General features: G+C 72.3%; 28 protein-coding genes and 1 pseudogene (1 of these 29 only partly in view). 13 read left to right on the top strand and 16 right to left on the bottom strand.

Annotated features, from left to right (window positions below):
- The 5 genes and pseudogenes from AC07BS_RS12430 to AC07BS_RS12410 form a co-directional block, all read right to left on the bottom strand.
- Positions 1-468: pseudogene (locus AC07BS_RS12430) on the bottom strand (hypothetical protein); the annotation flags it as partial.
- Positions 465-6,689, bottom strand: coding sequence for a type I polyketide synthase (locus AC07BS_RS12425; RefSeq protein WP_478931852.1), 6,225 nt, complete (start codon positions 6,687-6,689; stop codon positions 465-467). The pseudogene AC07BS_RS12430 and the gene AC07BS_RS12425, both read right to left, overlap by 4 nt.
- 95 nt (positions 6,690-6,784) lie before the next feature.
- Positions 6,785-7,795 (bottom strand): nuclear transport factor 2 family protein, encoded by a 1,011-nt coding sequence (locus AC07BS_RS12420; protein ID WP_478640825.1) that lies wholly within the window; start codon positions 7,793-7,795, stop codon positions 6,785-6,787.
- Positions 7,792-9,153, bottom strand: coding sequence for an NAD(P)/FAD-dependent oxidoreductase (locus AC07BS_RS12415; protein WP_478931842.1), 1,362 nt, complete (start codon positions 9,151-9,153; stop codon positions 7,792-7,794). The genes AC07BS_RS12420 and AC07BS_RS12415 overlap by 4 nt, the downstream gene beginning before the upstream one ends.
- 105 nt (positions 9,154-9,258) lie before the next feature.
- Positions 9,259-10,305, bottom strand: coding sequence for a beta-ketoacyl-[acyl-carrier-protein] synthase family protein (locus AC07BS_RS12410; RefSeq protein WP_478640831.1), 1,047 nt, complete (start codon positions 10,303-10,305; stop codon positions 9,259-9,261).
- 287 nt (positions 10,306-10,592) lie between these two features.
- Here AC07BS_RS12410 and AC07BS_RS12405 point away from each other — a divergent pair, with 287 nt between their 5' ends.
- The 3 genes from AC07BS_RS12405 to AC07BS_RS12395 all read left to right on the top strand — a co-directional run bounded on the left by AC07BS_RS12405 (position 10,593) and on the right by AC07BS_RS12395 (position 13,689).
- Positions 10,593-11,126: a SigE family RNA polymerase sigma factor gene (locus AC07BS_RS12405; RefSeq protein ID WP_478931840.1), complete on the top strand. Its 534-nt coding sequence runs from the start codon at positions 10,593-10,595 to the stop codon at positions 11,124-11,126.
- Positions 11,127-11,208: 82 nt separating this feature from the next.
- Positions 11,209-11,568 (top strand): hypothetical protein, encoded by a 360-nt coding sequence (locus tag AC07BS_RS12400; protein ID WP_478931838.1) that lies wholly within the window; start codon positions 11,209-11,211, stop codon positions 11,566-11,568.
- Positions 11,569-11,694: 126 nt separating this feature from the next.
- Complete coding sequence (locus AC07BS_RS12395) at positions 11,695-13,689, top strand: N-6 DNA methylase (RefSeq protein ID WP_478931836.1); 1,995 nt, start codon at positions 11,695-11,697, stop codon at positions 13,687-13,689.
- Between the two features lie 3 nt (positions 13,690-13,692).
- Here the strand turns inward: AC07BS_RS12395 and AC07BS_RS12390 are convergent, their stop codons facing one another.
- Positions 13,693-15,195: a serine/threonine protein kinase gene (locus AC07BS_RS12390; protein ID WP_478931834.1), complete on the bottom strand. Its 1,503-nt coding sequence runs from the start codon at positions 15,193-15,195 to the stop codon at positions 13,693-13,695.
- Between the two features lie 208 nt (positions 15,196-15,403).
- Here AC07BS_RS12390 and AC07BS_RS12385 point away from each other — a divergent pair, with 208 nt between their 5' ends.
- The 8 genes from AC07BS_RS12385 (at position 15,404) to AC07BS_RS12350 (ending at position 33,038) form a co-directional block, all read left to right on the top strand.
- Positions 15,404-16,972, top strand: a complete 1,569-nt coding sequence (locus AC07BS_RS12385) for a PD-(D/E)XK nuclease family protein (RefSeq protein WP_478931832.1) — start codon at positions 15,404-15,406, stop codon at positions 16,970-16,972.
- A gap of 5 nt (positions 16,973-16,977) precedes the next feature.
- Entirely contained in the window at positions 16,978-18,153 is a 1,176-nt protein-coding gene (locus AC07BS_RS12380) for a pPIWI_RE_Y domain-containing protein (RefSeq protein ID WP_478931830.1), read from the top strand.
- The gene (locus AC07BS_RS12375) at positions 18,140-21,766 is read left to right on the top strand and encodes a pPIWI_RE_Z domain-containing protein (RefSeq protein WP_478931829.1); all 3,627 of its coding nucleotides are present in this window, start codon (positions 18,140-18,142) and stop codon (positions 21,764-21,766) included. Before AC07BS_RS12380 ends, AC07BS_RS12375 begins: the two co-directional genes overlap by 14 nt.
- A gap of 30 nt (positions 21,767-21,796) precedes the next feature.
- Complete coding sequence (locus tag AC07BS_RS12370) at positions 21,797-24,715, top strand: pPIWI_RE module domain-containing protein (protein WP_478931828.1); 2,919 nt, start codon at positions 21,797-21,799, stop codon at positions 24,713-24,715.
- A gap of 88 nt (positions 24,716-24,803) precedes the next feature.
- Entirely contained in the window at positions 24,804-26,381 is a 1,578-nt protein-coding gene (locus tag AC07BS_RS12365) for a TIGR02677 family protein (protein ID WP_478931826.1), read from the top strand.
- On the top strand, positions 26,378-27,640 hold the full coding sequence (locus AC07BS_RS12360) for a TIGR02678 family protein (RefSeq protein ID WP_478931824.1): 1,263 nt from the start codon (positions 26,378-26,380) through the stop codon (positions 27,638-27,640). The genes AC07BS_RS12365 and AC07BS_RS12360 overlap by 4 nt, the downstream gene beginning before the upstream one ends.
- Before the next feature lie 14 nt (positions 27,641-27,654).
- On the top strand, positions 27,655-31,779 hold the full coding sequence (locus AC07BS_RS12355; RefSeq protein WP_478931823.1) for a TIGR02680 family protein: 4,125 nt from the start codon (positions 27,655-27,657) through the stop codon (positions 31,777-31,779).
- Positions 31,776-33,038, top strand: coding sequence for a TIGR02679 family protein (locus AC07BS_RS12350; RefSeq protein WP_478931821.1), 1,263 nt, complete (start codon positions 31,776-31,778; stop codon positions 33,036-33,038). The genes AC07BS_RS12355 and AC07BS_RS12350 overlap by 4 nt, the downstream gene beginning before the upstream one ends.
- Before the next feature lie 76 nt (positions 33,039-33,114).
- Here AC07BS_RS12350 and AC07BS_RS12345 read toward each other — a convergent pair whose 3' ends face one another.
- From AC07BS_RS12345 to AC07BS_RS12310, 8 genes are all read right to left on the bottom strand, one after another.
- Positions 33,115-34,443 carry a class I SAM-dependent RNA methyltransferase gene (locus AC07BS_RS12345; RefSeq protein WP_478931819.1) on the bottom strand — a complete coding sequence of 443 codons (1,329 nt, stop codon included), beginning with the start codon at positions 34,441-34,443 and terminating at the stop codon, positions 33,115-33,117.
- A gap of 112 nt (positions 34,444-34,555) precedes the next feature.
- Positions 34,556-36,607: an APC family permease gene (locus tag AC07BS_RS12340; protein WP_478640840.1), complete on the bottom strand. Its 2,052-nt coding sequence runs from the start codon at positions 36,605-36,607 to the stop codon at positions 34,556-34,558.
- Positions 36,608-36,786: 179 nt separating this feature from the next.
- A complete protein-coding gene (locus AC07BS_RS12335; protein WP_478931817.1) occupies positions 36,787-37,908 on the bottom strand; it encodes a cytochrome P450 family protein in 1,122 nt (373 codons plus the stop codon).
- Complete coding sequence (locus AC07BS_RS12330; protein WP_478641104.1) at positions 37,905-39,347, bottom strand: cytochrome P450; 1,443 nt, start codon at positions 39,345-39,347, stop codon at positions 37,905-37,907. Before AC07BS_RS12330 ends, AC07BS_RS12335 begins: the two co-directional genes overlap by 4 nt.
- A 53-nt stretch (positions 39,348-39,400) precedes the next feature.
- On the bottom strand, positions 39,401-40,039 hold the full coding sequence (locus AC07BS_RS12325; RefSeq protein ID WP_478640845.1) for a GTP-binding protein: 639 nt from the start codon (positions 40,037-40,039) through the stop codon (positions 39,401-39,403).
- On the bottom strand, positions 40,017-40,379 hold the full coding sequence (locus AC07BS_RS12320) for a DUF742 domain-containing protein (RefSeq protein WP_478640848.1): 363 nt from the start codon (positions 40,377-40,379) through the stop codon (positions 40,017-40,019). The genes AC07BS_RS12325 and AC07BS_RS12320 overlap by 23 nt, the downstream gene beginning before the upstream one ends.
- Positions 40,376-40,795 (bottom strand): roadblock/LC7 domain-containing protein, encoded by a 420-nt coding sequence (locus AC07BS_RS12315; protein ID WP_478641105.1) that lies wholly within the window; start codon positions 40,793-40,795, stop codon positions 40,376-40,378. Before AC07BS_RS12315 ends, AC07BS_RS12320 begins: the two co-directional genes overlap by 4 nt.
- Before the next feature lie 8 nt (positions 40,796-40,803).
- Positions 40,804-43,182 carry an ATP-binding protein gene (locus tag AC07BS_RS12310; protein ID WP_478931814.1) on the bottom strand — a complete coding sequence of 793 codons (2,379 nt, stop codon included), beginning with the start codon at positions 43,180-43,182 and terminating at the stop codon, positions 40,804-40,806.
- A gap of 632 nt (positions 43,183-43,814) precedes the next feature.
- Here AC07BS_RS12310 and AC07BS_RS12305 point away from each other — a divergent pair.
- Both AC07BS_RS12305 and AC07BS_RS12300 read left to right on the top strand, forming a co-directional pair.
- Positions 43,815-44,480 carry a potassium channel family protein gene (locus AC07BS_RS12305; protein WP_478640854.1) on the top strand — a complete coding sequence of 222 codons (666 nt, stop codon included), beginning with the start codon at positions 43,815-43,817 and terminating at the stop codon, positions 44,478-44,480.
- Positions 44,480-45,157 carry a potassium channel family protein gene (locus tag AC07BS_RS12300; RefSeq protein WP_478640856.1) on the top strand — a complete coding sequence of 226 codons (678 nt, stop codon included), beginning with the start codon at positions 44,480-44,482 and terminating at the stop codon, positions 45,155-45,157. The genes AC07BS_RS12305 and AC07BS_RS12300 overlap by 1 nt, the downstream gene beginning before the upstream one ends.
- 72 nt (positions 45,158-45,229) lie before the next feature.
- On the opposite strand, the gene AC07BS_RS12295 is transcribed toward AC07BS_RS12300, so the two are convergent.
- Both AC07BS_RS12295 and AC07BS_RS12290 read right to left on the bottom strand, forming a co-directional pair.
- A complete protein-coding gene (locus tag AC07BS_RS12295) occupies positions 45,230-45,961 on the bottom strand; it encodes a DUF3159 domain-containing protein (protein WP_478640859.1) in 732 nt (243 codons plus the stop codon).
- A gap of 3 nt (positions 45,962-45,964) precedes the next feature.
- Positions 45,965-46,136 carry the end of an OB-fold nucleic acid binding domain-containing protein gene (locus tag AC07BS_RS12290; protein WP_478640862.1) on the bottom strand. The gene runs 227 nt beyond the window's last position, so the window shows 172 of its 399 coding nt (coding positions 228-399); its start codon lies off the right edge, out of view; it ends in the stop codon at positions 45,965-45,967.

The raw sequence follows: 46,136 nt of genomic DNA, 5'->3' as shown, positions 1-46,136 counted from the left end.
GCCGCGCGGCTCAAGGACATGTTCAGTGCCTGCAATGAGATGGGCATGACACACATTGCCATGTCCGACCACGGCGACCTGCACGGCGCCCAGGCCCGTGGCGCAGTTCTGCTGGGTCAGCGCGAAGGCCTCGGCGTGGCCGAGCCCGAGCGCGTCCCGGATGTCCCGGGCGACGTCCACCCCCGCCGGGGCCACCTGGTGGATGGCCCGGGCGTGGACGACGTACCGCACCCGGCGCGGGTCGGGGAGCCCCTCCACGACCCGGCGGGCCGCCGGCAGGACCAGGTCCGCCAGCGACAGCGCCGGGTCGAGGCGCAGCGTGCGCAGCCCGTGGACCTTGCGGAAGAGGGCGAGTTTGGCCCGGCTCAGGCCCAGCGGCGCGGCCATCGCCTCGACGACGACCGTGCGGTCGGGCACGGCGGACTCGATCCGCTCCAGGGTCCCCAGGGCCCCGGTCGCCGGCGTCATGCGGCGCCCCCGTCCCGCGCGGGCGCCGCGCCGAGGACGTCGTCCAGCCAGGCGCCGACCGCCGCGGCCGTCGTCGCCGCGTGCCCGGTCAGCATGGTGAAGTGGTCGCCGGGCACGTCGGCGACGGTGTCCGCCAGTGGCCAGCGCGGCCGGTCGTGCGTCCCGGAGCGCTCCTGGGCGCGCAGCAGCAGCGTCGGCACGCCGGTGGTCCCCGGCGCCCAGTCGTCGAAGACGCGGAGGTAGCCGCCCATGGCGATCAGCCGGTGGTCGTCGAGGAAGACGCTGCTGTCGGGCGCGAGCATCCGGTCCGCCACCATCGTCAGGTCGTCCAGGTCGAGCGGGCTCGCCAGGGTGTCCAGCAGCACCACCGCGCGCGGCGCGGCGCCGAGTCCGGCCAGCCGCCGGGCGACGGCGTGGGCGATCCAACCGCCGGTGGACCGGCCGAGCAGCACCAGCCCCCGGTCGCCGGCGAGGTCCAGCGCGGCCCGCGCCTGACCCTCCACCAGCGCCGTCAGCGACCCGGGCAGCAGCTCACCGCGGGCGAAGCCGGGCAGCGCCGGCACGGAGACGGCACGGTCCGGCAGGGCCTCGGTGAGCGCGGTGTACTCCTGCGGACCCGAGATCGCGATCATCGACGGGAAGCAGACGACCACGGGGCCGTCCGCGGGCCCGCCGGCCGCCGGGAAAGCTGGCGCCGGCGTGCCCTCCTCGTACACCGGGCGCAGCCGGGCCGCGGTGACGAGCAGCTCCACCGCCTCGCCGAGCCGCCCGCCCTCGTGGGCCTCCCGGAAGAGGCCGACCAGGGTGTCGCCGCCGTCCCCGCCGGGCGCGGGCGTGCCGGCCGCGACGTCCCCGAGCCGCCCGTCGACGAAGGCGGCCAGCTGCTCGGGGGTCGGATGATCGAAGACGGCGGTGGCGGGCAGCCGGAGCCCGGTGACCGTGTTCACCGCGTTGCGCAGTTCGAGGGAGGTGAGGGAGTCGAAGCCCAGCTCGCGGAAGGGCGTTCCGGCGTCGATCGCGTCGGCGCCGCCGTGCCCGAGCACGCCCGCGACGGAGGTCAGCACCGCCTCGGTGACGGCCGCGAGCCGCTGCTCGCCGGTGAGGACCGCCAGCCGGTCGCGCAGGGTGGCCGCCCCGGCCGTGGGAGCGGCCTGCGCGGTGCCCGCGCCGGCGCGCCGGGCGGCGGTCCGGACGAGGCCCCGCAGCAGCGGCGGCAGGGGCTGCCCCGAGGTGCGCAGGGCCTTGCGGTCGAGGCGTACGGGCACCAGGGCGGCCCGGCCGGTCGCGAGGGCCGCGTCGAAGAGCGCGGTGCCCTGGTCCGGGGTGATCGCCAGAACGCCGTAGCGCTCCATCCGCTTGAGGTCGGCGGTCCCCAGCGTGCCGGCCATGCCGCCGCTGGGTTGCCACATGCCCCAGGCCAGCGCGGTCGCCGGGAGTCCGGCGGCGGCGCGGTGCGCGGCCAGCGCGTCGAGGAAGGCGTTGCCCGCCGCGTAGCTGCCCTGCCCGGGGCTGCCCAGGGTGCCGGCCACCGAGGAGAAGAGGACGAACGCCTTCAGGTCCAGCTCGCGGGTGAGCTCGTGGAGGTGCGCGGCCGCGTCCGTCTTCGGGCGCAGTACGGCCTCCAGCCGCTCGGGGGTGAGGGAGGTGATGATGCCGTCGTCGAGGACGCCGGCGGTGTGCACGACCGCGGTCAGCGGGTGCTCGGCGGGGATCGCGGCGAGCAGGCCGGCCAGCGCCTCGCGGTCGGCGGTGTCGCAGGCCGCGACGGTCGCCTCGGCGCCCGACTCCCGCAGCTCGGCGACCAGTTCGGCGGCGCCGGGGGCGGCCGGACCGGACCGGCTGACCAGCAGCAGCCGCCGGGCCCCGTGCGCGGTCACCAGGTGCCGGGCCAGCAGGGCGCCGAGCTCGCCGGTGCCGCCGGTGACGAGGACGGTGCCCTGCCACGCGGCCGGGTCCGGCGCGACGGCGGCCGGAGCGGCGGCCCGGGCGAGCCGGGGGGTGAGGACGGAGCCGCCGCGGAGGGCGAGCTGGGGCTCGCCGGAGGCGAGGGCTGCGGCGATCTCCCTGGCGGAGTGACCGCTGTCGGTGTCGGTGTCGGTGTCGGTGTCTGTGTCTGTGTCGGTGTCGGTGTCTGTGTCGATGTCGGTGTCTGTGTCGATCAGGACGAAGCGGCCCGGCGCCTCGGACTGGGCCGAGCGGACCAGGCCCCAGACGGGGGCGGCGGCCAGGTCGGTCACGTCCTCGTCCGGCCCCGCGGCGACGGCGCGGCGTGTCACCAGCACCAGCCGCGAGGGCGCCTCGGGCCCCTTGGCCGACCAGGCCTGGAGCAGCTCCAGCACCCGGCCCGTGGTCCGCCGTACGGCACCGGTGAGGTCGCCGTCCGCGGCTTCGTCGCCCGCGCAGTCCACCACGGTGTCGTCGGCGGTGACGGTGCCTGCGGCCAGCGCCTCCAGCAGGGCGGCCGGGGAACCGACGTGCCGGACGGTACGCGGCGGGGCCGTCGTACCGGCCGCGAGCGGGCTCCAGTCGACCTGGAGGAGGGCGTCGGCGGCGGGCCCGCGGACGGCGCCGAACCGCTCACCCGTCGTGGGGCGGGAGACGAACGCCTCCACGGAGACGACCGGGGCGCCGTCGGGGTCGGTGGCGGTCACCGCGACCGAGCCGGAGTCCGGCATGGCGAAGCGGACCCGCAGCGAGGAGGCGCCGACGGCGTGGAGGCGCACCCCGTTCCAGGAGAACGGCAGCCGGCCGGAGGCGGTGCCGCCACTCAGTTCGTCCCAGGCCAGGGCGTGGAGGGCGGCGTCGAGCAGGGCCGGGTGGAGCCCGAACGCCTCGGCCTCGGACCGCTGTTCGGCGGGCAGGTCGACCTGGGCGAAGAGCTCGTCTCCGCGTCGCCATACGGCACTGAGGGCCTGGAAGGCGGGCCCGTAGGCGAAGCCGGTGTCAGCCAGCCGGTCGTAGAGGCCGTCGAGGTCCACCTCGGTCGCCCCCGGCGGCGGCCACTGCTCCGGCCACTCCTCCGTCCCGGCTCCGGGGCCCGCCGCCCGGCCGAGCCGGCCGGCCGCGTGGAGGGTCCAGGGCGCGTCGTCGTCGGCGTCGCCGGCCGGGCCGCCCTCGTCGGGCCGCGCGTGGACGCTCACCGGGCGGAGGCCGTCCGCCTCGGGGGCGCCCACGACGACCTGCACCTGGACGCCGCCCTCGGCGGGCAGCACCAGCGGCGTCCGGAGCGTCAGCTCCTCCACGGTCTCGAGGCCGGTGTGGGCGGCGGCGCGGGTGGCCAGTTCGAGCAGCGCGGTGCCGGGGACCAGCGTGGCGCCGTGGACGACGTGGTCGGCGAGCCACGGATGGGTCCGCCGCGACAGCCGGCCGGTGAGGACGGTGGTGTCCCCGGCGGCCAGGGTGGTGACGGCGCCGAGCAGCGGGTGGCCCGCCGGGGTGAGTCCGGCGGCGGAGACGTCACCGGAGGTCAGGGGCTCGTCCAGCCAGTAGCGCTGCCGCTGGAAGGCGTACGTGGGCAGGTCGACGCGGCGCCCGCCCCGGCCGGCGAGGTACGCCGCCCAGTCGACGGGCACGCCGCGCACATGCAGCTCGGCGAGGGCGGCGACGACGGAGGCCGGCTCGGGCCGGTCCCGGCGCAGCAGCGGCTGGATCAGCACGCCGGCGCCGTCGGCGTCGTCGCCGAGGCACTGGCGGGTCATGGCGGAGAGCGTCCCGTCGGGGCCGAGCTCCACGAAGGTGCCGACGCGGAGCGTCCGCAGGGTGGCGACGGCGTCGCTGAAGCGCACGGCCTCGCGCACGTGCCGGACCCAGTAGTCGGGCCGGCCGAGCACGTCCGCGCCGGCCACCTCGCCGGTGACGTCGGAGACGACGGGGATGCGGGGCGCGGAGAAGGTCAGGTCCGCCACGACGGCGGCGAACTCGCGCAGCATGCCGTCCATGTGGGGCGAGTGGAAGGCGTGGCTGACGGTGAGCCGCCGGGTCTTGCGGCCCTGCCGCTCGAAGCGGGCGGCGGCGGCCGTGACGACGTCCTCGTCGCCGGAGAGGACCACGGACTCGGGGCCGTTGAGCGCGGCGATGGACGCCCGGTCCTCGGCGCCGGCCAGGGCGGCGAGCGCCTCCTCCTCGGTGGCCCGCACCGCGACCATGACGCCGCCGCCGGGCAGCTTCTGCATCAGCCGGCCGCGGGCGGCGACCAGCCGGGCCGCGTCCGGCAGCGAGAACACACCGGCGGCGTGCGCCGCGGCGATCTCGCCGATGGAGTGGCCGGTGACGACGTCGGGCCGCACGCCCCAGCTCTCCAGCAGCCGGAAGAGCGCCACCTCCACCGCGAACAGCGCGGGCTGGGTGAACTCGGTCCGGTCCAGGAGCCCTTCGGGGTCCTCGTCGGCGAGGACGACCTCGCGCAGCGGCCGGTCGAGGTGCTCGTCCAGCGCCGCGCACACCGCGTCGAAGGCGGCCGCGTACGCGGGCTGGGCGGCGTACAGCATGCGCCCCATGCCGAGCCGCTGGCTGCCCTGACCGGTGAAGAGGAACGCGGTCTTCCCGGTGTTGCGGGTCCGTCCGCCGATCACGTGCGGGGAGGGGGCGCCGGCGGCCAGCGCCTCGACGGCGCTCCGGAGTTCGTCCTCGTCGGCGCCGGTGAGCACGGCGCGGTGCTCCATGGCGGCGCGCGTGGTGGCCAGGGAGTGGGCGATGTCGAGGGGGTGGCGGCCGTCCAGGGCCGCGAGGAGGTTGGCGGCCTGGGCACGCAGCGCCTCGGGGCTGCGGGCGGAGAGCGTCCACGGGACGACGAAGCCGTCGGGGAGGGCCGGCCGGGGAGCGGGGGCGTCGGCGGCGCCGGGCTCCTCGATGATGACGTGGGCGTTGGTGCCGCTGATGCCGAAGCTGGAGATGCCGGCCCGGCGCACCCGGTCGGCGGAGGCGGGCCAGTCCACCGGCTCGGTGAGCAGCCGTACGTCCCCGGCCGCCCAGTCCACGTGCGGGCTGGGCGCGTCCACGTGGAGGGTCCGGGGCAGCCGGCCGTGCTCCATGGCCTTGATCATCTTGATGATGCCGCCGATGCCGGCGGCGGACTGGGTGTGGCCGACGTTGGACTTCAGCGAGCCGAGCCACAGCGGCCGGCCGTCGCGCCCCTGGCCGTAGGTGGCGATCAGGGCGTTGGCCTCGATGGGGTCGCCGAGCTTGGTGCCGGTGCCGTGGCCCTCGACGGCGTCGACGTCGGCCGCCTTGAGCCCGGCGCTCGCGAGGGCCTCGCGGATCAGCTTCTCCTGGGACGGGCCGTGCGGGGCGGTGAGGCCGTTGCTGGCCCCGTCCTGGTTGACGGCCGAGCCGCGGACCACGGCGAGGACGCGGTGGCCCAGACGGCGGGCGTCGGAGAGCCGCTCGACGATCAGCGAGCCCACGCCCTCCGCCCAGGAGGTGCCGTCGGCGCCCTCGGCGTAGGACTTGGCGCGGCCGTCGGGCGCCAGACCGCGCTGACGGCTGAACTCGCTGAAGGAGAAGGAGGTGGCCATCAGCATCACGCCGCCGACGACCGCGACGGAGCACTCGCCGCGCCGCAGCGACTGCCCGGCCAGGTGGAGGGCCACCAGCGAGGAGGAGCAGGCGGTGTTGACGGTCACGGCTGGCCCGTCGAAACCGAAGGAGTACGAGATGCGGCCCGAGGCGACGCTGCCCGCGCTGCCGACGCCGAGGTAGCCGTCGAAGCCCTCGACGGGCGTCTTGAGGAACCGGAGCCCGTACTCGTCGAACATGATGCCGACGAAGACACCCGTGTCGCTGCCCCGCAGGGTGTCGGGGACGATCCCGGCCTGCTCGAACGCCTCCCAGGTGGTCTCCAGCAGCAGCCGCTGCTGGGGGTCGACGGTGACGGCCTCGCGCGGCGAGATGCCGAAGAACGCCGGGTCGAAGTCGGCGGCGTCGTGCAGGAACCCGCCGTGGCGGACGTAGCTCTTGCCGACGCGGTCCGGGTCGGGGTCGTAGAGGTTCTCCAGGTCCCAGCCCCGGTCGGTGGGGAAGCCGGTGATGGCGTCGCGGCCCTCGTCCACCAGGCGCCAGAGCTCGTCGGGCGTGCTCACGTCGCCGGGGAAACGGCAGCTCATGCCGACGATCGCGAGGGGCTCGCCGTCGCGCTCGGCCGCCTCCCGCAGCCGTGCCTCGGCCCGGTCGAGCTCGGCGGTGGTGCGCTTGAGGTACTGCAGCAGCTTCTCTTCGTTGGACAGGTTCTCGTGAGGCATGCGCGGCTTCTTCTCTTCGCTGGGCACGATGGGTGGCGGCGGCGGGTGTCTGCGGCGGCGTTCGTCGGCTGTGGGTGTGGTCAGCCGGCGTCGCGGGCGGAACCGAGCCGGGTGTCGAGGTAGGCGAACAGCTCCTCGGGGGAGGCGTCGTCCAGGGACCGCGCGGGGGCCGGAGGGGTGGTGAGCCGGCCGAGCAGGGCGGTCAGCCGCTCGACGAGCTCGGCGTGGTCGTCCTCGCCCGGTACGAGCCCGGCGGCGGCCTCCTCCAGTCGGGCCAGCGCGCCGCGTACGGACACGGAGGGGGCGTCGTCGGAACCGTCCGCGGTGAGGCGCGTCCACAGGTGACCCGCGAGGGCGCGTGGCGTCGGCTGGTCGAAGGCGGTCGTGGTGGCCAGGGTGAGCCCGGTCAGTTCGGCGACGAGGTCGCTGAGCGCCACGGCGGTCAGCGAGTCGACGCCGAGGGAGAGGAAGGTCTCGTCGCCGGAGGCGTTCCGCAGCTCCTCGCTCTCGGCGGCCTCTGCGACGAGGTCCAGCACCTGTTCGAGGAGGAACGTGCGGCCGGCGTCCTCGGGCAGTTCGGCGAGCTGCCGGCGCAGCCGTACGGGCGGCGGCTCGTCGCCGGCGGCGCCGGGCTCCCCCGCCCCCGGGTCGCCGAGGGCCCCGAGCTGTGCGTAGAGGTCGAGCTGGTCGTCGGAGAGCAGGTACTCGGCGACGCGCCCGTCCTCGAAGCGCAGGATGTCGACGCCGCGGAAGGTGACCTCGGTCCCGGCCGGCGCGGTGGCGGTGGCGGGGCGCCCGCCCCGCCAGGTGCCCCGGAAGACCCAGCGGCCGATGGCGTAGTCACCGACGATGAACGGGCCGAGCTCTCCGGTGATGGCCGCGTCGTCGTCGAAGGAGGACCGGAACGCGGCGATCCAGGAGGCGATGGACGGACCGTCGTGGAGGGTGGCGGGGTCGGGCATGCCGTGCCGGGGGATGGTGACCTTCATCGTGCGGGAGACGATGTCGTCGGCGAGGGCGAGGTCGCCGTTCCACATCCGGGACCAGGCGTCCCAGAGCTCGCGGTGGGTGGGGGTGGTGCTGCTGCTCATCGGGCGGTTCCTCCCTCGGGTACGGCGGCGGTGGCGGGGTCGTGAGCGGCGGGCGTTCCGGGCGCGCCCTCGGCCAGGGTGCGGAGGGTTTCCTCGGACAGGCTCCAGCCGTTGACCTTCTCCGCGCGGGCGACCATGTCGGGGGCCATGAAGTCCTCCACGGTCATCAGCCGGGAGCCGAAGACGTGGAAGTGCTCGGCCATCCGGGCGTCGCGCGCCGCGGCCTCGAACATGAAGGCCTCGATCTCGTTGAACGGCCGGGCCTTGGCGTAGTCGGCGATGAGGTGCTGGTGGGGACCGGTCTCGGCGGCGTGCCGCGAGGCGTAGGAGGCGAGGGCGGCGTCGAGCGCGTCGTCTCCGGCGTCCTCCCCCACCTGGCCGGCGGCGGCCTCGACGAGCCAGGAGGCGGACTGCATGGCCCAGGCGCAGCCGACCGCGGAGAGCGGGTCGCTGGTGAGGGCGGCGTCGCCGACCAGGGCGTAGCCGGGGCCGTACGGACGGCGGGAGATCAGCGGGTAGTTGACGGTGCCGATGACCTTGGAGATGCGCTCGGCCCGGTCGATGTCGGGGCCTTCGGGCAGGGAACGCACGAAGTCGCGGTACGCGCCCTCGACATCGTCCTTGAAGGCGTCGAGGCGCGTCTTGGACAGCACGGCGGCGACGACCGTCACACCGTCCTCGTTGGGCATCACATAGGCGTTGTCGGGGTCGAGGTAGTAGACGCGGGCGGAGGTACGGCCCTCGGGGTGGCGGATGCCGCGGTAGTAGGCGAAGTAGCTGAAGCGGTTGTTCTCCGCGACCTCGGCGGGGGCGCCGGCGAGCCGGGCGACCGTGGAGTCCTTGCCGTCGGCGCCGACGACGAGCCGGGCACGCAGGGCGAAGGGCTCGCCGGCCGCCGTACCGGCGACACCGGTCACGCGCCGGCCGTCCGGGCCGTCCTCGGTGAGCAGTTCACCGACGGTGTGACCGAGCTTGAGGTCGACGCCGTCGGTCGCGGCGGCCAGGCGGCGCAGCAGCGGGTCGAGGGTCTCGCGGCGGACGCTGTAGCCGTGCGGCAGGACGCCGGGACCGACCGCGGCCTCGGGCTTGATCCAGCCCCATTTGGTCCAGTAGTCGGCGGAGTTGCGGGGGGCGCCGACGCCGTCGAGGGCGTCGGCGAGACCGATCTCGGCCATCACGGGGTGGGCGGACGCCTGGATGTAGTGGGTGCAGAGGACTTTGTGCGCGTCCATGGAGGAACGTCGCTCCAGCAGGGCGACCCGGGCGCCGCGGCGGGCGAAGAGGACGGCCGCGACGCATCCGGCGACGCTGGCACCGTTGATGACGACGTCATAGGTTTCGGAGGTGTTTTCGGGCACGACAAACCCTTCGTCCGATCTCACGGGAATGAAGAAAAGATAGGGGTGAGGGATTTCAGTCCAAGATGACGGAACCCACGAGGACAAAACCCACGAGGACAAAACTCATGAACGGGAAGCCTGCACGACGGCGCAGGACCAGGTGAAGCCCCCACCGCCACCGATGACGACGGCGAATTCCCCGCTCTCCAGACCGATGGAGGAGGAAATGTGGGCGAGGTTGGCGAGCATGTCACCGGCGCCGAGATGTCCGCTGTTCTCCCTTGGCCGGAGGATTTCACCGGAGACCAGGCCGTCGAGGACGGGAAGGTACATCATGTCGAGGACGCTGTCGCTCAGCCGGGGAAGGGCGACACAGCGGATTCTCGGATCGCCGGGTGCGAGGCCGGCCTCGGTCAGGGCTTGGAGCAGGACCGCGCGCACGTGTTCGCGGGCGGCGTCGCGGAATCCGGAGATACCGCCGTGGATCTCCAGGTAGGCCTTCTTGGGCCGGCGGACGTCGACGCGGCCGCCGTGGGCGAGCGGCGCGGGACCGAACGGGTCGCGGCCCCGGTACATCGACTCGTACTCGGCGGCCGTGACGAAGGCGAGCGAGCGCAGCAGGAAGGCGGCGCCGGGCCGCCGGTCCGGCTCGTGGCGGCGCAGCAGGGCGGCGGTGCCGCCGTCGCCGTAGACGACGCCGTAGTCGGCGGTCCAGCGGTCGAAGGCGGGCGGGGCGAACCGGTCGGCGGTGGTGACCAGGGCCGCCCCGGCGCCGGGTTGGGCCAGGAGCCGGTCGACGGCGACGCCGAGGGCGGCCGCGCCCCCGTTGGACATCTGCCGGATGCCGAGGGGCAGCGCGGCACGGGCGCCGAGCCGGTCGGCGACGTAGTGGGCGGGCGACCAGAAGTCGTGCCCCTGGTGGTGGAGCCAGGCGTGCGCGACCAGCCCGATCCCGTCGGGATCGCACCCGGCGGCGGCCAGAGCCCGCTCGGCGGCGCGTACCGCCATGTCGGGCGCGGGCACGCCGGAGACCGGCACCGCGGTCAGTCCGAGATCGCGCGCCTCCTCGGCGGTGATGCGGCCGGCAGCCACCATTCCGGAGGCCGTTTCACGCCCTTCCGGTATCCAGGTGGCCACGGCCTCGACGGCAATAGGCAGGCTGAGTTCCATGAATTTCCCCCGTGCATCCGAGCCGTACCGGGCAGGTCGGGGTTGCCGCCTCCCGTTTACCGGACACCTCTTAGTTGCCCGGGCGGACGCAAAGGTTTACAGCGATTCGGAATCGGTCGGCATGACTCACGTCACACGTCACGAACTCAAGCGACGCTCGAGCGGAACACCAGCCGGAGTGGAATATCGAGGACACCTGAGCGAAATCCGCCCTTCCGTGGCATGGTGATCCCCGATCGCCCGCCCACGGGGGGCGCGGGCGCGCAACGAGGGAAGATTTCCATCGCATGACCGCAGCACCGATTCCCCTAGGAATACCCGCATCTGAACGATCATCGGCCGTCGCCCACCTCTTCATCGCAAACCACCCAAGTCTGCTGAAACTCGCCACGAAACTGGGAGCCGAGGCCGACGCGGAGGACGTGGTCGCCGAGGCCTTCTGCCAGCTGTACAAGAACTGGGACGCGTTACGCACACCGGAGGCGGCGGCCGGCTACCTCCGCTCCACGGTCCGCAACCTGACCCACATGCGCCTGCGCCACCTCCTGGTGGCCCGCCGCCACGCGGAACACCACCAGGACGAACCGGCCCACTCGGCGGAACACCAGGCGATCCTGCGCACCGAAAAACTCCGCGTGGCGAAAGCCCTCCGCAAACTCCCGCCGCGCCAGTACCAGGTCCTGATCCTCCGTCACTGGATGGACCTCAAGGAGTCGGAGATAGCGGAGGCGATGGGCATCTCGGTGGGCGCGGTGAAGTCCCACACGTCCCGGGGGATGGCGAAACTGTCCCACCTGATGACGGGTGACGGCAGGGGCTGAACGGGGCCCGAGCAGGGCCCGACAACGAAACCGCCCGCCCCCGTGCGCACGGTACGAGGGGCGGGCGGTCACTGTGGCCATCATGGCACCGGCGGCCGTCGACGACCTGGGCCGCGAGGGCAGGGACAGCCTGACGGGCCACCGCTCGTTGCTGCACGACCACCAGCCACGGGCGGAGGGCTACGCCTCCGAGGCGGCGGAGGTGGCGCACTGGTGGAGCAGGTGTGGAAGTGGACCGCACAAGGGCATCCGGCAGTCCGAGATCGGCGTCAGCGCCCGCTTCAGCCTCCTCCCCCGGATCCGGCACGAATCAGACCTTCTCCGCGAACGACGCCTCCCCTTCGTGCGCCTGCACCCGGGCGCCCGCGAGGCCCTGCGCGTCTCCTGGTCCGGCGAACCGAGCATGTTCCTGTTGCCCATCATGACGACTGAGAACGCATGAACTGAGTCAAGCGACGCGTGCTACCTTGTGCCCTGCGTCAAAATGTGTGCCCCGAGCACAACACGGCAGGTCACGCATCTTCCGGAGGGGCTCATGATCGAGTCTGCAGGTTCTCCCTCGGTTTCCGTGACCCTTGCCGAGATCGCGCGCATCGCGGGGGTCGGCAGGGCGGCCGTCAGCAACTGGCGTCGGCGCCACGACAACTTCCCGACGCCTGTCGGCGGGACCGACACGAGCCCCCAGTTCGCGCTGGACGAGGTCGAGCGGTGGCTCCGTCAGGAGAAGAAGCTCAAGACCGCCGTGAACCCGCTGGACCGGCTCTGGCCCGAGTACGAGTCGCTGGGAGACCGGAACGCGGTCGGCGGACTACTGGCCCGGGCGGGCCTGCACCTCGCCGGAGCCGAGGCTGCCGACGAGACAGAAACCCTGCCTCCGCTCGACGGCATCCAGTCCTCTCTGCTCCGGCGCACGCTGCACCTGGCCGAGAGCGAAGGAGCCCGGGAAACCTTCCTCCTGCTTCTGGAGCGGTGGCTGCGGACCTATGTGCGCCAGGTGACCGTGACGCCGGAGCCGCTCGCTCGGCTCATGGCCGAGATGGCCGGAACTGTTCGCCCCGGGCCCGTCCGCACCGTCCTGGATCCGGCGTGCGGGACGGGCTCCCTTCTCCTCGCCGCGGCACGGCAGTGGACCACCAGGAATGAGCATCTCGAATTCCGGGCACAGGACAGCGACCCGGTGCTGGTGGCCCTGGCCAGAGCCCGGCTCGCCCTGGACGGCCACGCTACAGAGGACTCCTCGAACCTGGCCCTGGCCGTGGGTGACACTCTGCGGGCCGATGCCCACAGGGGGGCACAGGCCGACGTGGTGCTGTGCAGTTCACCGACCAACGAACGTGACTGGGGGCATGTCGAGCTCACGACCGATCCACGCTGGCTGTACGGTCGTCCGCCGCGCACCGAGCCCGAACTCGCGTGGGTCCAGCACGTTGTCGCCGCGCTCGCCCCGGACGGCGTCGCCGTGCTGCTCCTGCCTCCCGCTGTCGCGGCACGACGCGCGGGGCGCAGGATCCGGGCCGGTCTGCTCCGGGCCGGCGTTCTCCGGGCAGTGATCGCCCTGCCCCCCGGTGCCGCACCGCCCTACGGGGTCGGCCTGCACCTGTGGGTCCTCCGGCCCGAGGGTGCGGCGGGACCGGGAAACGACCGGTCCGAGGTGCTGCTGGTCGATGCCAGGCAGGATGCGCCATCCGGTGTCACGGATACGAGCGCGTTCGACTGGATGACCGTGGCGGCGCAGGTGACGGGAGCCCTCAGGGGTGAAGCGGGACAGGGCAGTGTCTCGGTCCCCGTAGTGGAGTTGCTGGACGAGCAGGTGGACCTCACCCCTGCCCGGCACATCCCCGACCGGCGGTTCGCGACCATGGTCGATCTGAGGCGCGCCTGGGGCAGGTTCGATTCCCACATGAACGAAGTACAGGACACCGCCCGCGCCCTCTCGTCCCTCGCCCCGCTGGAACACGACGACACAGTGCTCCCTCCTGTCAGTGTCGCGGAGCTGGAACGCGCCGGCGCAGTGGAGATCCGGTCGGGCCAGACCCTTCCGGAATCCCTGGTACGGCGTGGGGAGCGCGGCAAGGACGAGGTCCGAGTGCTCACCGGTCAGCCCATGCCGGGGCTCGCCGAAATGTGGCTTTCGGCGGCGGCCGCCGCGGAGGGCGAACGGGACGGTTCCCTCACCGTCACGGCCTCGCAGGACGTGATCGTCTGCATGCTCGCCCGGTCGTTCGACGTCCAGGTCGAGACCGGGGCCCCGTCCGTCCTGGGTCCCCAGCTCCTGGCCCTGCGCGTGAACCAGGACGTCCTCGACCCCTGGTTCCTCGCCGGCTGCCTCAGTGCGCCGACCAACGTGCGTCAGGCGGGCACACACGCGTCCACCTCGTCCCGCATCGACGTACGCCGGCTGCACGTGCCCAGGCTGTCCTTGGAAGAGCAACGGCGGTACGGCGACATCCATCGGAGGATCTCGGTGTTCGAGCGCGAGATCGAGGGCCTGCGGATCGTGGGACGCGAGCTGAGCCGGTCACTGGGTGATCTGCTGGCCGTCGGCCGGCTGCCCCGAAACTGATCGTCACGTTTTAGGCAACCGGGCGACGAGCGCTGACACCTCGGCCTCATGTCCCCGCTCGCCGAGTTCCAGCGCGACGTCACGGCAGCGCTCCAGCAGCCGTTCCGATGCGCGGGCGAGTCCGAGCAGCCGGTGGGTGGCACCGCACCATGCTGCGAGAGCTTCGTGGATGTCTCCTCGCGGGACCCGGCACTCGGCGAGCCCGAATTCCGCTTCCAGCACGAGCGGCTGGAGTACATCCGGGGCTCGTGCGCCGACGTCCGTGACCACGCTCTCGTAGAGCCGCCGTGCCCGGCCGACCTCACCGTCGAGGCGCGCCGCGTCGGCGCAGAGCAGTTGTGCTTCCACAACCAGCGGCTCCAGCGGCCCCCACTCCGAAGCGGCCTTGGGCAGCCGGGCGGCCAGCTCGGCGCATCGGCCGGCCGGTCCTTCGGTGAGGAGTTCCGCACGAGCCCGCTCCACGTGACGGCCGAACTCGTCACGGCTCAGCCAGTTCCCCCGGCGCCGGCCGGGGCGCCCGGCCCGCGCGGAGCCGGCTCGTGGCGCATCGGGGCCGGTCCGGTCCCGGTCGGGGCAGCGCAGCCGGTAGCGGGCCGTGGGGTCCGGGGTGATCTCGGGGTCCGGTGCCGGGTCACCGGGTTGCGGCAGGTATGGGCGCAGTACGGTCAGCACCTCGGCGATCCCGGCAGGCCGCTGAGCAGGGGTCTTGCCCAGCAGGTCCCACACAAGGTCGTCGAGATCCTCGGGGATACCGACATTGATGCAGCGCATGCGCGGCGGCAGGTCCTCCAGGTGCTGTATGTCCTTGTTGCGGTCCGGCTTGTCCTCGAAGGGCTTCTCTCCCACGAGGAGTTCGAAGAGGACACAGCCGAACGCATAGAGGTCGACGGACGGTGAGATGTTCTGCTGGCCACGGATCTGCTCGGGCGCCATGTACCCGGCGCTGCCGGGGGTGGCTCCGAGCATCGTGTAACGGGTCGCGTCCGGATCGGTGAGGTGGGCGATACCGAAGTCGAGCAGCTTCACGGATCCGTCGCTGTGGGCGACCACGATGTTGCCCGGCTTCAGGTCCCGGTGCACCACTCCGCTGCGGTGCGCGTGTTCCAGGGCTTCGGCGACCTGCACGGCCACGGCGATGGCCGAACCGAAGGGGAAGGGACGGCGGAGGTCCAACAGTTCACGCAGACTGACGCCGTCGATGTACTCCATCGCCAGGTAGGGCTCCTCCTCGAGGTAGCCCCGGTGGAACAGGCGGGGAATCGCGGTATGGGTGAGCTCTTCGAGGATGACCCCCTCGCGCTCGAACCGCTTCAGGAGCTCCACCCGGCGCCGCGCACGGTCCACCGGGCTCACCCGGCCCAGCGTGTAGTCATCGAGACGGAGCACCTTGACCGCGACCGGATCCCCGGTCTCCAGGTCCGTCGCGGTCCAGATGCTGCCCATACCGCCCTGGTCGAGTGCCTCCTCGACCCGGAAACGGCCGTCGAGGAGCTCCCCGGTGTTCACACGACACCCCCGTTCACCCGCGCCCCCTTGACGCGCAACACCATAGCGTTCACCGGCCAATATACGAGAATCGCTTGACTGAGTTCACAGAACCAAGGTTTCCTCATGTGGCCAGCGGTTCTCCTCGTTCACTCCGGTGGGAGACATCTTGACGCTTCACCAGCCTCCACCTGGCACGGATGGAAACATCCGGCTCATTCGTACCTCCTTGCCCCTCCTCCGCGAGGATCCGCAGGAATGTCCCCGCGGCAACGCGCTCCGCGCCAGGCCGCTCGTCGAGCAGAGTCCCCCACGCACACGGCGCAAGCCCGTCGAGGACTTCGCGCTGGCACCCGTGATGGCGGCACTGGACGCCATCGAGCTCGACGGCCAGGACGTGGCGACCGCTCTGAACGCCCTGCAGGGCAACCGGAAGTACCATCCGGCGCACGCGGAGTGGGCCGGGGCCGCCGTACGTTCCTACCTGCGGGCACGCGAGGCCACCGAGTCGGAGCGCCGGGCCTCCGGGCGTCCGGCGACACGCGCCGTGCGCGGTCAGTGGACCCACATCCATGACCGCAGCACCCCGGACGCACGCGGGGCGACGCGCTACGAGCGCACGGCCTGGGGCCGGCGGTACCAGTCCACCGACCGAACAGAGCGCGAACTGTGGTTGCTGTCCGTCAACTCCGTCAAGGCCGACCGTCCTGCCGCCGAGATCGCGGAGGCCGCCGCCGTCGCCGCGACCGGGATACCCACCCGGTCGGGCTTCCAGGACATCCACCGCCCCCTGCCCGGTGAACACTCCCGCCCCCTGCGCGTACGCGTCATGGGGATCGGATGCGGCGACGGCACATACGACGTGCTCGCCGACTGGGATACCGACGAGGCTTTGCGTCAGTTCGAGCGCCACGCCAAACCCGTCCTCGGCCGGGTGGTCGAGGACCACCGGGTGAACCCCGGTTCGAGCTGTACGCGCTGTGAAGGACTGTCAGGCTGCCACCTGCCCCGCCGGGCGCCCGGCCTGCTGGGGGTCGACGGCCCGCGCCGTCCCCGCAAGCGCCGTTCCGTCTCCGCGACGGACCTGCGGGTGCATGCCCGTTGCCCCGCCCAGTTCCACCTCACCCGGGTGCTCCACCTCAAGTCGGGCAGACCCGAGAGCGAGCCGATCCGCAGAGGGCGGACCGTCGACAACTGGCTCAATGAGCAGCACAAAGCAGGGTGCTGCCGCGAGACTCCGCTGCCGGCCGCCCTGCCGGACCTGTTCCACGCCGAGCAGCAGAGGGCCCTGGCCATGCTCGCCCAGCACCAGCAGGCGTGTCCTCTCGACGGCCTGGGCCCCGGCGAAGAGGTACGAGTGCAGCCGCGCCTGACCGCGTACGACCCCGAGCTCGACGTCGTACTCATCGCCGACCCCGATCTGCTCTACACCCGTTCCGGTGGCTGGATCTGGCACGAGACCAAGACCGCTTCCCGTCGGCCGTGGGAGGGGCAGGAGCTCATGGACACGTACCCGCAACTGGCCGTCGCCGTCCTCATGATGTCGGCGGGAGTGCCGGGCGGTGATCTTCGGCGGTCACTGATCGAGCTGGAGATCCTCTACGAGGACGGGGCACGCTGCGAGGAGATCGATCCCGGGGACCCCGACACCCTTGCCGCTGCCCGCCGTGTCATCGCCGGTCTCGCCGGGCCCTGGGCGGCCGACGAGACGTACGCCCCGGCGCCGGGCGGGCACTGCTCCGGCTGCGAGGTGGTGGCCCACTGCGCAGCTGGCCGGGCGTACCTGGAGGCACGGTGACCACCTTGCCGGCAAGCGATGCGGACCTGCCGCCGGACCTCCCCGAGTGGTCCGCCCACAAGGGCATTCCCCTGATGCGCACCCTGGCCGTCGCTCTCATCGAGCTGGAGGAGTTCTCCGGCGCGGACAGCATGACGTTGCCGTACCCGGAGGAGGTCCAGCGGGCGCTGGACCGCACGGTCCTGGCCTGCCTGGAACGGGGAGCCGAACCCCCGGCCAGTCTGCCCGAACTCCTCGCCTGGTGTCGTGACCGGCCGCTGGTGGACTGGCCGGTGGACCTGCCCGACGACATGATGGGCCCCGGTAGCCTGCTCCTCGACCCGGAGTCCTCACGCCCCACCGAGCTGTGTCACGAGTGGGCGGCGCAGTCCGGTGGCCGTGACAGCGCCTCCAGGGACTACGACAGAAGGGTCGTCCACGCCGCCCTCCAGCTGTGTCGGGCGCACGGCGAGGAGGATGCTTACGCCGAGTTCCGCAGGCTCCTCGTCACTCGGCCCCTGCTCACCGCGGCGGAGGACTTCGCGGTCTCCATGGACCATGTGCTCGACCCCGTAAAGGAACTCCTGCGCCTGATCTATCAGCCAGTTCCGGACAGTTACCTGCGCGGGGACACGTACGCGGTGTGCCGGCGGTGCCTGACATTGCTCATCCCCTTGCGCGACGGCGGCTGGTGGTGCGAACGGGACCGCTGCCGACGTCAGGGACCGCCACCGGTGGGGCGCCGCATCCCGAAGGAGGAGGCTGGCGGACTCCTGCAGCTGGTGCGTCCCCTGCGCCAGTTCGTCACCGGACCGGGCCGTGCCGAGGCCGAGCTCGAAGGCAGGCTCACGGCTCTCGGACTGACCGTGCGCATGTGGCCGGGATACGACGCGTACGACGTGCACGTCACCTTTCCCGACGGACAGGTGTGGGCCGTCGACGTGAAGGACTGGGCCCACCCGGCCTTCCTGGGCCGGGCGGCCCGGTCCGTACGCCCGGAACCGCCGTACGACGAGGCATTCTGGGTGGTGCCTCAGGACCGCGTGGACGCGCATCCGGGCTACATCGCCTCGTACGAGCGCAACCGTCCTGCCACAGCCGGGGGACTGACGTTGCTCACCGACACGGAACTGATCAAAAAAGCCCGGCAGGCCCTCGCCGGGGCCGGGAAGGGGCGGGGAGGCCACGATGCGCGACCGTGACAGCTGGCATAGGCCGGTCAGCCGTGAGCTGGGCAGGCTGTGGAGCGAGGTGCCTCCTGGGTTCTCGGGTACGAAGCCCGCCCTTCTGTGCCAGGTGGAACTAGCCCTCCGGCTTCTGGAACACGTCGCACCGGAGGAGCCCGCCAAGGGTGCGTACGTCCTCTTCGGCGGCTACCCCTTCGTACGGGCCCGGGGCTTCGCCGTCTCCGCCGACCACGAGGTCATGCTGACCGCCGGGCGCCACCTGCTGTGGCACCTGCGCCGGGGCCGCGCATGGCAGCAGGCCCTGGAGACGTATCTCGCCCTGCCGGCGCGGCTGCGCTGCTACGACGTACCGGGCCCCCGAGCCTGCGCCCGCCGTATCGAGCCGACTGTCGCGTCGGACCGCCTCGCCGTGTACGACCGGGCGCTGTCCGCGCTGCCCCCGCTCGCGCGCAAGGCCCTTCCCCTCGCCCCCGCCGGACGCGCCACCTTCGTCGACCGGCGACGGCCAGCATCAGTCACGCTGCCCGAGAACCTGCGGCCGGCCCCCTCCCCGGGGCACGACCCGGAGGCGGGACGACCCGGCAACGGGGAGCCCATCACCCTCTCCCGCGCCGTCCTCCGGGACACGGCGCGCTGGATGGACGCCACCGAGCGGGAAAACCAGGTCGACAGCCCCGGCCACTGGGAAGAGCGGCTCGAAGAGCTGCACATCATGCCGAGGGATACCGACGAACGCGGCTTCAGCGAGGAAGGCGACCTCGTGCTCGACGGTCTGCTGCACCTCGCGGGCATGGTGGGTGCCGGCAAGTCGACCCTGATGACGCTGATCGCCGTCTGGGGCGCACGCCAGGTGCCCCAGTTGCGCACCACGCTGGTGGTCGGCGACGTGGCCGAGCAGCTGAGGATCGTTGGACTGCTGAACGACCTTGGGCTGCCCGTCGGCCCCGTGCTCGGGCTGACCACGCGGGAAACGCACGTGCAGCGGCTGCACCGCAGGCTGGCGTCGCGGGGCCTGCCCAATCTCCTGGACCACGACTCGCCCGCCTTCGACCACCTCAGCACGGTGTGCGTGGTGGACGCGCTGCGGGGCACCGAGGCCACCCGGCCACTGAGGTTCGCCGACGCGCCGTGCACCTCGCTGTACCCAGAGAAGAAGCACGCCAACGGGAGCGAGTCCGGCAAGGACGACGGGAGAACGCCCCTCACCCTGCCCGGGCCCTACCGGTCCGCGCCCCCGCCACAGGAGGACGAGCACCCGGGAGAAGTGAAGGGCACACCGCACGGCTGCCCACTGTGGTACGCGTGTCCGCGCCACCGTGCGGCCCGCGAACTCGTCGACGCTCAGATCTGGGTGGCCAACCCGGCCAGTCTGGTGCAGTCCCCGGTCCCTCGGCACCTGGGGGACGAGCAGCTCCGCCACTTGGAGCTCGCCTGCCTGCGCAGCGACATCATCGTCGTCGACGAGGCCGACTCGGTGCAGATGCGACTGGATGAGATCTTCGCTCCCTCGGCTACGCTGGTCACTCCCGGGCCGGCCGCCGACTCCTGGCTGGACCAGGTCCAGACACACCGGATCGAGGAACTCTCCCGGCAGGGCCGGCTCCAGCTCACGGACCAGGACATCGACCGCTGGTCCGTTTCGCTCACTGTGGTACACGCGGCGGCGGACCGCCTCTACAAACGTCTGATCGCGGACAACGACCTGCGCGAGTGGGCGGACGTCGAGTACTTCAGCGCGTGGACCCTGCAGGAGAAGCTGTTCGGCGACTGGTTCTCGACCGGCTCCGACGCCCAGGCCGCCCCCGACGGGGTAGCCGACGAGGCGGAGCTCTACGAGGCGTACGAGGACGACATCCCGGAGCCGGAGTCACCGGGACCGGAGACCGATGCCCTGCGCGACTGGCTCACCAAGCGCTTCGACGACTTCCGTGACGACCCACTGGGCGGCCACGGCCCCTACGACAACCTCACCGACGACCTGGTGCGGCTGGCCCAGGACTTGCTCACCACGCTCACCCCCGCGGAAACCCGCACCCGGGTTCTCACCACGCTCTACTCCCTGTTGAGGGACACCCCTTCGGCCGACAGGGTTCAGGACGAGGCGTGGATGGAACTCATTGCTCGACGGCTCGAATTCATGCTGCTGCTCAGCGCACTGCACCACAGGCTGGACCGGCTGGTCTTCCTCTGGCCCCAGGTGGAAGCCGCGCTGCACCTGGACTCGACCGGCAACGAACTCTCCCGCCGGCCGCCCCTGGACTACGCGCCCCTGGTGCTGGAAGCCCCGATGGGCAATGTCCTGGGGTTCCAGTTCCTGCCCGACGACCGGGAGCGGGACACCGACGGCCGCCACAGCGGTACCCTCCGTTTCTTTCGTTGCGCCGGAGTCGGCCGGGCTCTGCTCCTCGGCCTGAACGAGGTGGGAGCGGATGCCGGACGCGGCCGCAAGGGCCCCCACGTCGTCCTAATGTCCGGGACCAGCTGGGCGGGCACCTCCACCCGCGCCCATGTCGCCGTGCCCGTGGGGGCGGTACTCACGCCGTCGCCGCGGTCGCTGGAGGCGGTGAGCGAGTCGGTCTTCAGTACGCACTTCCTGTACGACGACGAGGGGAGGCCCATGAGCCTCTCGGGCACCGACCCCAAGGCTCGGCCAGCAGCAGCGAAGGCTTTGGTCAGCAGGTTGGGATCGCCCGGCCGAGGAGGCGCTCCGAGCCCTCTGGAGCAGGAACTGGCCAAGGTCGCCGACAGCCGGCGCAGGAGGGCGATCCTGCTGGTCGGCAGTTACCGGGAGGCGGGGATCGCTGCGGACGTGCTGCACGGCATCGACCGCTGGCACGGGCGTGTACGGGTCCTGGCGGCGGACGACGCGGACCTGGAGCAGGCCGTGAACGGGGCGATCCCCCACCGTACCGGGCCCGACCACGCTACAGTCCTGCGACGCGGCGACCTCGCCACGTTCGCCGAGGACCGCACGGCCGAAATCCTGGTGGCTCCACTGATGGCGGTCGAACGCGGGCACAACATCCTCAACGCCGAGCGCAACGCGGCCTTCGGAACGGCTCTCTTCCTCGCACGACCCCACCCGCGCCCGGACGATCTGGCACTCGCCATCTTCGCCATCAACGACTGGGCGACGCGCTTCTCGCGCGACGAGCCGGGGCTCGAACAGGGCACCTTCAGCAAGCTCGCCGTGAACGCCGGCGACTTCGACGCGGCCGGACTGGCCTTCCGGCACGTCGCGCGGAGGGAATGGCGCCGCCTGCTGTCCCGGCGCTACATCTACTCGCGGCTGTCGGAGCACGAGAAGAAGTCCTTCACCTGGGACCAGCTCGTCACCATCTGGCAGGTGATCGGCCGTCTGGTACGCGGAGGTGTCCCGGCTCGCGTGGTGTTCGTCGATGCCCGCTTCGCCCCGAACACGGCCAAGCTCCTGTCGCCCAACTCCGCGCACCCGATAGTCGGTCGGGAGGACGGCCTGCTCGCCGGGCTGCGGGAAGTCCTCGCCCCGTACTTCGTGGACGCCCCGGCGCTCACCGGCTGCCCGGACCCGGCGGACCCCGCGATCGCCCGGCTTCTCTACGCGCCGCTCTACAAAGCCCTGCGTGACATCACCCACCACGTCACCTGAACGACTCTCCGCCCCGAAAGGACCCCGCCCATGGCGCGCTACGCGTCCATCCGCACCGCCTCCTGGCTGCCTGTCGCCCCCGATACCTCCGCCACCAGCCGGTACCGTGTGCTCCCGTTCCCCGAGCAGTGGCATGGCCCGCTGCTCGCCCTGTGCAACGCGGGGCGCAGGAAGCCGCTGGAGACCATCCCCACCTTCCGGATGGACCAGGTCGTCCAGGCCCTGGCACCCGACGTGCTGGTCCGGCCGCGTCCCCGCCGTGGCGAGGAGCCGGATTTCTGGCTATACGCTTCCGCGGACATCCCCGACCCGCTGCCGTCCGCGGCCTTCCGGGGCCTGATCGGCGCCTGGCTGAAGGACCTGCGCCCGGAACCCGAGCACCGGAAGCTCCTGGCCGAGACACGGGCCGCGCTCTTCGAGGACCCACCTCAGTGGCACGAGGACGTGGAAGTCGAGCTGCTTAGCTGCCCTCCCACCGCCGGCGGCACAGCTGCCCCTGATCCGCGTCAGTTCCAGCTGTCCACGGACTGGCTGGCCCGGCGCATCCTGGAGCTGGAGCCGTACGACTTCGGCGCCGGCAAACTGCGGTTCCGCGCCACGCCCCGAGGATCGCGCGACCAGGGAGCGGAGCTGGTGTCCCAGGCCCTGCAGTTCGAGGGGGGTGCCGGATGGTTCTCGATCGTCCTCAACATCACCCTGCAGACCGTGCCCTTCGATCCGTTGCCCCGCTTCCACCTGCACTGCCACATCCGCAGGTACGCGACGCGGGTCAGTGCAACGACCGGGCGCCTTTACCTTCCGTACGGGCGCAGGACGACCGTCCTGTTGCGTCCGCGCGTACCGTGGCTGCCCGGCGCGCCGGCGAGCGACCGGTTCGCCCTCGCCCGGCTCGCCTGGCAGAAGGGCGGTCACGACTGGGTCGGCGGGGGGCCCGCCGGGATGTTGCGGAGCATGTCGCTCTCGGAAGCGTTCCCGGACGCGGCGTCCGTCCTTACGGCACCGGACAAGTGGCTGGAGGACGGCATGCGGGCCGCCGTGGTGTACAGCACGGCGATGGGGTCGCACGGGGTGGGCCACGGCCTGATGCCCGACCAGCGGTCACGGATCGTGGAGTGGGCCGAGCAGGCTCTGCCGGAGCAGCTGCGTTTCGCTCCGGCGCTGGTGCCCACCAGGCTGTCCGGCAGCACTCCGGCGAACCCCCGGCGGGAGCCGGCCAAGGTGGCGGAGAAGACCGCCGAGGAGAGGAGGCGGGCCGAGGCATGCCGGAAGGGTGCCGCTTTTGCCCTGCGCCACCTGTTCGGGGAGACGGAAGCGGGCGATCTGCCGTGCCTGGAAGTCCAGCTGTTCTGGCAGACACCTGTCATGCGGGACACCGCCGTGGCCGCGCTCGCGGCTCATCTCGACCTCAAGGGCGACGGCGGGGCGCCCGGCGACGAGTCCGCCTATGAGGACACCGTCGTCCTGGAGTGGCAGGCAGCGGAACTGACGGTCCGCCTGCGCTGTCGCAAGCTGGTCCGCTCCATGGGGCAGGACTTGGAACTGGCCGAGAGTCGCCGGCACTCACGGGACGAGGTCACCGCCGCGATCGGCATCCGCCGTCGTGAGATGGCGACTTTTGCCGCGGAGGACGTATCGGGGGCGGCACCCTCGCTCGCCTTGGTGGAGATCGACCGTGCCAAGGACTTCACGTCTCCCGACCACGACGCCAAGTTCGCACTGCGGCTCGGTTGCGCCGATGTCGGGGTTTTGACCCAGTTCATGGCCGTACCGAAGACGGCGAAGGGCTACAACAGCGAGAAGAACAAGAAGTTCCGCGCGGCCAAGGCGTGGGACGACGGCCTGCGGCAGCTCGGCGTACGGGTGCACCCCGAGCACAGCCTCGGGGAACGGCTGCCCGAGGGTATGCGGTATGCCGCCGTCTGGATGGTCCGCAAGAACAGCCGCAGCCGTATGCGTTGGGCCCGCCACCTGCCGGTCGCTGTGCTTGTGACGCCAGAGCCTTCGGGTGACGGGCTGGCACGGGTCGAGGGCTGGGACGACGAGACGCGTTCCTGGGTGCCGTACCCCGTCATGCTGCTGCGCCTGACGAAGCAGTCGGAGATCCCGAGGGGTGTGGTGCCCGGCCCGCGCGACGGGGCGCCCGGGGAGGCGACTCGGCCGTCGTGGTGGGCGGACATGAACGAACAGCGCCGCGCGACGGATGAATGGCTCCAGCGGGTGCGTCCCAAGCTGCGCGGCAGGCCGACCCTTCTGCTGGCGCACGCGCAGAACATGCGCTCGCACTGGACCTGGCTCCAGGACGGCAAGGTGGTGACGGACAAGTTCAAGGATGGTCATGCGCCGTCACGCAGGCTGGACCCGGACCTGCGGCTGGTCCGGGTGCGGACGGCACGGAACCGGGAGACGGCCCAGTGGTGGGCCGTGAACCCGGACGGCGCCAACGGCCTGGCTTCGGGCTTGTGGCGCGACCCTCACGGGGATGCCGGCTCCGGTGAGGCACGTGTGTTCTGGTCCACTACCCCGAAGGCCCGGACCTTCAAGCTGTCGGTGGCTGCCGACAAATTGGCGCCGCGGGTGAACACCAAGGGCAAGCTGACCATCGACACCGGCGAGGCCGCCTGGAACCCCGGGCTGGTGGAACTGGCGGTACTCGGCTGCCACCCGGACGAAGGGGATTCTCCGGAAGCCCTGGCGCTCACCGCCCACCAGCTCCGGCAGGCACCCGACGTACCGGATGCGTTGAGCCTGCCGCTGCCCCTGCACCTGGCCGGACTCGCGCAGGAGTACGTGCTGCCTACGCGTACGGACGGCGAAGAGGAGCCGGCCGTCGACGCCGCGGAGGACGCCGACCCCAACTCGGCTGCTGCCCCCGGCCTGGCGACGGAGCCCGAGCCCGATGATCAGGGGGAACAGCTGTTGCTGTGGGCGGATGAGACGACAGCGCCGTAGTCGGCACCCGGCCTCGGGAGACGGAACCCGGCGCTCCCTACTGGGTGGATTTCCCGGCGGAGTTGGCGTCGGGGAGAATGCCGGGACGATGACGTCAAACCCTGCCGGCACCCGCGGCGGCGAGTACGCGCCGTTCGCCCACCTGACCGCGCCGAACACCGCCCTCTACCGTCAGATGATGCACGCCTTCCTCGCGGCGAAGGAGCGGTTCACGGTGCATCTGCGGCCCGAGGACGTGCACGCCGCGCTACCGCCGGAGCATCGGCCGCCCGACCTCGACGCGGTGATGAATGCCCTGGACAGCCTGGTGAAGTGGGGCAACCTGCGGGCGGATCCGGACACCTCCCGGGTCACCGCGGTCGAAGACTTCTACCGCAAGCGGTTCATCTACCAGCTCACGCAGGCCGGGGAGGCCACCGAGCAGGCGTTGTCCGTGTACGACGAGGCGCTGGGGCGGCGCGGGGCGCTGCAGGCGGTGGCACTGCACGACATCGTCACGCAGTTGCGGGCCCTGCTGGTGATCGCGGCCGGGCAGGGAGAGAGCGAGCCGGACGCGCCCAAGGCGCATCTGGCGCTGTCAGCGCTGACCGGCCGGTTCGAGGCGCTGGCGGAGAACGCGCGGGCGTTCATGGGTTCGCTCCAGCGCACCATCGACCTCCACGGGGTGGAGGTCGAGGTGTTCCTCGCCTACAAGGACCGGCTGATCCAGTACCTGGAGCGGTTCATCCAGGATCTGATCACGCTGGGCGGGCGGATCGCGGTGCTCATCGGCGAGCTGGAGCAGGACGGCCGGGCTCATGCACTGCTGCGGCTGGCGGCTGCCCGGGAGGCCGCCGACGCCGCGCCCGAGGACGCGGAAACCGCCGAGCACGAGGCGTACGCGCGGTGGGAGGCCAAGTGGGCGGGGCTCTCCGCCTGGTTCGTCTCCACGGATGGCCGTGAGTCGCAGACCCGGCTGCTGCGCGGGCGGGCACTCGGGGCGATACCGCAGCTCCTGGCAGTCGTACGGCAGCTGAACGAGCGGCGGGCCGGACGTTCGGACCGGTCCGCGGACTTCCGCACGCTGGCCCGCTGGTTTGCCGAGGCCCCGGACGACGAGGCTCGGCACCGGCTGTGGCGCGCCGCCTTCGGCCTGTACTCCGCTCGTCACCTCACCGTGGACGCCGACACGCTCGCCAAGCGCACAGCAAATCCGGTGGCCCCATCATCCTCATGGGCCGAGGCCGAGCCGCTCCGGATCAGTCCGCAGTTGCGCCGTACCGGCAGCTACGAACGCCGCGGCAGGCCCCGGCGGGTGCACGACCGCTCCGAGCAGCGGCGGCAGCTCACCGAGATCGCCGTCAAGCAGGCCGAGGAGATCGCCGCCGCCCGCGCACGCCTTGCGACGGACGGCACCATAAGGCTGTCCGCGCTCGGGGAACTCGACCCGGTGGCCTTCGGGCTGTTCCTGCAGTTGCTGGGTGATGCCCTGGCCACCTGGCGGCCGGGCATGACGAGCACGGTGGCCACCAGCAACGACGGCTCGATGGAGATCCGGCTGACAGCCCTCACCGACGGAGCGACGGCCCGGATCCGCACACCGGGCGGTATCTTCCGCGGCCCCGACCACCTGGTCGAGATCACCGACCTCACCGGTTTCGGGGCCGCGCGCGAGGAGGAGCCATGACCACACCCTTGGGCGAAGTGCTGGACGGCCGGCGCACAGCAGAAATACACAAGGCCGCCCGGGCGCTGCTGAAGGAACCGCTACTGCTGGCCCAGGGCCCGTACGCGGACGAGTTCCGGCTGGTACGGCAGCACCTGTCCTTCCTGCGCGAGTGGTTCGACCGCAATACCGGCTGGCCGCTGCGTGTGGACGCGGAGGCCGCCCGGCTGGCCCGGACACCCGGTACACCGGCCGACTCCACCCACCCGGCGCGCGAGGCGTCCCGTGCCCGCGCCGCGTTCACGCGACGCCGGTACGTGCTGCTGTGCCTGGCATTGGCCGCGCTGGAGCGGGGCGAGGCACAGATCGCGCTGGGGCGCCTGGCCGACCAGGTGGTCCTGGACGCCGCTGACCCCCATCTGGTCGCGGCCGGCGTGGAGTTCACCATGGAGCGCCGCGAGGAGCGCCTGGACCTGGCAGCGGTGGTGCGGCTTCTGCTCCGCCACGGGGTGCTGCGGCGGGTGGCCGGTGACGAGGACGCGTACATCACAGGGACCGGTGATGTGCTGTATGACGTGCAGCGCCGGGTTCTGGCGGGGCTGCTAGCCGCCCGCCGCGGCCCGTCGACGATCGGCTCCGTGGACTTCGAGGCCCGGCTGGCCGAGCTGACCGCTGAGAGCGCGCTGGACAGCGACGAACTGCGGTTCCGCGCCATCCGCCAGAGGCTGACCCGGCGGCTGCTCGACGATCCGGTGCTGTACTACGACGAGCTGAGCGACGAGGAACTCGTCTACCTGACCCGTCAGCGCGCCTTCCTCACCGCCCGTATCACCGAACTGACCGGCCTGGTCCCGGAAGTGCGGGCCGAGGGCATCTCGATGGTTGACCCGCTGGACGACCTGACCGATGTGCGGATGCCCGAGCAGGGCACGCACGGGCACATCACACTGCTGCTCGCCGAACACCTGGCGGCCTCGGACGGCGAGGTGAGCTGCGACGACCTGGAGCGGCGGGTGCGGGAGCTGGCCGCCCAACACGGCGCGTACTGGTCGAAGAGCGCCAAGCGGCCGGGAGCGGAGGCGGAGCTGGTCGGGCAGGCGCTGCAGAGACTGACCGCACTCCGCCTGGTCACTCGCACCGCCGGGGGCGTCACGGCCCTGCCGGCGCTCGCGCGGTACGCGGTCGGTGAGGCCGTCGTGACAGAGCCGGGGCAGACCGCCTCAGGCAGTTCTCACACCTCTCGTACCTCTCATTCCCCCCACTCCTCTCAGTCTCAGTGAAAGGCACCGCAGTCGTGACCGCTCTGCCCGAACCCGCCCCCGGCCGGTGGCGGCCACTGCGCATCGGCCTGGTGGACCTGTTCCACTACGACACCGAGGAGTTCTGGTTCCGCGACGGCCGTCTGCTGCTGCGCGGCAACAACGGCACCGGCAAGTCCAAGGTGCTCGCCCTGTCCCTCCCCTTCCTCCTGGACGGCGACATGTCCGCACGGCGTGTGGAACCCGACGCCGACCCGGGCAAGCGCATGGAGTGGAACCTGCTGCTCGGTGGGCAGCACCCGCACCCCGAACGGCTGGGCTACACCTGGATCGAGTTCGGCCGCCACGACGAGGACTCGGGCAGGGCTCTCTTCCGTACCCTGCTGTGCGGTCTGAAGGCGGTGACAGGCCGTGGAATCGCCCGCCATTGGTACGCGGTCACCGACCAGCGTGTCGGCGAGGACCTGACCCTGCTCGACGCGACCGGCACGGCGTTGTCGCGGGACCGCCTCGCGGAGGCTGTCGCCGGGCACGGCATGGTCTACGACCAGGCGAAGGCGTACCGCAGGGCGGTCGACGAGGCACTCTTCGGGCTGGGTGAGCGGCGCTACGCCGCCCTGGTGGACCTGCTCATCCAGCTGCGCCAGCCCCAGCTGTCCAAGCGGCCCAACGAGTCGGCGCTGTCCCGGGCGCTGACCGAAGCACTGCCGCCCATGGATCAGGCGGTGATCGCCGATGTGGCGGAGGCGTTCCGTTCGCTGGACGAGGAGAAGGAGGAGCTACGGGCGGCCAGTGAGGCCGAACGGGCCGCCTCCGCCTTCCTCGGCCACTACCGCCGCTACGCCCGGGTGGCGACCCGTCGGCGGGCACGGCTGCCTCGTAGCGAGCACGCCCGCTACGAACAGCTGCACCGTGACCTGGCCCAGGCACGCGCCGAGCGGGAGGAGGCGGAGCGCGAGCGGGCCGGGGCCGCCGCGCGGATCGCTCGGCTGGAGGAGACGGCGGTGCGGCTGGCCGCCCAGGACGCCGCGCTGCGCACGGGCCCGGAGTGGCGCAGTGCCCGGGAGCTGGAGCAGGCCGCGGCCGAGGCGCGCCGCACCGCCGGCGAGCGGGCCCGCACCGAAGCCGACCGGGAACAGGCGGTCCAGGCGCACTCCCGCGCCCTCGGCCGTCTGGCGGGCGCCGAAGGGCGACTGACCGCGGCCGATCAGCAGGTGGGAAGGGCGCTGGATCAGACCCATGAGACGGGCCGGGCCGCCCGGCTCGACGATGTGCTCAGCGACAACGCGTCTGCGGCCGAGCTGCGGCGCGCTGCCGAGGAGTCAGTGGCCCGCAAGCGGCGCGCCCTCGATCACGTGGAACAGCTGGTCGCGCAGGTCGACCGGGCGGCGGGCGAACGGCGGGCCTCCGTCCGGCGCCTGGACGACGCCCAGGCCGATGCCACCCACACCGCCGCGTACAAGGCCCAGGCGGAATCGGCCGTCACCGAGGCGGGAGAGGACCTGGTCGAGGCCGCACGCCGGCACCTGGACCAATGCACGGAGCTGGCTGTCGCCAACCGGGCGGGGCTCCTGGACGCTCTGCAGGACTGGGTTACGCACCTGCACGGCCCCAACCCTGCCCGGGAGCAGACCGCGGCGGTGCACCGCGCGCGGTCCGCCGATCTGGCCGACCGGACCGCCGCGCTCGGCCAGCAGCTGGCCGGGCTTGCCGACCGGCACACAACGGTCCGGAAGGAGCTGACCGAGCTGGAGGCCGGAGGCCAGCGCGGACCGGCTGCACCACACACCCGTGCACCCGGCCTGCGTGACCGGGCCCCTGGGGCGCCTCTTTGGCGGCTGGTCGACTTCCATGACCTTGTCTGCCCCGGTGAGCGAGCAGGCCTGGAAGCCGCGTTGGAGGCTTCCGGGCTCCTCGACGCGTGGGTGTGCCCGGATGGCACCGTCCTGGACTCGGCCGGGCACGACGTGCTGCTGTCCCCGCCGTCTCCGGACGCGTCACCGGCCGGCCCCGTCCTCGCCGGGATGCTGCGGCCCGCCGTCGACCACGGCGATCCCCAGGCCACTCAGGTGGGCGAAAAGGTGGTGTCCGCAATCCTGGCGGCAGTCGGCCTCGGGGATTCCGGCGCTCCGTCACCGGACACCGCTGGTCTGCGCCACACGTGGGTGGCTGCGGACGGCCGGTTCCGCGTCGGCACGCTGACTGGCAGCTGGTCGAAGAACACGGCCGTGTACATCGGGGAAGGCGCTCGCGAGGAAGCCCGCCGCGCCCGGATCGCCACCCTGCGCGGCGAGCTCGAGGGCCTGGCGGACAGTACGGCCCGTCTCGAAGCCGAGCGCGCCGCGGTGGCCGGGCGTCGCCGGGTGCTGGATGCCGAGCTGGCCGCCGTCCCCGACGACGCCCCCCTGCGCCACGCCCACGCGACGGCGTCCGCCGCGGCGGACGCCGCCCACAGGGCGGGGTCGCGGCAGGACGAGCGCTCCGCCGAACTCACCGATGCCTCTCGCAGGGAGGCCGAGGCGACCGCCGAGCTCACCGAGACGGCCGCGGCTGTGAACCTGCCCGCCGACCGGACGGCCCTCACGGCCGTCCGCCAGGCCCTGGCCGATCACACGGCCGCCCTCGCCGCTCTGTGGCCCGCCCTGCGCGAGCAGGCGGAAGCGCGACGCGCCATCGCCGACGAGCGGACGGAAGCCGGCCAAACCGGGGAACGGGTGGCCGAGCTGGACCAGCGGGTAGCTCAGGCCGCCCGGCTGGCCGCCGCCGCGGACGAACATCACACCACGCTGCGCTCCACTGTCGGAGCCGCTGTCGCGGACCTGGAGCGCAGGCTGGCCGAGACGGCCGATGCCCTTGCAGCGTGTGGCCGGGACCTGGACCGGGCCCGTCACGAGCATTCCGCCGCGGACCGTCGTACCGGACGGGCCGAGGGCCGGATCGAGCAACTGGAAAAGGACGTCGACACAGCAGCCGCGACGCGTGGCGAGGCCATCGCCGCTCTGCAGCGGTTCGCGCTCACCGGCCTGCTGGCCGTCGCCCTGCCCGAGGTGCCCGTACCGCCACTGGACGGCGGCCCGTGGGCGGCCACTCCGGCGATCGCGCTCGCCCGCGCGATCGAGGCGGAACTGTCCGGGACGGACGACTCGGACGGTGCCTGGGAAAGGGTGCAGAAGCGGCTCAGCGAGGAGTACAAGAAGCTTCAGGACGTCCTGTCCCGGGGCGGGCACGGCGCCACGGCCCGTATGACCGAGGATGGGATGGTCGTCGACCTCGTCTATCAGGGACGGGAACGGGCCGTCCCCGAGCTGGCCGAGGCCCTGGCCGCGGAGGTCCAGGAACTGACCCGCATCCTGTCGGCACACGAACGGGAGATCTTGGAGACCCACCTGCTGACCGAGGTCGCCGGCACCCTGCAGGAACTGATCGGCGCCGCCGAGCGCCAGGTGCTGGCGATGAACGCCGAGCTCGAGCGGCGGCCCACCTCCACCGGCATGAAGCTGCGCCTGCTGTGGCGGCCGTCCCGCAAGGCACCCGCGGGACTGGCGCAGGCGCGGGTACGGCTGCGCCAGTCCGCCGATGCCTGGGCGGCCGAGGATAGGGCGGCGGTCGGCGAGTTCCTCCAGGCCCAGATCGCCCGCGCCCAGGCCGACGACGCGACCGGCAGCTGGCTGGAGGTGCTCACCGCCGCACTCGACTACCGCTCGTGGCATGAGTTCGGCATCGAACGCCACCAGCACGGCAGCTGGGTGCCCGCCACCGGGCCGGCGTCGGGCGGCGAGCGTGTCCTGGCCGTCTCGGTGCCTCTGTTCGCCGCGGCCTCCGCGCACTACGCAACCGCGGCCCCGCACGCCCCGCGCCTGGTCACCCTGGACGAGGCATTCGCCGGCGTCGACGACGACTCCCGCGCCAAGTGCCTGGGCCTGCTGCATGCCTTCGACCTGGACGTGGTGATGACCAGCGAACGCGAATGGGCCTGCTACCCGCAGGTGCCCGGCATCGCCATCGCCCAACTCTCCCGCGTCGACGATATCGCCGCTGTCCTGGTGACCCGCTGGGAATGGGACGGCACCCAGCGGGCACGGGCGCCCGAACCGGACCACCGTACGGCGACGGTCCCCGCACCAGCGCAATCCCTCGACCAGGACACCCTGTGGGGATGAACGATCGTCGGACGAGCACACTCGACGTCTCCCTCGCGCGTGTCGAACGCGGCCGGCTCACCCGGCTCCTCGGCGACCCGGGCTGTGCGTGGCTGGTGGAGCGGGCGCGCCGCCGCATGGAACGCGGCGAACCCCTCACCGGCCCGGTCACCCTGGCGGCACCCACCGACGGTGAACGGACCGCTGCCGAGCGCCTGCTGGGTCGCGCCCCGAGCACCGGATGCTCGCTGAGCGTCCGGCTCGACGAGATCGACACCCTCCTGCGACGCTCCGGCGTCAGCCCCGAGGGCCTGGTGGCCGCAGTCATCGCCCTCACCGGGCCGATCACCCTCATCAGCGACGCTCGCGAGCAGGAGGCGAAGGCCTGGCAAGACGCCTACGCCCCGCTCATTGTTTTCTGTACCGAACGGCCCGAACTGGCTGACTGGGCGGAGCAGGTACGCACCAACGGTCTCGTTCGCCGCCTCGCGCACACAGCGGAGGCTGCCCGCGCGCTGCTGGCCTCCACGGCGACGGCCCTACGAAGCGTGCCCGCGGTGCCGGCAGTCTCGCTCCCCGCCTTCGCCGCCCGCACCCTGGGCAACGCCCACGCCTTGGACGACGGCAGCCCGCTCGCGACTCTCGTCCTGTCGGGTGTGCGCGCCCTGACCGGGTTCCCCGATGGCACCGGAGCGGAGTGGCGCCGCGAAGCGTGGGCCTCCGCGGGCCTCCTGAAGGACGCCCTGTCCTCCACTGTCCTGACCGTGGGGCTGCGTGGCACCCCCGCCCTCGACTGGGCGGCCGACGCGGGCGAACCCGCGGTACTGACCCTGCGCCAGCTCACCCGCACCCCACCCCTTGCCGCGCCCGGGGTGGTGCACGTGTGTGAGAACCCGACCGTACTGGCGACCGCGGCCGATGCCCACGGCCCCGCCTGCCCGCCCTTGGTCTGCCTCCAGGGCCAGCCCTCGGCCGCCGCGCTCACCCTGCTGCGCCATCTGCACGCCCGCGGGGCAAAGCTGCTCTACCACGGCGACTTCGACTGGGGCGGCATACGCATCGCCACCGCCTTGCTGCAGCGCGTCCCCTGGCATCCCTGGCGCTTCACCGCCATCGAATACCGCACGTCCGCCGCGACCACCCCCCTGGCCCCATCTCTGACCGGCAAGCCCGCCGACGCGCCCTGGGACACGCAGTTGCGCCCGGCCCTGACCGAACTCGGCGTACGGATCGAGGAGGAATCGGTTCTGGAGGATCTCCTGACCGACCTGGGTGCCTGACATCTCGGCCACGCACTTTTCAGCGCCAGGATTTTCGCCCCTGAGCCCCTCATACGCACAGGGCAAAACCGCGGGGTCAGACGCGATTACCCGTGCGCTTCAGGATCGCCACGCACTCCACATGGTGCGTCATCGGGAACAGGTCGAACGCGCGGAGCGTCACCGGCTCGTAGCCCTCTTCCGCGAAGTACTTCAGGTCTCGGGCCAGGGCGGCCGGGTCGCAGGCCACGTAGGCGATGCGGCGGGCGCCCAGCGAGGCCAGGTGGCGGACCGTGGTCTTGCCGGCGCCGGCGCGCGGGGGGTCGAGGACGACGATGTCGGCGCTCTTGATGCCCGTGCGGGGCAGGACGTCCTCGACCTTGCCGTGCTCGATGCGGACGCGGTCCAGGTCCTGGAGGTTGTGGCGGGCGTCCTCCGCGGCGCGCTTGCCGGACTCGATGCCCAGGACTGCGCCCTTGTCGCCGACGCGCTCGGCGAGGGAGCCGGCGAAGAGGCCGACGCCGCAGTAGAGGTCGAGGGCCATGTCGCCCTTGCGGGGCATGAGGCCCTGCATGACGGCCTTCACCAGGGTGTCGGCGGCCTGCGGGTGGACCTGCCAGAAGCCGCCCTCGCCGACGCGGTAGGTGCGCTCGTCGGCGCGCTCGCGGACGAAGGGGCGGCCGTGGACGCGGTGGACCCGCTTGTCCTTCTCGCCGACGCGCATCACGGACACCGGCTTGTCGAGCTCGACGATCGGCAGGCGGCCGCCCGGCTTCGGGGTGAGGATCACCTGGCGGTCGGCGGAGCCGCTCGCCGCGATCGCCTCGATCGAGGCGATCTGCGGCCACTCGCGCTTCTCGATGCCCAGCTCGGTCACGCCCGGGGCCGCGATCATGCAGTGGTCGATGACCTGGACGTCGTGCGAGCGGTGCTTGCGCAGGCCCGCGCGGCCCTCGGCGTCGACCGCGTACTGGACGCGGGTGCGCCAGCCGGGGACCTGGCCCGCCGGGAGCTTGTCGCCCTCGGCCGGCATCACGGTGCCGTCCCAGCCGGCCTCCTCCGGGGTCAGGCCCGCCAGGCGCAGCAGCTGCTCGGCGACGACCTCGCCCTTGAGGCGGCGCTGGGCGCCCGGCTTGGCGTGCTGCCAGTCGCAGCCGCCGCACTTGCCGGGGCCCGAGAAGGGGCAGGGGGCCGGGACGCGGTCCTTGGAGGCCGACAGGACCTCGACGGCGTCCGCGCGCAGGAAGCGGGACGTGCTCTCGCCCTCCGTCACCCGCGCGATCACGCGCTCGCCCGGCAGGGCGTGCCGGACGAACAGCACCCGGCCCGACGCGGTGCGGGCCACGCAGTGGCCGCCGTGGGCGACCGGGCCGACCTCGACCTCGTACTCGTGGCCGACCAGCGAGTCTTGCGGGGGCGTCTGCATGCGGGTCGGCTCCAGATAGATCAAAAGGGTGCGGCGGGACCGCTGGACAACAGCCGTCCAGTCTACGTCCCGCCGCACCCCGACCGCGACGCCGCTGCGTCGCCGGCGCCGCCTACTTCTTCGTGGCGGCCTTCTCCTTCCGCGGCTGCGTCACCGGGCCGCGCCGCACCGAGCCGGGCGCGTTCCACTCCGCGCGCTTGCGGGCGCGCAGCTTGGCGGCCTCGGAGGAGTCCAGCTGCCAGGGCACCGAGGTGACCATCACGCCGGGCGTGAAGAGCAGGCGGCCCTTGAGGCGCAGCGCGCTCTGGTTGTGCAGCAGGTGCTCGTACCAGTGGCCGACCACGTACTCGGGGATGTAGACGCTGACCACGTCGCGCGGGCTCTCGGTGCGCAGGCGCTTGACGTACTCGATGACCGGCCGGGTGATCTCGCGGTAGGGCGAGTCGAGGACCTTCAGCGGGACGTCGATGCCGCGGCGGTGCCACTCGTCGCGGAGCGCCTTGGTCTCCTCCGCGTCGACGCTGATGCTCAGCGCCTCCAGCGTGTCGGAGCGCATCAGCTTGGCGTAGGCGAGGGCGCGGAGCGTCGGCTTGTGGACCTTGGAGACCAGGACGATGGCGTGCACCCGGGACGGGCGCACGGTCTCGTCGCCGGGCTCGTCGGCGGCGGCGATCTCCTCGGCGACCCGGTCGTAGTGCTTCCGGATCGCGGTCATGGTGACGTAGAAGATCACCATGCCGAGCAGGGCCACCCACGCGCCGTGCGTGAACTTGGTGACCAGCACGACCACCAGCACCAGGCCGGTGAAGAAGGCGCCGAAGGCGTTGATCGCGCGGGAGCGGACCATGTGGCGGCGCTTGGCCGGGTCGGTCTCCGTGGCGAGCAGGCGGTTCCAGTGCCGCACCATGCCGGTCTGGCTCAGGGTGAAGGAGACGAAGACGCCGACGATGTAGAGCTGGATCAGCTTCGTGGAGTCCGCGCCGTAGATGTAGACCAGCACCGCGGCCGCGGCCGCCAGCAGGACGATGCCGTTGGAGAACGCGAGCCGGTCGCCGCGGGTGTGCAGCTGGCGCGGCAGGTAGCGGTCCTGGGCGAGGATCGAGCCGAGCAGCGGGAAGCCGTTGTAGGCGGTGTTGGCCGCCAGGAACAGCACCAGGGCGGTGGCCGCGGCGAGCACGATGAAGAGGAACGAGCCGTTGCCGAAGACCGCCTCGGCGACCTGCGAGATCACCGGGTTCTGGGTGTAGCCCTCGCCGACCGGCACGCCGTTCTTCAGCAGGTCGGTGGCCGGGTGCTCGGCCATCCGGACGTCGGTGGCCATGGCCAGGGCGATGATGCCGCAGAACATGGTCACGGCGAGCCCGCCCATCAGGGCCAGCGTCGTGGCGGCGTTCTTCGACTTCGGCTTGCGGAAGGCGGGCACGCCGTTGCTGATCGCCTCGACGCCCGTCAGGGCCGCGCAGCCGGACGAGAACGCGCGCAGCAGCAGGAAGACCAGCGCGAAGCCGGCCAGGCCCTGGTGCTCGGCGTGGATGGTGTAGTCGGCGGTGGGCGCCTTCATGCTCTCGCCCATGAGCAGGCCGCGGATCGCGCCCCAGCCGATCATCACGAAGACACCGCCGACGAACACGTACGTCGGGATGGCGAAGAGCTTGCCGGACTCCTTGACGCCGCGCAGGTTCATCAGCGTGAGCAGCACGATCACGGCGATGGCCGAGAAGGTCTTGTGCTCGATGACGAAGGGGACGGCGGAGCCGAGGTTCTCGATGCCGGAGGAGATCGAGACGGCGACGGTCAGGACGTAGTCGACGAGCAGGGCGCTGGCGACCGTGAGGCCGGCCTTCGGGCCCAGATTGACGTTGGCGACCTCGTAGTCACCGCCGCCGGAGGGGTAGGCGTGGACGTTCTGTCGGTACGACGCGACCACCGTGAACATCAGCACGACGACCGCGACGGCGATCCACGGGCTGAAGTTGTAGGCGGACACGCCTGCCACCGACAGGACGAGCAGCACCTCGCCCGGTGCGTACGCGACGGAGGAAAGGGGGTCGGACGCGAAGACGGGTAGGGCGATGCGCTTCGGGAGGAGGGTCTCCCCCAGCTTGTTGCTGTGCAGCGCCCGGCCGATGAGGATCCGTTTCGGCAGGTCGGTCAATTTGGACACGCAGAGGATCGTAAGGGTTCCGTATCGATGCCGCCCACCCGGCTGCCCGACGACGCCTCGACGCGTTAAAGGGGCGTTAAGACGTCCTGCTCCCCGTCCCGGCGGGGGCCGGGACGGGGTACAAGCCGTCGGTACCGCGGTTCCGGATACGCGGCGACGGCTCCGGATACGCCCGGGGGCTACGGCCGCAGCCGCACCGGCAGCGTCCGGTGGCCGTTGGAGATGAACGAGTCGACCTGGACGAGCTCCTCCGACGCCACCGCCAGTTCCATGTCCGGGAAGCGCTCGAACAGCGCCGGCAGCGCGACGGCCGCCTCCAGCCGGGCCAGCGGCGCGCCCAGGCAGAAGTGGACGCCGTGCCCGAAGGAGAGGTGCTCCTTGGTGGTACGTGTCACATCGAACCGGTCGCCGTCGTCGCCGTACACCCCGCGGTCGCGGCCCGCCGCAGCGTACGCCGCGATGATCGCGTCGCCCTCGCGCAGCGTGACCCCGTCCTCGAGCTCGATGTCCTCGACCGCGTAGCGCAGCGGGAGGCTGGCCACGGGGGCCTGGAAGCGCAGGGTCTCCTCGATCACGTCGTTCCAGCCGGCCCGGCCGGAGCGTACGAGCGCGAGCTGCTCGGGGTGGGTGAGCAGGGCGTGGATGGCGTTGTCGAGGAGGTTGACCGTCGTCTCGTGGCCGGCGCCGATCATCAGCAGCAGGGTGTCGACGAGCTCCTGCTCGCTCAGGGCCGCGCCGCCGCCCCCGCCCTCCCCCTCGTCGTCGCGGGCGGAGATCAGGACGCTGGTCATGTCGTCGCCGGGCCGCTCGCGCTTGGCGGCGACGATGCCGCGCAGGAGCGCGTAGAGCTCGGTGTAGGTGGAGGTGACCTCCTCCGGGTCGGCGGAGGTGTGGAAGATCGAGTCGACGCAGCGGCGCAGCCCCTCGCGGGTGTCCTCGTCCTCGACCCCGAACAGCTCGCAGATCACCTGGATCGGGATCGAGTAGGCGTACTCCTCGCGCAGGTCGACGGTCTCACCGGCGGGGACGGCGTCGAGACGGTCGAGGAGAGCCGTGGCCATCCCCTCGATACGGGGGCGCAGCGCGGCGGTGCGGCGGGCGGTGAAGGCCTTCGAGACGAGGGTGCGCAGCCGCTTGTGGTCGCCCCCGTAGGCGGTGAACATGTTCTGCACCGCGACCCAGGTGTACAGCGGCCACTCGGGCGAGATCTCGCCGTTGATCCAGGCGGGCCAGTGCCGGCGCGGGTCCTTGGAGACGCGGGGGTCGGTGAGCAGCCGCTTGAGCAGCGGCTGGGTGGTCACCGCCCATGCCACCACGCCGCCAGGGAGCTCAACGGGGACCGCCGGCCCGTGGGCGCTGATGCGGGCTGCCTCGCCATGGATGTCGGTGCCTGCGGGGTCGATGGCGACGGGGCAGAGGGGGCGTTCCATCGGCTCTCTCCGGGGGTATGGGCCGGTGCCGCCGCTGGCTGCCCGGCCGGTCGGGGGTGGTGCGGCCCGCCGGGGTGGGCGGGCGGGGGTGCCGGTACCGGTACGGGGACGGGCGGGAAACGCACGGGAAGTGCGGTCAGGGCGCGGTGGAAGGGACCGGGCCGCCACACCAGGCGCTCGGCGGGCACCGCCAGCTCCAGGTCGGGGAGGCGGTCGAGGAGCTTCTCGACGGCGACGGCCGCGATGAGGCGGGCCGGGTCCTTCGCGGGGCAGTGGTGCGGCCCCGCGCTCCAGGCGAGGTGGGCGCGGTTGCCGGTGCGGCGGCCGGAGCGCAGGGAGGGGTCGGTGTTGGCGGCGGCGAAGCTCACGACGACGGGTTCGCCGGCGCGCAGCGGCACCCCGCCGAGGTCCATGTCAGCGGTGGGGTAGTGGACGGCGTAGTTGGCCATCGGCGGGTCGAGCCAGAGGACCTCGTCGAGGGCGTCCTCGACGGGCATGCTGCCGCCGGCCAGGTCGCCCGCGAAGCGGTCGTCGGAGAGCAGCAGCCGCAGCGCGTTGGCGATGAGGTTCTGCTGCGGCTCCGTGCCCGCGCCGATGAGGACGACGAGCTGGTGGAGCATCTCCTCGTCGCTGAGCTGCACCGGATGGGCCATCAGCCAGGAGGTCATGTCCGCGCCGGGCCGCTCCCGCTTGAGGGCGATGAGCTCCTGGAGGCTGCTGGTGATGAGCGCGTCGGCGCGCTCGGCGTCGACGCCGTCGAAGATGCCGGAGAAGCCCTCGACGAGCCGGTCGCCGAGCTCGGGCGGGCAGCCGAAGAGCTGCTGGAAGACCAGCAGCGGGAGGACCTTGGCGTACGAGCCGAGCAGGTCGGCCTCGCCGAGCGCGGTGAAGCGGTCGATGAGGCTGTCGGCGCTGCGCTCGACATAGCCGCGCAGGGCGTTGGGGTCGACGCGGGTGAGGCTGTCGTCGACGGCCTGGCGGTAGCGGCGGTGGTCGTCGGCGTCGGAGAACAGGCAGTTCGGCCGGTAGGCCATCATCGGCACGACGGGATTGTCCGCCTCGACACGGCCCTCGGTGAAGGCCCGCCAGTTCCGGGCGTCCTTGCCGAACGCCTCCGGGCTGCGCAGCACATGGAGGGCGGCCCGGTAGTCCGTGACCAGCATGGCCTGGACCCGGGGGGCCAGCTCCACGGGCGCGGCCGGGCCGTACTCCCGCAGCCGTGCGTACACGGCGTGCGGGTCGGCGGCGAAGTCCGGCCCGTACAGCGGCGTGCCGGGCCCCTGGTGCGCGGGGCAGACCGCCGACGGCATGGCGGACGACGGAGCGCCGGCGTCCGGGCCGTGGGGCGCGTCGGGGCGGTGGGTCACGCGTGCTCCTGGGGCTCCTGGGCGATACGGGTCTGGAGGTACTCCACGAGGCTGATCAGCGCCCGGGTGGAGGAGATCCGGTCCCGGGCGTCACAGGTGACCAGCGGGGTCTCGGGGAGCAGATCGAGGGCCTCGCGGATCTCCTCCTCGGGGTGGGAGGGAGCGCCGTCGAAGTGGTTCACCGCCACCGCGTACGGCAGTTCGAGCTCCTCCAGCAGCCCCATGACCTCGAAGGACTGCTCCAGGCGCCGGGTGTCGGCCAGCACGAGCGCGCCGAGCGCGCCCTCGGTCATGTCCTGCCAGAGCCGGGTGAAGCGCTGCTGGCCGGGGGCGCCGAAGAGATAGAGGACGAGGCTGTCGCTGAGCGTGAGCCGGCCGAAGTCCATGGCGACCGTGGTGGTGGTCTTGCCGTCGATGCCCGCGAGGTCGTCGACGAGCGCGCCGGCCTGCGTCATCGTCTCCTCCGTACGCAGCGGCCGGATCTCCGACAGCGAGCCGACGAAGGTGGTCTTGCCGACCGCGAAATGCCCGACGACGAGGATCTTGGCGGCGGTACGCACGGTCCGCCGCAGATAGACGCCGCCGTCGGGGTGGCCACCGTACGCGCCGCGGTCAGAGGCGAGCGCGGAGTCCATCCAGCACCTCCTGCAGGATCTGGGCCTCGGGCAACTGCGCCGAGGGAATGGGGGCCCGGGTGGAGAGGTGACCGCTGTCCACGAGGTCGGCGAGCAGCACCTTGGTGACGCTGACGGGCAGCATCAGGTGGCCGGCGATCTCGGCCACGGACAGCGCGCCGCCCAGGCAGAGTTCCATGAGGGCGCGCTTCTCCGGGCTCAGACCGCCGAGCGGCCGGTCGTCGTGCGCCATGACCAGGGTGACCAGGTCGAAGGTGTTGCGCGTGGGGTGGGAGCGGCCCTCGGTGACGACATAGGGGCGCACCAGCCCCTTGTCGCGTCTGGACGCCGGCGGGGTCATGCCGGCCCCGTACCCAGCCAGCCGTCCTGCCGCGGCGGGCTCGTCAGTTCCTTGCCGAGCCGGTCCACGGTCTTCTGCATCCGGTAGGTGACGGCCTCCATGTCGACGTTCTCACCCGCCGACACGGCGAGGTAGGCGCCGGGACCCGCGGCGATGAGGAAGACATAGCCGTGGGCGAACTCCACGAGCGTCTGCCGCCAGGGGGTCTCCTGGTGGTGGGGGTGGGTGCAGAAGTCCGAGGTGGAACGGCTGATGGACTGCAACCCGGACAGGGCCGCGGCCTGACGCTCGGCCTCGTCGCGGTGGATGCCCTGCGAGTGGGCGCGCAGCATGCCGTCCGCGGAGAGCAGGATCGCGTGCCGGGCCTCCGGCATCTTCACGACCTCGTCCAGCATCCAGCCCAGCTCTTTGTTCATGTGGTCGTTCACGCGTACGGGTTCCCTTCGTCTTCTGCGGGCTGCCCGGCGGGGGGCACGGGCGGGTCCTGCCGCGGCGGCACCTGCGGGGGCGCCTGCGGCTGGGGCTGGGGCAGCGGCGGCCGGGGCGCCTGCGGCTGGGGCAGCGGCGGCATCTGGTGCTCGCCGGTACGGCCGGTACGGGTACCGCGCGCGAACGCGCCCATGCGCCGGGCGGTCTCCTCGGCCGTCCGCTCCGGCGGCAGCTCGGTGGGCGCGGCGGCCGACGGCCGCATCCGCTGCCGCGCGGGCTGACGCCGCCGCCGCTTGGGCAGCCCGCCGGCGGTGGTGCCGGTGATGTGGGGGCCGGTTTCGGGGGCCTCGGGGGTGGCGGGTCCCTCCGGGACACCGAATCCCTCCGGGGAGCCGAAGGCGGGGGCGGCGGGGAGGCCGGAGGCGGTGCCGGGAGCGCTGGGGAGGTCCTGGAAATCCGGCGCGCCGAGGCTGCCGAGATCGGGGAAACCGGGGCGACCGGAGGCGTGGCGGGGGCCCGGGGTGCCCGGACGACCGGAGCCATCGCCCACACCCGACGTACCGGGGAAGCCCCGCCGGTCCGAGCCGTCACTCACACCCGGGGTGCCGGGGAAGCCCCGCCGGTCCGAGCCGTCACTCACACCCGGGGTGCCGGGGAAGCCGGGACGGCCGGAGCCGTCACGCGCGTCCGAAGCGGGGAAGCCCGGACGACCGGAGCCATCGCCCACGCCCTCGGCTCCAGGGAAACCCGGACGGCCCGAACGGTCGCGCGCGCCCGAGGCGCCGGAGAAACCGGGACCACCGGAACCCTCACGGGCATCCGAGGCATCGGAGTAGCCAGGACGGCCGGAACCGTCACCCCCACCCGGGGTTCCCGAGCGGCCCCGGCGACCCGAGCCCTCACCCGCACCCGCACCCGGAGTCCCCGGGAAGCCCGGGCGGCCCGAGCCGTCGCTCACGCCCGGGGTGCCGTGGGCGCCGGGGTGGCCGGAGCCCGTCGGGGTGCTCGGTGCGCGGTCGTACGGGTGTCCTGGCCCGGATGCGTCACGGGTACCGCTCGCCGGACCGGCCGTCGGCCGGCCCGCGTCCCGTGTCCCCGGGCCGCCGGGCGTACCGGCGGCGTACGGGCCTCCGGCCGCCGTGGCACCCGAGGGGTGGCCCGCCGGGCCTGCCGGCTGCCCGGGGCCCGCGGCGTACGGGAGCCCCTGGGTGCCCGCCTCAGCCGCGTCCTGACCGCCCGGCACACCGGAACCCTGCCGACCGAACGAGCGCTCCGGCTCGACGTCGCCCGGCGTACCGGGCGCGCCGCCCGGACGGCCACCCCGCGTACCGGAGCGGCGACCGGTGGCGAGCGGCGTCGTGCCGGGGCCGTCGATGTCCAGCTGGGTCAGCAGCGCGCCGGGCAGGAACAGTACGGCGCGCACACCGCCGAACGGCGAGCGCGTGTCGACCGAGACGCTGAAGCCGTAGCGGGCGGCCAGTACGCCGATGACGGGGTGGCCGAACTGCGGTGGGTCGCCGAGCCGCGAGACGTCCACGGGCCTGCGGCCCGACAGCATGGCCGCGGCCCGCTCGATCTCCTTGGCGTCCATGCCGATGCCGGCGTCGTCGATGACGACGCAGGCCCCGTTGTGCACGGGCTGGATGCTGACCTCGACGGTCGTGTTGGGCTGGGAGTGGCGCGCGGCGTTGTCGAGGAGTTCCGCGACGGCGAGGACCACGGGTTCCACGGCCCGGCTGATCACGGCGACGTCGACGTGGCAGTGCACGCGCACGCGCCGGTAGTCGCGGATGCGCGACGTGGCGCCGCGCACCACGTCGGTGACCGGGGAGGCCACGCGCTGGCGGCCCGGCCAGGAGCCGCAGAGCACGGCGATGGCCTGGGCGCGGCGGCCGAACTGGGAGTTGGCGTGGTCGATCTCCAGCAGGTCCCGCAGCACGTCGGGGTTGTCGTGCCGCTCCTGCATCTCGGAGATGGCCAGCTGCTGTTCGTGGGCCAGGCCCTGCAGGGCGCGCATGGAGGCCTTGAGCGCGGCCTTCGCGGACTGGTCGGCACGGTTCTGCGCCTTGTCCACGGCCTGGGTGAACAGGTCCATCACGGACTGGAGGTTCTGCGCGAACGCGGTGCCGGCGAGCCGCTGGTCGAGGGTGCCGGGCAGCGGCACGTCCTGGCTCGCCGCGTCGGAGACGGCCGGCAGACGGACGCCGACCAGGTGGGCCAGTTCCTCGTCACGCGCCCGGACGCTGTCCTCCAGCTGGTCGACGCGCCTGCGTACTCCGGCGGTGATCGTCCGCTGGCGTACGAGCAGGACCGATACGACGGCCACCGCGATCGCCAGACACCAGATCACCACCTCCGGTATGTGATGCGACATCAATTCCTCTTGGACGACGGGGACAACTGGTGGAGCATCACCCAGCGTCGGCTGGGCGAGGGACAGGTCGGCGTCCTGACGTCCCGTCCGGAAGCGGAATACACCGATCATCCTAACCACGTGGGTGACCGTGCGTCCGATCTTCGTCACGAAACTCGAACACGCATGCGCGCATGATTACCGGCCACATGGCGGAGCGTCAGGTTCCGCCGGAGTCCGCCGAGCGGGGCGGGATCCCGCCTCCCCCCGACGATCACGAACACGGAGCGTGACGAGATGGACACCCGACCCGATCGGCCGATCAGTCGATCGGACCTGCCGGACACCCGCCCCGGCCCACCCCGCCGCACCCCTCACGCTTCTTGATCATCAGGCGAGCCTATTGCGCATCCCTCGCGACAAGGAAGCCCCTCCCCCGGCGCCCCCGGGAGCCGGACGGCGGTCCGGGCGCCCGGTCGGCGGGACGTTGCGGATACGGTGGTGCCATGCGTTCGCCGCGGACACCGGTCGGCTGTGGGCGCGTCGCGTCGTACCCACGGACCATTCCCGTGGGGCCGTGAGCTTGAGAAGGAAGATGTGAGCAGGGTGTTGGTGCAGGTCAGCGCGGTAGTCCGGAGCATGGGGTAGGCGTTGTGCACATCGTGATCATGGGGTGCGGGCGGGTGGGCTCCGCCCTCGCCCAGACCCTGGAGCAGCAGGGCCACACGGTCGCCGTGATCGACCAGGACCCGACGGCCTTCCGCCGCCTGGGCTCCGGGTTCGGCGGTCGCCGGGTGACCGGCGTCGGCTTCGACCAGGACACCCTCCGTGAGGCGGGCATCGAGGAGGCCGGCGCCTTCGCCGCGGTGAGCAGCGGCGACAACTCCAACATCATCGCCGCCCGGGTGGCGCGCGAGATGTTCGGCGTGGAGAACGTGGCCGCCCGCATCTACGACCCCCGCCGTGCCGAGGTCTACCAGCGCCTGGGCATCCCCACCGTCGCCACCGTGCGGTGGACCGCCGACCAGATGCTGCGGCGGCTGCTGCCGTCCGGCGCGGAGCCGCTGTGGCGCGATCCCAGCGGTGGCGTACAGCTCGCCGAGGTGCCCGTCTCCGAGGCGTGGGTGGGCCAGAAGGTCAGCCTGCTCCAGGACGAGGCCGGGGTGCGCGTGGCGTTCATCACCCGGCTGGGCGAGGCCATGCTGCCGACGTCCTCGACGGTGTTGCAGGAGGGCGACCTGGTGCACGTGATGATGCGCACCGACGCGGTCGACAAGGTCGAAGCGGTCTTCTCCGCAGGTCCTGAGGAGGCTCACTGATGAGGGTCGCTATTGCCGGTGCCGGCGCCGTCGGCCGCTCCATCGCGGGCGAGCTGCTGGAGAACGGGCACGAGGTCCTGCTCATCGACAAGGCCCCCTCGGCCATCTCGGTGGAGCGGGTGCCGCTGGCGGAGTGGTTGCTGGCCGACGCGTGCGAGATCACCTCGCTCGACGAGGCCGCGCTCCAGCGCTGCAACGTGGTCATCGCGGCGACCGGCGACGACAAGGTCAACCTCGTCGTCTCGCTGCTCGCCAAGACCGAGTACGGGGTGCCGCGCGTCGTCGCCCGTGTGAACAACCCCAAGAACGAGTGGCTGTTCAACGAGGCCTGGGGCGTGGACGTGGCCGTCTCCACCCCGCGCCTGATGTCCGCGCTGGTCGAGGAGGCCGTGAGCGTCGGTGACCTGGTGCGCCTGCTGCGCTTCAGCCAGGGCGACGCCAACCTCGTCGAGCTCACCCTGCCGCCGGAGTCCGCCCTGGCGGGCACCCGCGTCGGTGACGTGGACTGGCCCGAGGACACCTCGCTGGTCACCATCATCCGCGGCAACCGCGTGCTCACCCCCAACCGGGAGGACGCGCTGGAGGCGGGCGACGAGCTGCTGTTCGTCGCGGCCCCGGCGCGCGAGGAGCAGCTGGAGGACCTGCTGTCGGTCCGCCGCGAGAGCACCGAGGGCTGACGGGCCCGGCAGGAACACGGAGGGCCCCCGGGACATCGTCCCGGGGGCCCTCCTCGTATCGCGCGAGCGGCGTCAGCGCGCCGTGGCGTTCGCCTTGGCCTCGCGCTCGGCGCGCTCGGCCTCCTCCATCTCGGCGAACACGTCGATCGGCGGCGGCGCCTTCGACAGGAAGATCCAGGTCAGGTAGACGGAGAGCAGCATCGGCGGGATGCCGAGCGCCACCTTCACCCAGCCGAGCTGGGTGACGTCGCCCCACCAGTAGAGCGGGAAGAGCACCGCCGACTTGGCGAGCAGGATCAGGCCCCAGGCCCAGCTGGCCTTGGTGTAGGCCTTCTTCCGGCCCGGGTTGCGGGTCCGCCAGGAGAGGTTCTCCTTGAACACCGGCCCCAGGATCAGGCCCATCAGGGGGAAGCCCGCGACGGCCGAGACGAGGTAGGCCACGGCCAGGCCGAGCGTGTAGAGCATGCCCGGCAGGTAGAAGTTCTTGGCGTCGCCGGACATCATCGCGAAGACGGCGCCGAAGGCGACCCCGAAGACACCGCTGAAGGCGTGCTTCAGGGTGTCCTTGCGCACGAGCCGCGCGAGCCCGAGCGCCAGGGAAAGCCCCAGCGCGGCGATCGCCGCGACGTGGATGTCCCGGTTGACGGTGTAGATCGCCACGAAGACCAGGCCGGGGACGGTGGTCTCCACCATGCCCCGGACCCCCCCGAATGCCTCGAAGAGGGCGGCCTCGGTGACGGCTCTGGAGTCCGCGCCCGTGGTGGGGGCGGCGTACTGGTCCGTCGGCTTGTCGATGGACGACAACGGCTACTCCTGTCCGAGCGGTCGGAGTTCGTATCTGGGGTTGAACAGCACCCGGCGGCCTCGGCTCATGGAGATCCGGCCGGAGGCGATCAGCTTACGGCCGGGCTCTATCCCGGCGATGGAACGGCGCCCGAGCCAGACGACGTCCAGCGCGGCCGAGCCGTCGAAGAGCTCG

The organism is Streptomyces sp. NPDC044063 (genome assembly GCF_056434285.1).
This window is presented reverse-complemented; position numbering and strand designations above follow the sequence as displayed.

What these genes read in the sequence shown, in the direction of transcription:
- AC07BS_RS12420 (WP_478640825.1), bottom strand. Translation starts at nt 7,795, where the DNA reads ATGAGCAGCAGCACCACCCCCACCCACCGCGAGCTCTGGGACGCCTGG.
- AC07BS_RS12410 (WP_478640831.1), bottom strand. Translation starts at nt 10,305, where the DNA reads ATGGAACTCAGCCTGCCTATTGCCGTCGAGGCCGTGGCCACCTGGATA.
- AC07BS_RS12405 (WP_478931840.1), top strand. Translation starts at nt 10,593, where the DNA reads ATGACCGCAGCACCGATTCCCCTAGGAATACCCGCATCTGAACGATCA.
- AC07BS_RS12400 (WP_478931838.1), top strand. Translation starts at nt 11,209, where the DNA reads ATGGCACCGGCGGCCGTCGACGACCTGGGCCGCGAGGGCAGGGACAGC.
- AC07BS_RS12375 (WP_478931829.1), top strand. Translation starts at nt 18,140, where the DNA reads ATGCGCGACCGTGACAGCTGGCATAGGCCGGTCAGCCGTGAGCTGGGC.
- AC07BS_RS12370 (WP_478931828.1), top strand. Translation starts at nt 21,797, where the DNA reads ATGGCGCGCTACGCGTCCATCCGCACCGCCTCCTGGCTGCCTGTCGCC.
- AC07BS_RS12365 (WP_478931826.1), top strand. Translation starts at nt 24,804, where the DNA reads ATGACGTCAAACCCTGCCGGCACCCGCGGCGGCGAGTACGCGCCGTTC.
- AC07BS_RS12360 (WP_478931824.1), top strand. Translation starts at nt 26,378, where the DNA reads ATGACCACACCCTTGGGCGAAGTGCTGGACGGCCGGCGCACAGCAGAA.
- AC07BS_RS12350 (WP_478931821.1), top strand. Translation starts at nt 31,776, where the DNA reads ATGAACGATCGTCGGACGAGCACACTCGACGTCTCCCTCGCGCGTGTC.
- AC07BS_RS12345 (WP_478931819.1), bottom strand. Translation starts at nt 34,443, where the DNA reads ATGCAGACGCCCCCGCAAGACTCGCTGGTCGGCCACGAGTACGAGGTC.
- AC07BS_RS12330 (WP_478641104.1), bottom strand. Translation starts at nt 39,347, where the DNA reads ATGCCGTCGGCGGTCTGCCCCGCGCACCAGGGGCCCGGCACGCCGCTG.
- AC07BS_RS12325 (WP_478640845.1), bottom strand. Translation starts at nt 40,039, where the DNA reads ATGGACTCCGCGCTCGCCTCTGACCGCGGCGCGTACGGTGGCCACCCC.
- AC07BS_RS12320 (WP_478640848.1), bottom strand. Translation starts at nt 40,379, where the DNA reads ATGACCCCGCCGGCGTCCAGACGCGACAAGGGGCTGGTGCGCCCCTAT.
- AC07BS_RS12315 (WP_478641105.1), bottom strand. Translation starts at nt 40,795, where the DNA reads ATGAACAAAGAGCTGGGCTGGATGCTGGACGAGGTCGTGAAGATGCCG.
- AC07BS_RS12310 (WP_478931814.1), bottom strand. Translation starts at nt 43,182, where the DNA reads ATGTCGCATCACATACCGGAGGTGGTGATCTGGTGTCTGGCGATCGCG.
- AC07BS_RS12300 (WP_478640856.1), top strand. Translation starts at nt 44,480, where the DNA reads ATGAGGGTCGCTATTGCCGGTGCCGGCGCCGTCGGCCGCTCCATCGCG.